This is a genomic window from Roseibium sp. MMSF_3247 (assembly GCF_030733765.1).
In the GTDB taxonomy this organism is placed as follows: domain Bacteria; phylum Pseudomonadota; class Alphaproteobacteria; order Rhizobiales; family Stappiaceae; genus Roseibium.
Map to the genome: position 1 here is coordinate 1 of NZ_JASHII010000007.1, position 57,671 is coordinate 57,671.

A 57,671-nucleotide genomic window follows, 5' to 3' on the forward strand; every position below is an offset into this window, starting at 1 on the left:
CGGCCCGCTCTTTCGTTTGTGTTCCTCAATATGCCATCGAAAATCCTGTTGAGCGTTACCTCAAGTCGATATGCAAACAAACGCTCAAACTTGCTGGCTGCTCTAGGCCAGAGGAGTGCTGGTCACGTGAATAGAAATCATCGCCAATCGGTCAGCCAGGGTTTGGGTCCAAGAATTGTTTTTGCGGAACGAAAGTGCTCCGGCAGCGTTCTATGCATATGAACAATCGCGATCAAACCAACCTCTCAGTGCGCGGAAGCTGCGCGCGCTCGGTACGAGACATGCCGTTGAAAGGCTGGTTTGACATTCTTCGGCGGACCTTCGCCCAGGTTCAAGCTGACAATGTGTTTCTGATCTCTGCAGGCGTTGCCTTCTTCTTTTTGCTGGCTCTGGCTCCAGCCTTGACGGCTTTCTCGGCGATTGCCAACCTCCTGATCCCGCAAGCGGCCGTGCAGGACTTGGTAAACGAGGTTGGAACCATCCTGCCTGAGAGTTCCAGCCAGCTCATTAAGGACCAACTTGAAACTGTATTGGATGAACATGAACGGCAGACGGCTCTGACGTTGAAGGCTTTCTTTGGCTTGGCCCTTTCATTCTGGGCGGCGGCGGCCGCTGTGCGGGCGATGATGACAGCAATCACCGTCGCCTACCGAGAGGATGAGGAGCGGTCGCTTTGGGAATTCCACCTCACGGCACTTGGTTTGACGATCGCGGCACTGGTGATTGGTTTGGTGGCCGTAATTGCGTTTCTCGCTCTGCCAGTTGCCTTATCGCTGTTGCCGCTGTCAGGAAGCAGTGAGTTAATTGCGCGGTTCTTACGCTGGCCGTTGCTGATCGTTGCGGTCATTGCCGGCCTGTCGATCACCTACCGGTTCGCCCCGTCGCGCCGGCAGGCAAAAGCACGTTGGGTCACAGTTGGCGCTGTCGCCGCCGCGCTGATGTGGATTGCCGGCTCTTTGCTCTTTACGACCTATGTCGAGAAAATCGCCAATTACGAAGAGATTCACGGCGCGCTGTCGTCAATCGTCGTTCTCTTGCTGTGGTTCTGGTTTTCCGCAGTGGTCGCCATCTTCGGCGCCGAACTCAATGCCGAGCTGGAACACCAGACGAGCGTTGACACCACAGTCGGCAAAGACCGCCCAATGGGTGAACGTGGCGCATACGTCGCCGACCACCTGGCATTGGATCATGAGGCGTGAGGGTTGTTTCCGTTTCCGATAATCGATCGGCTCACTAAGTGATGACGTGTGAAACTGATGGCCCTGGCTGACATGAAACGGCATCGGGGGTCGGTTCGGAGCGATCGCAGTTTGCTTACCAGGGCGCGGATTTGGAGTGAAAATTCACCACGACACACTATAAGTCATTGAAATAATTGGTGACCCCGACAGGATTCGAACCTGTGACCCTCAGATTAGGAATCTGATGCTCTAATTGAGTCTTGGCGATTTTTCGCAAAATACGTTTACATAAATGGCGGAATTCCAGCATGTAAACATTTTATCCCGCTTCGCATCTCACTTTGTAAACTGATTTGGTGTGATCCAGTTGTGATCCAGATCGATATTTATATTTTCATATCACATTTTGGTTTCCCTTCGTTCGCCGATCGGTTTAGCCTTTTGATGGACAGAGAAATCGGACCGAAGGCAGGTATCAAATTGAGTGAAAAAATTGATGGAAACAGTATCAAGCGTGCCAAGAAGGCGCTGCTTGCGGGAGAAATGAAAATTACCCGCGATACCTTGTGCAGCGGGTTGGCAATCAAGGTGAATGGAAAGAGCGCAGCTTGGTATTATCTTACGCGCACTCGAAATCTTAAAATTGCCCCGTTGTCAGCCTTCGGTCCTGAACGTATCGACTTTTTGCGCGTACTTGTTTCCCGAGCTAAGGCCGTTGAATCAGAGCATGGTGATCCTTCCCCATTGTTAAAAGAAGCTGTACTTGCTGTTACGGTTGATGAGGCTGAAGCAAAAGCTGCTGTAAAATCAAACCAAGCTTGGAAGTGGGAGACACTCCGGAACGAGTTTATAAAGTTTATAAGCGCAAACAGGTCTTCCGCTACGCTGATCACTTATCGTTCGAATCTTGGAGCTGCCAAAAATTCTCAGCTTGAGGCGGATTTTCTTCCTCTCAAGGGGAAGCCTGTTTCACTAATCACGTCTCAAGACATCCTTGAGGTACGAAACAATATTCTTGAGAGAGGGAAAAACGAGCACGGAGAATATGTTGGGAATGTGAGGCAGGCCAATCATTCGCTTAGTATTTTGAAGTCTTGTTTCCGTTTCGGTTTCGAAAATCATAAGAGCTCTGGTCTGACCGCAAATCCAGCAGCGCCGGTGCAGGCCTTTACGCTTTCAAAGAAACAAAAAAAGAAGCTGGCTATTGCCGCAAGAGGCAAAAGGCGCCCACTCACACAGCTCGAACTCGGGAAAATTCTTCTTTTCTTGGAAAATTGGCCAAACCATTCAATGCGTCTCGCCACTGTTCTGCAAGTTATGACGGGCCAGCGGATTGAATCCGTAATTGCTGCGCCGAAAGCTGAAATGGCGGAGTCTTACCAAGGGGCGCCGTTTGAACTCGTTTGGAAAATGGACTCCGATAAGGCTGGGGCAGACCGATCAATTCCACTGGCTGATTATGCTGCTAAGGCAGTCAAGACCGCCTTGGAGCTAACACGTTCCGACAATCGTTTTCTATTTCCTCAGCAAAGGCCTCGGCGCAAAGGCGCTATGAGCAATGGTCATATGAGCAAGCGCGGCGCAAATGAAGTTTGGCATGCTATCCGGGCAGAGGGTGGCCCACTTGATTCGTGCCAATGGAATGTTGCAGGCCATGACTTGAGACGTGCCTTTGTCACTCATATGAAAAGTGAATGGCGTTTGCATAATTTTGAAAGCAAGGATGCAACGGATCTAATTACACACGCTGATGAAGGTGCCGAAACTACCTCCGAATTGATTTACGACATTGATGAACATCTGCAAGAAAAGTGGCGTATTATCAGGGCTTGGCAGTCTTTTGTTAGTACTGGTTACAGCTATGCCATCGAGGGTATCGCTGAGGAAGAAGCTCAAGAACGATACATTGAACATCGCCTCATTCGCGAGAGGGAACTTGGTATTGCAATCTAGAAAGGCCTAGCCTAGGTCGACCTTCTAGTTTGTTGTGTATCGATAACCACAAGCGCTTCGCTTCCCCCTCCCGCATCGCCAAATGATGCCCGGAGCAGGGGTAGCTCCTCCTTGTAGAGCCCGTGCCCCGTCAGCGAGTAACCGCGCGCTGAGGGATTTCCTGGATACCCTCCTTCGAACCGTGTTCTACCTCTTCGATTGACCTCTTTGAGCCGCCCACAATCGGATGCCATCAGCCGCTCTCCGATGAATGCCATGACGGACGCCGTCATCGAGTTCCCTATTGCCTTGTATCGGGGCAAATCCGCGAGTTGCATTTCGTCGATTGTCGGCACTAGGGTCCATTCATCTGGAAAACCTTGAAGTCTCTCGCATTCAACTGGTGTCAGCCGTCGAATCCGAAGCGTTTCCTCTGCTTTGGCGGTGACAACTGGGGTCGCATTGTTCCCGGAATTCAAAGTATCGAATGTTGGCGACCCTTTTTCGGTAATATTTGAGCTGCTGTCTGTTCCTTGTTGTCTCCCCGTTGGGAATTCGGTTTTGTGCGTGTTGTCGAAATCAACGCCGCGTACATTTTGCGAGGTAACTCCCGGCCAAGGCGAAGAGACCGATCCACAATTCCCTGGGCCGCTCTTGGGCTCAAAAAGTATGTCTCGGGCACCTTCTCCTCCAAGATCGCAGACAGCGAACAAGCGTCGACGACGTTGGGGGACTCCGAAAAATTGAGAGTCCAGTACCCTCCAGGCAATGCTTCTTCCGAAGGTTCCAAGCACATGACCTGAGTTCGGCCATGTGCGCCCTGGTGGGAACAATTCACCTCTGGGTTCTCCAGCGAGCGCCGCCATGATACAGCCGAACGCGTTTTCGGCATCATGCAATGTGCCCGGAACGTTTTCGAAGACGATGTATCTTGTGCCATTGATTTCCTTCATTCTTTCAGCGAGTTGGCAAAATGCGAGTGACAGATTGCCCCGCTCGTCTCGCAGTCCCTTGCGCATGCCGGCGACCGAAAAAGCTTGGCAGGGAGGTCCTCCTTCAAGAACATCGACGTGGCCGAGTTCTTCCAAGTCCTTGTCAGTGATTTGAGTGATGTCGCCGAGATTTGGGATCTGAGCAAATCCCGTTTCGGGAATGCTGGCAGCGCGCCTTATTACTCTTCGTCGGTCAGTAATTTCCTTGCAAACGGATTTGAACTCATCCAGTTGCGGTTTGATGATCTCCAGCCGTGCCTTTGTGTCGGCATCCAGATCATCCTTTTTGGACAATTCGGCAAGCCGCTGATTGCTGATGCGCTTGAAACGATGATCGCAGGCCGCTCTCCGGAGCCCTTTCGCCGCCTTGCCCAACCTTACCTGAATGTCAGGCGCATCTGGCTGAGGCATGTATTTGGGGCGGCCAGTCCCCAGTCGATGGTGCAGCACCCAGCTGCATTCAGGATTTGGCTCCGCATAGGCCGCGAACTCAAATCCAAATGGTCGCCAGGCCACCGAGGCTGATGAAATTCCAGAAAATGTAGAAAATACGCGCAATCAGTTAGTCCATTTCTCGGGAAGTTATAATTGACCCGAATGGCCTCTATGTTTCCATATTGTTCTTTCCGGCATCCCCATCTATTTCGGTTCCCTGTTCTCCAAGAGGAAATGCCTTCAATGGACCCAGACTACAAGTGAGACCAGTTCTGCAACTCACTGGCCGACCGGTCCATCTGACCTATTGCTTTCTTTAAGTATATCTGGCGGAGTTGCCGCAGTCAGCCCGTTGACAGTGGCGTATTCTCGACGGACCATTTTGGAAGACTTTGCCGAACCCCTGTCTTCCTACGGATATTCCAGATGAGCGCACACCCAGAAGCCTTCAATTTTTTGCGCCATCGCGCCTATAGGTTCGTACAATTGAATGGAAAAGACCGCGAGAAGCTGCTCAGGTTTTGCCGATCGACTTTGGCCGAGGATGGATGGCAGCTCTCAAGCCGGTCTGGACTGTCTACTTCCGATATTCGAGCGTTGCCCAACAGCGTCACGGACTGGGTGATCAAGAAATACAATCTACCTCGGAAAAATCCAAAACCGAATACCAGCCGGGAAACACGCGCCGCCAGCGTTGATATGGCCAATGGCTATCGAGAAATGCTCGAAGAACTAGGAATCGAGCCAACAGTTCGAAATGCCACATTCATTCTCGGCTTTTCAAAAAGCACTGTTGCAAGGCATCTCCGGGCCAACGGAGTCTCGCCGAAACGTGACAAGAAAATTGAGAACCTGCCAGCGAAACAGCGCAAGCTTGTTCGAATTCTGGACGAGACCTTTCCCAAGGACGGTTCAGCGCTGATCAAGGCAGATGACCTGGGATTTGCGCTTTGGGACAAAGTGCAACTCGATGTTCATGTCAGAAAACCAGAACATCCCAAATCAACATTGTCGACACGGCGGAAAAGGCTGAATGGTTACCTCGACAAAATCCAAACAGCTCGCCTTGGGTACCACTTTTTTGTGCACGGAGATGTGGTCGCGGTCAGCCGAGGCCGCCGTTTCAAACCGGTCGAAGAGGTAAGGGATTGGATCAAGGAAGAACAAAAGCGCATTGGATTCCTGACCGTTCGTATACCAGCGATCAAAGAAGACTATTTCTGGGAAGACCCGTGGGTTCAGGATATTCTCAAGTTGTACAAGTTGGTATTGGATCCAGGCATCTATTGTCCCTCTGAATTGTATCCACTTATGCAAGTCATGCACTTAAAGGGGCAGATGTTGCGGGATCCAGAACCAATTTACAATTGCGCACTTGCGGCGCTGAAACACTGCACTTGTGTAAACCAGGTGCCAGATCTGCTCGTTAAATTCTCGGACAATATACCTGACCATGAAACCGCTGGCGTGGTGAAGCATATCGGAATTGTCCTTGGAAACTTCTGGCAAATCACTGGTATGGCTGACTGTTCGCAACAGGTCCTGAAAGATGTCGAATTCCTGTTGAGGTTTGAGGATACATTAAAGGAGGAGCACCCAGAAAGCTTCGCAAGGCTCATGTATCTGAAGGAAATCATCACTTCCGAAGAGGAAGACGTGGATGAGTTCCTGCTCCACTGCGAGCGATGTCGCGAGCTTGAAAAATCCGGGAGCTGGAAAGCGCCTGGCGCGTCTGAGCTCGAGAAACTGACTGGAGCTTGTTGACTGCGTTGTTTCGAAACTCGAACTATCCATTTTCGAGGTGCGTTCGAGAAAACTTCGAGAGATTGTTCGAAAAACGCTCTTATTTCCAGTGTCTTATCGAAACATTTCGAACTCCTGTCCCGTTTTCCTAATATAGAAGAAATAGGGGAATATGTGGTCGCGTCTCACGGAAAAGGCGGCTCAAGGCGGCAGAATAAGTCTGGCTCCCCTCATATGAGCAGATGCAACAGTGAGGGGGCCTTTCCTTTTGGGGTTTCCGCTTTCCGGAATTGGGTCATCTGCTGTCAAGAATGCCCTTCATGAGCTTGTGAAGCCCAGAAACTTCGAAACTCGAAACATCTGTATTCGAGGCTGGTTCGAGATTTTTTCAAATTGCTGTTCGAGAAACAGCCCATTTTCCATAGACTTATCGAAACACTTCGAGCTGATGTCCCGTTTCTCTAATATAGAAGAAATAGGGAATAGATAAGTGGCTGTAGCAGCTGATTGCGGCCAATCACCGTTGATGTTTGCTGATACTCCTGACCCTGCCCGACATTGAAGGCATGCCGCAAGTATGGATGGGCCGACCGTCAGTCGTGCGGTAATTCCGCCGGCGGTTTGCCCGCTGCGACTCCGTCCGCAAAACTCTTCTTATTCGCCAGTTCCCGTTGGTGAAAACCACTCGTATTCGAGGATGGCCATGCAACCTGGACAAGGAGAGGAACATTGGATCGAGCTTTTTTAGTCACTCCGATTGAAGAGACCCTGGTTGAACTCGGTCATGATTCCGACGAACGGTGGTGCATCGGCGCTGTCGCCGGGTTGCAGTTTTATGATTACGATTGTCCTGACGAACGTAGTGGTAATCCAATCCGTCCAGTTGCATTTGAGCAGTTGGAGTTGGTGCGGCAGCCAGACAACAAAGAAGATCCAAATGCGATAGAAGTCCGCTTCCGGAACGGCACATACAAGCTCGGATTTGTCGATCGTCTTCTCGCAGTCGGTCTGGCTCATCGCCTCGACAAAGGGCACTCCGCAATTGCGTACGCGATCAGCGGAGGGGATGGAGAGCCATGGTCCGTCAAAATGCTCATCATTGGCAAAGCGGTCTCAAAGAAAGTCTGGCGGCAAAACCGCAAAAGGAAAAACCGCGAGATCAGAGATGAAGCGGATCGGCTTGTTGAAGAGATGCTTATGGCTTCAGCTCCCGCGAGGTATTCGCCTATAGATCTGGAACAGGCCGAGCGCCGCGGCAAGCGCTTGAACCAGGCGGTATCCACGCTCTGGCAGTTGATACCCGATGTTGTGCCAGACGCACTGAAGAAGGTGCCACGGAGCATTAGAAAAGGGCATGTCTTTGAGCGTTGGAAAGATGTTCCGGAAACTTTGAAAACTAAAAACGGCTGGGCAGAACTGGAGCGTTCAGTACCAGGAAAAACCGACGCCCATGCAACAGTTGAATACACCAGCCATGGGCGACCAAAAACAGCGCGTCTCTACAACTACAAACAAACAAAACGCTATCGGCGGCGTGGTCCGTCAGTCTGATGAAGTCAGGCGGTTAGTCCACAAAGTTTAGGGCCTCAATCCCTTCGGCGTTTCCGCCGGCGGTTTGCCCTGGTCGGCTCCTCCCAGCACAATCAATCCAATGGTAGGGCCCTTCTTGTTGGAAGGGAGCCAGCAGAGGGCGGTAACTCCGTTACTACCCAAACTGGCAAGGGGGAGGAAGATCCTGCCCCCGTTGACCCCCACCATGCGCCATGGCGCTTTGAAGGAGAGTTGCGTGAGTGAAGTGGAAGCCGTTGTTAGGAAGAACGACAATCGCCGCAGGTCCGAGTCCCGGAAACGCACGGCGACTGTTTCCACGCGGCTTCTCCCAGCAGAACGGCAGGCAATGGACAGGGCGGCTGAGGCAGCTGGTCTTGCCATTGCGACCTGGGCGCGGGAAACCCTGCTGAAGGCCTCAGGGGCACCCGTTCCTCCCCGCAAGGCTGCACGTACCGATCTTGCTCGTGCTGTCGGCCGATGGACGGGTCAGATCGGTCAGATCGGGAATCTGCTCAACCAATTGACCAGGTATGCGCACCATGGAGGTCTTGTAGATCCGAGGTCATTACAGGAACTGACAGCCTCGGTCCGAGAGCTGCACACCACCGTGACTGACTTGGAAAGCGGGGGCGAGAAAGCGGGGGCATCGTGATTGCCGGTGTCGTTCGTCACGCGAGAACCGCACGGGATGCGCGAGCGCTCGAAGCCCATCTCTTAAAGGCCGAAAATGATCCGCGTGTACATGTTCTGGCTGGAACCCTGGCAACGGACCTCTCTGGTGCATTGGCGGACATGCAAAGGCTCCGGAACGCGACCTCAGCCGATGCCGCAGCGCTTCACATCCATCTGAGCCCCTCGAGATCAATGTCCGACGAGGAACTCGTCCATGCTTCGGAGATTGTCATCCGTCATTTTGATGCTGAAGGTTATCCCGCCGCTTTGGTCATCCATGACAAGGAACGGCAAGGCGGGGAGGGTGATCGTCACGGCCACCTAGTCCTGGGCCGTGTATCTCCGGAACTCCAGGTGATGGAATCTGGATTTGAAAAAATCCGCTTGGAGACAGCCGCACGGATCATCGAATTCGAGTTGGGAGAGGCTCCCACGCTCGGCCGCCATCACAAATCAGCAGTCAAATGGCTCAGAGCCAACGGGCGGGAAGATATTGCGGACTGGCTGGAGCAGGCTCATGGGATCCAGCCAGCCAAACCACACTCCGCTGCATCGCCCGACAGTCGGCAAGGGTTGGTACGGCAGGGCATTGATCTCCCGGAAACGCGATCAGCGCTCAGAACCGCCTGGGGTGTAGGTGGACCAGAAGCTGTTCGTGACGCTGGTTTTAAAATCACCGATGGCCGAAAGGCCGGTGTATTTATCGTCTCACGAGACGGCATTGAAATCGGCGCGCTCGACCGTCTGCTCGGGGAAAAACGGGCTTTGGTCCGAACGGCGATGGAAGCAGAAATTGCCGTAAAGACCGCCGAAATTTCAGAAATCTCGAAAAACAAACGCATTTTAAGGCCTGTAGAGACACGTTCCTCGGAGTCAGAGGGTGATCCATCACGGAAAAAACGCTGCTCGAAAAGAGCTCTTGCTGCGGCACACGGATTTTTGGATCGACAGGAAGTTGAGTTGACCGAGGAGATCACGGTCCTGTCCCGTCCAGTGCCGCTACCTGATCCCAAGGATCTGGTGGATACCCGGAACAAACTGAAAAAGGCGGCGGATGAGTTGGCCCGCTGGGACAAACTTCACGGTCCCCGACTGGCTGAGCTGCGCAAGAAAACACAAATGCCAAAGCCTGTCGGGTTCTTCGCTTGGGTGACAGGAAGGAGCGGTCGCTGGGAGCGTGCGTATCGGGAGGCCACTTCATTGTTGGAAGAGCGAGCACCACTCCAGACAAAAATCCAGGAGGCCCAGCGGATCGTGCGCGTGCTGACGACGGTGCAGGAAACCCGGCAGCTCAAACAGGAGGCTTCGAGGCAAAGGCAACGCGAGCGGCATAAGGACGTTTTAGATCTTATTCCCCATGCCCGGGACGTGCTTTCCGAAAATCCTCGCATTGCCCTGCGGGGTGGCAAAGCTCTCGCGAAAGCTGCGAGAAAGAGGCGGCGACAGCATCTGGAAAGCGATGCGGTCCATGTTCAGGAAAGCGGGTTTGTCGCTACCGTTGAGTTCAATGGACGGAGCTGACATCTGATGGCCATTCAGATGCCGGCATACCGATGCATGTCCTGCATCCCTGCCGGCCGACCTATTCTTCTGAAAGGCTCAGTTCCCCTGATTTGGCAGAAAATCCCAAATCGGGACGCGTTTTAAGAGCCGTGGAGTGCACGTCAGGAGTTCCGATGAGGGTAGATAGCCCAGAAAACATGTCTGAAACCGCAAACGCAAGGCGACGTAGAAAGCACCGCCGATCGTGCCTGGGCCGTCTGCGGCATGCCTTGCTCTCAGCACTCCGAAAACACCGCCGGCGAAAACGTTCGATTGCTCTCTGGGTTATTCTGATGGTGTTGGCAGGGGTCTCCCATCTCCCTGTTTTCCAAATCACCATTCCAGACCGGCGGAGGATACTTGATGGACGAAACAACAGCAGAACGAATGCGGAAAATGCCCATGAAGGCACTGGTCAAAAAAGTCACTGGCGCCCGAGACAGGGACTATCTGAAACTTCCGGAAACAGAAGAGATCTGGAATCGCTTACCGAGCGACTTGGAGCTGTGGTTCGGGCTCATCATGAAAGATCTGGAAGACCCACTCGCGCTGAGATGCGGTCCTATCGACAAATCCGACGACGGCTATTTTGAGATTTGGAGAGCCAAGCGCGATCGCTATTTTCCAGAAACACGGCCCGGGTACCAGCCACCTCGGGACAGCGATGAGACCTCAGACGATGAAGATGGCGGGGGGAGCGACGAGGACCCGTTCTCGCCAAAGCGCTGAACGTCGGCACTCCCTCTTGGCATCCTCTGCGGCCCGTTGAGAGAACACAGGAAGAACATAAGCCTTCTCGTCGGCGATTATAAAATGTTTCAAACTGGACAAAAGAAATCCCCCGGCAGAGCCGAGGGTCTTTCCGCTTATCTGGGTGCTTACATCAGCACCTGTGATGAAATTAGTTTGTTACCTGCGCTTGCTTAAAACCAGCGATCCGCCGCCGCGTTTTCATTGTGTGGGTCATAGTTGTCGAAGCTAAATGGAGCATTCGCTTCCCATGAACCTGGCCGTTTTTGGATTGATGAAGCGTAGTGAAGCAATGCCTCTGTAAATATTTGTGATGTAGTCCCATAGAATTCCGACAAATCCTCAAGCCGTTCACCGGCAGGAACGGTCAAGATCACTGTTGCGGTTGGCTCGATCTCTGTTTCGAGCATCTCTGCCAGAGCCACCGCTTCGTACCAAAGGCAGCGATATAGTATGTCTACTGGTGTGATTTCGACACTCTGATCTGGGATCAGACGATTTATCATGGTCTGGTTCCATAGCTCTCGCATCGCCGAATAGTTTGGTTCACAGGGAACGGGTGCTTGCCCCGGTTTATTGGTGGGCCTGTAGTTTGGCAGCAACTTTTCAACTCGTTCAAAAATCGCAATAAACTCTGGCGGTAGGATAATACCTTCCTTCTGAAATTCATCCACGATCATTCGGATATTTTCGACTGTCTCGGTGATTTTTGGCAATGATTTTCAACTCCGGGTGTGAAGTGGTGAGGCAGAAAACTGCCCCTGATTTTTAAGGTCAGGTGATTTCTTGGACGTTTTCGATGCTGGCAGCTTCGTAAAGTTCCTTTGCGAGCCAGCCTTGCCCGAAATAGTCGATAATGCTGGCTACATCGCGGACTACCTTGGCCCGTCGCACAGGACGCTCGCCTATCCATTGCGACCGTTCCTCGATCAAGCATACAAAGCTGCCGCCCGACGTTTTGTAGAGCTCAAGCTCCTCCCAACGCCCTCTCTCACCGCTGTAATTGGGATGTTGACTTTCCGGATTGGATTCAGCGGTTGCGATCCGCTCTCCAATGAAGCGTAGGTCGGGCCCGTTGTCGTGCGCGATTACATATTGCTTTTCCTCTTGATTCATTAGTAGTCCTTTTCTGATGAGCGTATTTTTCAAATTCGCCACCCGTAAAGATGACGATAAAACAATTATAGACCCAAAAAACGCAATATTAAAGTTCAATATAACAGAAAATTACTTTTATATATTACATGGTTAATGAATTTATATGAAAATAATCATTCAAGGATTCAGTGTATACTTTTAAAGGATTCATTTTTACTATCAAGGATTCAGTATTGGACTTCAAGGATTCGATCTGGATTGGGCGAAAGAGATGGGAGCATTGCGCAAGGATTCAGCGTCAAATTTGAGCGAGGAAAAAAGAAAGGGGATAGTGGCAGCTCGTCAGGAAGTGCGTTTGCCAGTCACCGATGGAATTTACAGAGAGCGCCAATTAGTCCAGCTAAGATGAAAACATTGATGATGTGCCATCACCAAGGAGAAAGCCGGTGGCCACGTTAGAGCTTGGCCAATCGGAGATGCTCTAATGGAGTTTCAGAGAAAAATTGCGGCTAGGACGAAGATCGTTAAAATTTCAAAATTCAGGGAATTATGGAATGGAAATGTCTCACTTACTATCGTTCCAAATTCTGTACTGCGCACGAATCTAAAGACAGGTTTGAGCGTTGCGAAAATCGTGAAGGGAAAAACCTTGTGTACAATTTAACGGCGAATCGAACAAAATAAGAACAAATATTGATCGCTGAGTCGGCTCATGACAAACTGTCAAAAATTGACACAGTTATGGGGGCGATTTGTGGGTCAATCCGATCTGATGAAAACTGAGTTCACCAGGCTCCGCGAACAGGCGGGCCTTACTCTCGAGGAGGCCGCAAGAGTTATTCTTGTTTCTCTCAGGTCTGCCTATCGATACGAAAGCGGTGAGTCTTCGCCTTCTGCACTTGCTATCGAGATGCTTCAACTCATCGCAAAAAGCAATCGTGATTTGGAGGCAGAGCCACGCTTCAGGTTCATCGACTTGTTCGCAGGGATCGGCGGCTTACGTGTCGGATTCGAGAATATTGGAGGGAAATGCGTTTTCACGAGTGAGTGGGACAAATACGCTGCCAAGACCTATCAGAAGAATTTTCCGGAAGATGAAGAGCACGTTTTTGCGGGAGATATTCGCGAGTATACTCACAATGAAGAAGCGCTAGACAAAATTCCAGACCATGATGTCCTGCTTGCTGGCTTTCCCTGTCAGCCGTTTTCTATTGCCGGAGTATCGAAAAAAAATGCTCTTGGGCGTCCTCACGGATTCATGGATGCGACACAGGGAACGTTATTCTTTGATGTTGCGCAGATCATCCAGCACCACAGGCCAAAGGCATTTCTCCTAGAAAACGTTAAAAACCTGCAACGACACGATGGTGGCAAGACATTCGCTACTATTATGAATGTTCTCGAAAATGAACTGCAATATAAGGTCACGGCGAAGGTTGTCAGCGCGAGGCCGTGGGTGCCTCAAGGCAGAGAGCGCATATTCATTGTCGGTTTCAAAGACACTGAAACCGAGTTTTCCTTTGATGATCTGCTATTCCCTCAAGGTTCAGCTCCCACGCTGGACAGCATTCTGCTTCCGAAAGTGGAGGAAAAATACACGCTTACACCCAAGTTGTGGCAGTACCTTCAGGACTACAAGAAAAAGCACTCCGCAAAAGGCAACGGATTTGGCTTTGGGCTTTTTGGCCCGAAGGATGTCGCACGAACACTGTCGGCGCGATATTACAAGGATGGATCTGAAATTCTCATCAACCAAGGGCCTGATAAAAGGCCGCGACGGCTTACACCGAAAGAGTGCGCCCGCTTGATGGGTTTTGAGCGAGGCAATCGCACTTGGGACATCCCTGTTTCTGACACGCAGGCCTACAAACAGTTCGGTAATGCTGTTGTGGTCCCGGTTGTCGAGGCTATAGCTGAGGCGATGAGTCCCTGGTTATCTAAAGCACATGCGACTGGAGACACATTACTCCCTCAGACATCTGCGGAGGAAGGGAAAGCTGTGGTCAATGCCTGACATTGTTCCTGCTGATGTTCGCAGCCGGATGATGTCCCGGATTCGGGGCAAAGACACAAAACCCGAGCTTATGATACGGAAAGCATTGCACGCTGCTGGCTTCCGCTACCGCTTACATGACAAAAAACTCCTTGGAAAGCCAGATCTCGTGTTCACGGGCCGCAAGGCCGTCATCTTCATCCATGGGTGTTTTTGGCACGGGCATGACTGTCACCTCTTCCGACTTCCAGGCACAAGAACAGAATTTTGGCGTGAGAAGATCAAGCGCAACAGCGAGCGTGATGAGATTGTAGTCAAAAAGCTAACAGATGATGGATGGCGTATCGGGATCGTCTGGGAATGCGCCTTAAAGGGGAAGCATAAGAAACAGTTCAACGAAATTCTTGATGAGCTATCAGGATGGCTTTGCTCAAATCAAAAAGTGATTGAAGTAAGGGGGGCAAGATGATCGGGTGGGGCTGGTTCTGTCCCTTTTTCTGCCCATCCTTAAAATTACGACGGCCCCGTCCGAGACATTGGAGTAGGTGAAAAAACTTTGCGAATTTAAAGCACATCTCTGCTTTAATGTACGCGGCGCCAGCCCCTCAAACGTACTCGTGTTGGCTCCCTTGATTGGGTTTCGTTAGCAAGTTCGGGTTTCCGGACCGATATGGAATAGCGATCTGAGCCGGCAGAGCCCGAGAGAACCATCAGGTCGCCGCTTACAGCCCCAACGGCCCTGAAAAACTTCGTCAAGTGGGTGATACGGTATTCGTCCCGAGTGCCGCCATTTTCGTGCAGCTTATTGTTATAGTACACGTATCTAACGCGCCAAACGGTCTTCTCATCATCGACCAACTCCAGCCACGCATCAGGATTTTTCTGGTCTGGATCTAAATACGGCAGCAACGCCAACAGATCGGTCTGAGATTTCGGAATATGGATACCTGCCTGATGTCCCCCGGTTTCACCGGTATCGTTGGCAGTCAGCGTTTTTTCGAATGTTTGATTGCTCATACGTTACTTCTGATTGGCTGGATTGAAAGGGCTCGTTGAAGATCATCGGAATCGCGAGTGGAAATGGGTACCGCTTCATTACCAAGCTGGCGGCGCCATTCAGATCTATCAATCATTACCCGTTCAACAGTGTCTTCATAATAAAGCCGGTAAACGTAGACGGGTTCGTTCTGCCCGCGACGATGTGCCCTCGCACTGGCCTGCGCTTCAAGTGCGGGATTCCAAGCTTGTGTAAAGTGGATGACTATGGTTGCAGCTGTGATGTTGAGGCCAGCACCTGCCGCTTTGGGGTTTAAAACGAGACACCCTGGACCGTCGTGCCGGGTGAACCTGTCGACAATATCCTGACGGTCTTGTTGTGGTGTAGACCCGTTAATCGCGCCCCAAAATGCTTCCGGCAGTCGTCCCTCGGCAGCTTCTTGGACAATGGCTCCGCAATTGTTGAAAATTGCGAAAAGCAATACCTTCTTTTTGTTCCGAAAGGCCTCGTCCAAAATAGCGATGGCGCGTTCGACCTTGGGGGTGACAAGTGGCACCTTGCCTAACGAACCGATTTCGGCATCTTCGTTCTCATCGAAGCCCCCGGATCCCTGAAGCCAAGGATGGGCACAGAACAATTGAAGCTGTCCTGTAGCGACCAGATTACCTGCTACCGGATATTTCTCGACAGTTTCCCTCAGGATCTCTTCATAGCGCATAGACAACTCATCTCCGAGCTCCAGCGGGATATCGATGTTGATGCGTTCTGGAAGGTCGTCGGCAACGTCCCGAACTTTACGGCATAGTACGATTGGATCGGTGAGATGCGCCAACTCACGCGCCGAAGCTTCTGTGTTTGGGAAATCACCTTCAAAAGCGGTCCTGTTACCCAGCAAGCCTGGAATTGCGATGTCAGAAAGCGACCAAAGGTCAAGCAGAGAAGTCTCTACTGGAGTACCCGTCATAGGAATCGCGCGTATCCTCGGAATCCGCGCGATAGCTTTCCTCCTTCCGGAATCCGGGTTCTTCAGCGCCTGGGCCTCGTCGCATATTAGCCAGGACCAGGTCATACCTTCAAAGAGCGATTGGTCGTTCACCACGGTCTCATAGGTGCTTAGAACGACCTGCGCCCTTTGGAGACCCGAAACGATCCCGGATCTTTTCGGCCCACGATGGATGAGTACCGAAATCTCAGGCGCAAATTTAAGAATTTCGTTCCGCCAGTTTGCAATCAGGCTTGTGGGACAGATGATCAGTGCGGGTTGATCTGGTTCCGGTTTTTCGCACAACAGCAACGCAATTATCTGGATGGTTTTCCCTAGCCCCATCTCATCCGCGAGAATCAGGCCACCCGTATGCCGGATAGTCTGGAGCATCCACGCAACCCCTTGGGCCTGATAGGGAAACAGTTGCGCCTTCAGGCCAGGAACATCCGGACTCGCTGTAAACTCGGTTGCGGCTGACTGCGCCGGCTGAAAAACACTTTTGTCTGCACAAACCGGGATATCAGGGTTTGGAAGCCGCAGCAGGTGGATGACTTCCGGAAACTCGATTAGGTCGGAAATGTCACGTCCGAGCATTGTGCGCAGGACCACAGGGGTATCGTGCGGGAGCGGACGGATAATGTTTCCGTCCAAGACCCAGTTGTGTCCGAGGCTAAGCGCCTCCCATTGCCTTTTTTCACCGCGAACCATCCGTGTTCCGATCAGGGCAGCTTTGAAACCCTCACTGGCCTTGGAAAGTCGAAGCTCGGGTTGAACGACGCGTGATGACAGTTCTCGACCTGCTGTGGTGGAAGCGCTCAGTTCTCTGAAATCTGCTGACAAAGACAATACGTCGTTATCCATGACCGAGCCTTTCAGCCAACTCTTCCGGTGTCCACGGGACTGGGCGCCGTGTATGTAAGGCCCGATGACAATTGGGGCAAACAGGGATTAGATCCAATGCTGGATCGTAGGCCCTCGGCTCTCCTGCGAGAGATAATGGTTGGACGTGATGAACCTCTATGATGGATCCAGCCTCACCATACTGCTTCATTGGATCCAGATCACAAATTTTGCATACGGATCCGTGCACGCGTAGGCAAAGCAACCGGTTCCGGGGGTTTCTCTCACGCTTTCTCACAAGCGCGAGTTTCACCGCGCCTTCGATCAGCAATTCCTGATCCGGAGGGCTGATTTCCTCTACTGCGTCATATCCATATAATTCGGCCATCGCCGCCAGGATCGGAATAACGAGCTCCCGACACGTCTCTATGATCCCGTCGTCTTCAAATCGCGCTTCAATACCTCGCTTTTCCGCGAGAATCCTGAAATCTCCGCCATCCACCAGCCAGTTATCAAGGCTCTGGCCGCCGCTAAACGTGACTTGGGCGTTCCTTGCGACGGCGGAAACAAGGGCTCGTGCGAGTTGAATTTCCTCGGGCTCTGCCCCTTGTATTTGACGTATGGTCTCGGCTGCGAAATTCCCAAACGTCAATTCTGCAACCATTCGGTGAAGTCCTGTCGGGCGCAATACGACAATCGGGCTGTTTGAGCGCGACAGGTCGGAGAACCAGAGCTTGAGGCCAGACTGAAGGCCACTTCGGTCCTGTTCCAGGGCAATCCCGGCACCGGTACCTTCTTCCACTTCACGGCGGATCAGAGCCTGTTTCGCTGCGAGCATATTAACCTTCGTTTTCGTCCTCTTCGGTGGTCATATCCTCTTCGTCAGGAAGTGGAACTTCGCGGAGCAGCTTTTTAAGGTTTGTCGATATTTCGTTGCGGATATCTTCAAATATGGGTTCCAGCTCTAGGTTGGTATTGTTCTGTTCAGCAACTGCAAAGGCCCATAACAGAAGATCCATGCCCTCAATGGCGTAGCCGCTTGCCGCAGCCCGCTGATAAATCTTGAGGTAAAAATCGTGGTGCTTGTTGATGCGCACGCCCGGAACAAAGATCGCGTCAGCGCCGCTACGCATGGCTGGCTCCCAAAGATCCCCTGACGTGATTGTTTCGACTGCTTCAACGTGAATGCTTTCCGCATTAACGTGTGTGTCAACCGGCACTCTCAATTTGATGCCGCTGCCGCGATTGTTGCTGAGTGTCGCGGTTTTTTGCGTAGCATCTGCCGATTCCACGGCAGGTTTTTTGGTTGAAGGTGTGTTTCCGATCGCAGTATTTGCGCTGGCGTGATCGACACCCCGCTCTACCACTGCGGCTTTTTCCTTTCGGCGATACCGGTTTCCGGCTTCCCGGTAGATCGGCTGCAACAGCGTTTTAAGCGCTTCTTCGAGTGCTGGATCGAACAGGATCTTTGATTTCTTCACGTCAACCTTGAAAGCCTCGTCAAGCTTGTGACCGAAATCAAATTCGACCCTCAACAAAGAGGTGTGGGGTTCGACAGCGCCGAAAACACCCAGCCAGCCTCCCCGTTGAATGACGCGTCCTTCGCGGTGAATATAGAAGCCCTGACCTCGGTTCGTGATTTTGGCGAGATCCTGCTCTTCTTTTGAAAGATCGCGTCTGTTGGGAAGGATCCATGCTTTTATGTGAGCACGTTCAACTGAGCCGTCTTCAAGCTCAATCTCTAGTTTCTGTTGCGTAGACGGGAGCACTTGGTCTGCTTTTTCGGGGAAGAACGGATTCCAGGGAGCTACATTCTCGCCGTTTACGGTGATTGTGACGGCACGCTCCCTGTCGTCAGCGACATCAAGAAACCGATAGTAGATCAGCGCAGTGTGCTCCATCAGGCGTTCGCCCAGGCGCCGAATGGCTGCCTGTTCACGAGCACCACCTGGATCGTCATACTCCTTCGAGAGCAGTCGGTCGCATTTGGACCAGATAACAAGAGTGCCTTTGTCGCCACAAAGCTCTTCAAACACCTCATGTTCGTCAGCTGTCATTGGCTCCCGAAGCATTTCCCACTGGTCCTGTGCCTCGACATGTTCGAGGTCCCAGGAAAGCTTCGCGAATTCCGCGTCTTTCGACTGACGGGAAATCACGGTGTATTTTAGGCAAACTGAACTCGAAGCAGTCTTCAGGCCGAGGCCGAATTTTCCAAGGCTGGCCAGATTTGCGCGCGCGGGCGCGCCGTATCGCATTGCGTCGAACAGTATTTGGCTGTCCATTCCGTCGCCGTTGTCACCGAAAAATACAAATTTCCGGCCGTCCTCAGCAAGTTCTATCCGGATATTCACTTCGTTAGCATTTGCGGCAATCGAGTTGTCGATGATGTCAGCAGCAGCCGTATTAAAACTGTAGCCGGTATCCCTGAGGCCATAAATGAGTCTCGGGGCATCTGGCTGGTTGATAAGGTCGCTCACATCTGTGTCCATTTCGTTTGAATGATCGGTTTCGACTGACGGCTCAATTTGGAAAAACGAAGCACAACTATGACGATATATTTGCGCGTCGAGATTGCCATTGTCCAATGTCAAATTCTACAATCTGAGATGTTTTTCAAAAGTCGACGACATTCTCGAAGTCCAATCGTTTGCGTGGTCTGCTAAGGCTCCTACCGTCAGAGTTCAGCCCTTTAGGACTATGTTCAAAATCTTCAGAAAGGATTGGCCGGGCCGTATTGGTTCTTTCAGGATGTATCTGCAACGTTACATGCGCCGACCCAACATGCTGGTTGCCAAGCTGTGAATTTCGTCTCTCGCTGGCAACTATTTCCAAAATACAACTATGAGGATACTCTCGGCGGGTAATGCTAACGCAGGGGAGATTCGCGTGAGGGTCAGTAGCCTCAAAATTAAGAACTTCCGGGGCATCAAGTCCGCAGAGCTGTTAATGCCTCAACATGGCGTGTTGATTGGCGATAACAACACTGGAAAGACGACTATCCTTGAAGCACTTGATTTAGTTCTCGGGCCCGATCGCCTGAATCGTAGACCGCCTATTGACGAGCACGATTTTTTCCAAGGTACGTACCACCTGAAATCTGCCGAACCTCGTCCAGATGTTGCTGAAGAACCTGACGACGGCGACACGGAGGAGCCACCTGCTGAGGAGTCTGCTGCTGAGCCACCCAGAATTGAGATCGAAGTAACGGTTGCCTGCCTGACGGAGGAGCAAAAAGGGAAATTTGGGGACTACATCGAATTCTGGGATGGGGTAACCAATAAGCTTTACGACAAGCCGAACCCAGCCGGTGTAGATGCGGACGGTATCTCCGAAGCACTTCGCGTCACTTTCATTGGCTCGTACGATGCCGAAGAGGATGACTTTGAGGGAAAAACTTACTTCACTCGTAGCATCACCGAGGGTGACAACCCCGAGCTATTTTCTCGGAAACACAAGCAGGTGTGTGGTTTCTTATACCTGCGCTCCCTTCGCACTGGCTCACGAGCCCTCAGTCTGGAACGGGGAAGTCTGCTCGATATCATCCTGCGCCTGAAAGAAGTTCGGCCACAAATGTGGGAGGCTACCCTTGGCACCTTGTCTGACATCTCAGTTGCGAGCGATCCGAAACTCGGCATCTCTCCAGTGCTCGAGAGTATTAACGCGGCACTAAAGAAGTACGTGCCGAAAGAGTGGGGCGTAGAACCCCACCTCAAAGTCTCCAATCTCACTCGTGAGCACCTTCGTAAGGTGATAACTGCGTTCATTGCTACGGGTGACGGAGATCATGCGGCGCCGTTCTATCGGCAGGGCACGGGCACCATCAACATGCTTGTCCTAGCGATGCTATCCCAGATCGCCCAAGACAAGCAGAATGTCATATTTGCCATGGAGGAACCCGAGACCGCAATCCCGCCCTATGCGCAAAAGCGTATCGTTCACGAAGTGAAGAAGCTCGCGTCACAAACGCTTTTCACGTCCCACTCCCCTTATGTGTTGGAAGAATTCGCGATCGAGGAGACGATTGTGCTTGGGCGTAATGAAGAAGGTTTCATGGGCCAGAAGGCCATCTCCCTTCCGGACAATGTGAAGCTGAAACGCTACCGGCAGCAGTTTCGTACTCGCTTTTGTGAAGGACTTCTTGCGCGCCGCGTCCTTGTTGCGGAGGGCGCGACGGAAACCTCGGCATTTCCCGTTGCGTGTCGCCGCTTGGCCGAGCTCGATCCCGATACATACGCATCGCTTGAAGCCCTTGGAGTGTGCATTGTTGATGCAGGTGGTGAAACTGACATCCCTGGTGTGGCAAAGCTCTACCGAGAACTCGGGAAACGGACCTTCGCGATTTGCGATAAGCAGAGCGATGCTAACAAGGACCTGATCGAAGCGCAGGTCGAGTTGCTCTTGATGCACGATGAAAAAGGCTTTGAGGAAATGGTGTTGAAAGGCACCACTGAAGCCGCGCTAAAGCGATTCGCTAACATCATCGATTGGCCCCAGGATCTAGCTCAGAAATATCCTAATCCAGAGGAGCAGGCAGCTGCTGCGCTGGCAGATTATTTCGCTAAATCGAAAGGGAATTGGGGCATCGCCGATTTTCTCGCGCAATGCAGTGAGGCCGAAATACCCGATTGGCTCCGTGAGGCGGCAATCAGGCTGAAAGACGTTTGTCTTCCTGCTGTGCCAGATGCTGGCGAGGTTGCCGCACCCGCCGCCGAGGGCTGTTTGGAAGCCGTTGCTGATGAAGCTGACTAAGGGCCAAGAGGATGTCATGGGCGCTGGTGGCCATCTCCTGGTTACCGGGGGGCCGGGGTCGGGTAAGACTACAATTTCCATCCTCAAAGCGGCGCAGCTCGCTGAGCGAAACCTTCGCCCCGGTCAGAAAATCCTATTCCTAAGTTTTGCCCGGGCGACCGTCTCCCGCGTTGTCGAGGCGATCGAGTACGAACAGCAGATACCAGCAGCTCTGAAACACCTTATTGACGTTGAAACCTACCATTCCTTCTTCTGGCGCATCCTGAAAGCCCATGGCTACCTCATTGGTTTGCCTCGGCGACTTTTCATTCTCACTCCACCTGGAGAAGCCATAGCTCTTTCCACGACGCGGTCGGCTTTCCCCGCCCGGAACCTTACGGATGCGCAAAAAGAAGCGAAAAAGGCAGCGGAAGATACGGAACGTGCGCGCCTCGCAATGGACGAGGGTCGGGTATGTTTTGACCTATATGCTCCCTATGTGGGTGATCTTCTCCAGGGCAGCGAGCGCATCCGACATCTTATCGCCAATATGTACCCCGTCATCATCTTTGATGAGTTTCAAGATACTAACGAGGCGCAGTGGCACGTAGTCCAGGCTCTCGGCGAAGTCTGCTGCCTGATAGCCTTGGCGGATCCAGAACAACGCATTTACGACTGGATCGGTGCTGATCCTGCTAGGCTCGATCATTTCCGAGAGGCTTTCACGCCGACGGAGGTGGACCTCAGTACAGACAATCACCGAAGTGCCGGAACCGAGATTGCCCTATTCGGCAATGATGTGCTTACCGGGAAATTTAGGCAGGATTCATATAAGGGCGTCGACTGCGACGTATTCGACTCATTTCCTGGTCCTGCGATGACTAAGCTAGTAACCACCGTTTACAAGGCGAGAAAGCGCCTCGTGGATGCGGATATCAACGGCTGGTCGCTTGCTATCCTTGTTCCAACAAAAAAAATGACGCGCTTGGTATCCGATGTGCTCCGCAACCCCCCGGCCGACATGCAAGATGTTCCCCACTCCGCAGTCATCGAACTGGAAGGTGCCATTTTAGGAGCTGAACTCATCGCTCTTCTCATGCAGCCACCCAACGGCCACCATTTCGAGCAGTTCATCGACCTCATTTGCAACTACTATCAGGGTAAGGGCGGCGATGAGCCGACGCGGGGTGCGCTCAACCAAGCTGCGAATATCCGGAAGGCTCACGACGAATGGCTAGCATGTCAGGCGGCGGGAAAGGCGCTCCGGCGGAACAGCATCCTCGTCAAAATGATTGCTGTCTTCGAGCAGGCCTGTGCCATTGCCATGACGGGCGATCCTGACAAGGACTGGCGCAACGTGCGGCGGGTGCTGGAGGGTGGGGGATGCGTCCGTCTAAAGGAGATCGCCCGAGAAGTGCGCAATCTTCGGATTTTGGAGCGCGGCACCCAGCTTCGCCAGGAGTTGTCCCAGGATTGGCGCGACAATGGCGGTTACTGCAACGCCTTGGCCATCACGCGACAGGCTTTTATTAAGGAGCATTTTTCGACGAACGCAAAACCCGAGTCCGGTGTCGTCGTGATGAACATGCACAAGGCCAAGGGAAAGCAGTTCGACGAGGTCATTATCTTTGAACATTGGCCGATCAAGCGGAAGGGACAACCGCCATATAATGGCGACCGTATCGTGCGTTTTAATTCCAGGGATCAAATTGACGATCAGACCCGGCAGAATTTCCGTGTCAGCGTTACACGAGGCAAACGGAAAACAACAATCTTAACACCGAAGAATGATCCCTGTGTGCTGCTTCTTGCAGGCGATGAATAACAAATTGTCGACACAGTACGTGCAAACGAGAGCATCGTGCCCCTTTTAATTAAAGGCAGAAAGTCTGATCGACGGACTGTAAAATTCACGTCTGCATTCACCGCGGCACGCGAAAAGTCAGAATTGCGCTTTCGGCTCGAATCCGAAACTGGCACCTAATATCATTTGGCGATCCTTCGAAAATTCAAGGTGTAAATGGCTGCATTGACTCGATGACACTTCTGCATCGTGTGTGATGCCGCTGTGATTTCGCAACGTGATTTGTATTTATATTCAGATGTAAACTATTGATTTTAATAATAAAGTTGGCGACCCCGACAGGATTCGAACCTGTGACCCTCAGATTAGGAATCTGATGCTCTATCCTGCTGAGCTACGGGGCCTATCGCTTGCTCGAGTATCATGAATTGTGCGGGATGGCGAGTGTTAAGGCAGGTGGGCCCGGATCGGCAGATATTTCTACAGGAAATCCGTGTCTGTCTTAGGTGCGCCGTATTTGCCGCTTAGCCGAAAGGAAGGGCTTTTCGGTAAGGTGCGCTGTCAGAGTCTTCTGCCTGCCTTTCAGGTCAGAAAACAGGAGCGCGGAAACTTTAGAGAACAAGGGAGGGCGTACCGTCGTGGCTTGCTGGCAACGACAATTGTGGACGGGTGCCGTGGTTGCCGCGTTCTCTGTCTTACTTGCCACCAGCGCTCATGCCGAGCATGGCTCCTGTATCTCAGAAAACGTCGTGCCTGTCCCGGTCGTTGAGGCCGGAGAAACTGGTGTATTTTCAGATTCCGCCGGGCAGCACTACTACGCCAGTGAAGTCTTGCCTGTTTTGGCGGGCGGGCATCAGAGTGTCGGTCCGACCGCCAATGAGGCCAACTTTCAGGCATTGCCGATTGGTCCTAAAAACCGCTGGCAAATGACACCTGCGATGATCGTGAGGAATGCGAACTCAGCTCCGGTGTTGTTTCAAAAAGAACTTCTGGCCGCGGGCGAGGCGATTTTCATGCCGCAAGCCTCCGGTGCTGCGTGCGCAAAGCTCCTTCGCGAGAGTGAACAAGCTGCGCGCCAGGCTGGGCACGGTCTGTGGGGGCAGAACCGTGCTGCGCCGGTATACTGGGCGGGCAATCCGAACCTGCTGCTGGAAGCTGCTGGAGACTATGTGATTGTCCAAGGCCGGATTGTTTCCCTTGGAAAAACCCCGCGCACCCGCTATCTGAATTTTGGAAGGTACTGGAAAACGGATTTCACCGTGACGATCGCGCGCAGCGAAGAGGACGCGATTGCCACACATCTGTCTGAGATCGGATTGTCATTTGAGGACCTTGCTCAGAAGGCTGTCGAAATTCGCGGTGTTTTGGATGTGAAAGATGGGCCGCTCATGGCGTGGGATCATCCAGAGCAGCTGATTGTTGTCGAGCAAAAAAGGGCAGGTCGTGACGGCCAAAACCGGGACTGAAAACTTGGCTGATATACCGGCTTCTGTTCCAATAGGCAGCAGGCTTGGTAAGCGTTTGAAGGCGCGTTTGCGGATGGCTGTCCTTGCCGGCGCGGCCCTTGCGCTTGCCGGATGCCAATTGCTTGGCGATGGCACCTCGGTTGGAACTGTCGCGCCTGGCACTCTTCGGCCAAGCCTTGCAGCAGACATCGGGGCGCGGGAACACCCGCGGGTCGTGGCGACCTATGGGGGCGTCTACGAAGACCCCGGGGCGGAGCGTGCCGTTGCCAGCGTGGTCGGCCGTTTGGTTGCTGCTTCACAGGATCCGTCGCAAAGCTACAAAATCACTATTTTGAACTCCCCGGCGATCAATGCCTTTGCGCTTCCGGGCGGGTATCTTTATGTCACGCGAGGTCTCTTGGCCTTGGCCAATGACACGTCCGAAATGGCGGCGGTGCTGGCTCACGAAATGGCGCACGTGACCGCAAATCACGCCATCAAACGCCAGCAACGGGCAGAAGCGCGGGAACTTGCAGATCAAATCCTAACTGATGTGGTTCAGGACACGGAAGTGGCCCGCAAGGCCATTGTCTCCTCCCAACTGTCCTTCGCGCGTTTTAGCCAGGTTCAGGAGCTTGAGGCGGACGCAATAGGTGTCAAAACTCTGGCGAAAGCCGGGTTTGATCCGTACGCGGCGGCCCGCTTTCTGCGGTCCATGGCTAAATTTGCGCAATACCAAACGGCTGGAAAAGAAGGCAGTTCAGCACCCGATTTCCTGTCTTCGCACCCGTCTACGCCCGAGCGGCTTCAAATCGCAGTGCGCTCTGCGCGCCAAATCGGGGCTCCTGGTATCGGTGAGCGGGATCGCACCCGGTACCTCAGCCAGATCGACGGTATGTTGTATGGAGATGACCCCCTTGAAGGGTTTGTGCGTGGAAGGTCCTTCCTGCACAAGGCGCTAGGCATTGGTTTTACGGTGCCGTCCGGATATATCCTGGAGAACTCGCCGGAAGCAGTGCTTGCAAGCAATGGATCTGGTACGGCGATCCGCTTCGATGGGGCTGACGTCAGCACTTATTCTAGTCTTGCCGATTACATGACGTCCGGCTGGATCAATGGACTGTTGCCACAAAGTGTGCGCGAAACAACGATCGGTGGTCTGCCGGCCGTGACAGGTGCTGCCATCACCCAAGGGTGGTCCTTCCGGATAGCTGTGGTCCGGATCGGCAAGACCGGATACCGGTTCATCTTTGCAAGCCGGTCTCCGTCGGATCAGTTTGACCAGGATTTCCGGAGAACGATTGAGAGCTTCCGGCAATTGACGCCGACAGAACGTGCGCGCCTGCGATCTCTCAGGATCAAGGTGGTGACCACTCAGGCGGGCGATACGCCGCGGAAGCTCGCCGTAGGCATGAGCGGTGTCGAGCCGTCCCGGCGTCTGGAATTTTTCTCAATTCTGAATGATCTGAGCCCGAACGAGCCAATTCCGGCAGGGACTTCGGTCAAGCTGGTTGTAGACTGACCACCTCGAGAAATACAATCAAAAAAGCCCGGGCGATGGCCCGGGCTTATCTTACATCGAAATGGCGTAAACCGACTTGTCCGGTTGGTTTGCTAGCAGTGCAGACTTCAGCTTCTGAAGTGCACGGCTTTCGATCTGGCGCACGCGTTCCTTGGAAATGCCGAGTTTCTTGCCGAGCGATTCAAGTGTCGCACCGTCTTCAGACAAGCGCCGCTCGCGGACAATTTTGAGTTCCCGCTCGCTTAAAACGTCCAGCGCAGATGCGAGCCATGTGTTGCGCCGCTCTGCGTCGATGTTCTCTGTGACAATCTCATCCGGTTGCGGTGCATCAGAAACGAGGAAATCCTGACGGTCGGCGCTGGACCCTTCTGTGTCTGTTACCGGTGCGTTCAGCGACGTGTCGGGTCCGGACAAACGCGCATTCATGACAGCGACATCAGATTGCTTCACGCCAATGGCGTCTGCGATCTTTTGATGCAGCTCGCTGTCTGTCAGAGGTGTCTGATTGTTGGACAGCTTTGCGCGCAATCGGCGGAGATTGAAGAACAACGCCTTTTGAGAAGAGGACGTGCCGCCCCGGACGATGGACCAGTTCCGAAGAATATAGTCTTGAATTGAGGCGCGGATCCACCACGTGGCGTATGTCGAGAAGCGAACCTCACGTTCTGGTTCGAACCTCGCAGCAGCCTCCAGCAGCCCAACATGACCTTCCTGGATCAGGTCACCGAGATTAAGGCCGAAGTTCTTGAACCGCGAGGCAACGGCAATGACCAACCGCATGTGGGACAGAGAAAGTTTCTCCAGAGCCTTTTCGTCTTTGTTGTCCCGCCACTGAATGGCGAGCTCAAGCTCTTCCTCACGGGTCAAATACGGCGCTTTCATCGCCGCTTTCACCAAATGCCTTCTTTCACTCATAGACGTGGACATATGTAGCACTCCAGGCGTGACGTTAGTGGTACTACGGACCCAAAGTCAGAATAGATCACTTCGAAAACGCACGGACGCACGAATACGCACAATGTCGTGACAGAAAGGTAGAGATTTGCTGCAGTCTAGATCAGCGGGCGTGAAAGCGTTTCGATATAACTGCCCGCTGATCTCGAAGAGGGTTGCTCGCCGTTGGACGTAAAAAAAGGCCCGGATTGCTCCGGGCCTTTTCGCAAATGAAAGATCAGCGATCAGCAGCCTTTCAGGCGGCCTCTTCTGTGTCGTCGCCATCTTCGCCATCTTCTGCCGCGGCAGCAGCTGCTTTAATGCGGCTTGGTGACTTCGCGAGGTTCTGCTCGATTTCCTTGATTGCTTCGGTTTCCGAGCATTTGTTCACTGCGGCAATTTCGCGTGCCATACGATCCAGGGCAGCTTCGTAAAGCTGGCGTTCTGAGTAGGACTGCTCCGGCTGGCTCTCCGAGCGGAAAAGGTCTCGGACGACTTCCGAAATTGCAATCAGATCGCCGGAGTTGATTTTCGCTTCGTATTCCTGGGCACGGCGGCTCCACATTGTCCGCTTGATACGCGGACGTCCCTGGACTGTTTCGAGTGCCTTCTTGACAGCAGCCGGGTCGCCGAGCTTCCGCATTCCCACAGATGCGATTTTCGCGACCGGGACGCGAAGTGTCATCTTATCCTGTTCAAAAACGATGACGAGCAACTCCAAAGAGTGACCTGCTACGTTTTGTTCTTCAATGGCGGTAATCTGGCCCACCCCGTGAGCCGGGTAAACGATGTATTCGCCAGTCTTGAAACCTTGACGCTGCGCGGTCTTTTTGGTGTTTGTTGCCATACTCGTAGTTTCTCCTGCGCAGTTAGCGGTCTGTTGCAGACCAGAAATGGACCGCTGAAACGGTCCTTGTTTGTGCGGCACGCAATCGCTTTGACGTCCAAATCTTGGAACGCCTGTTGATATGCGGCGTGTCGGGCTGGTCAGTCGTCGAATTCCACTCTAGAACCTTGCTTGGATACATAAGCTGTCGGATCACTCGCGGCCCGGAAGATCAAGATCACGGGACACGTAAGCACGACTCCGTTTTTGGGGTTATTCTCGTGGTTGGCGACTATCGAGACAACATAACATACTCTTGTGGAAAATTAAAGAGGAACTCTTTCGCGGGCGCAAAACAGCATTAAGGCCCGAGCGAATGTTCCGCTCAGGCAGCTGTAATCAATAGTGTTTTGAACTTATCTCAGGTTGCGAATATTGAGACTTACGAATTTATCGCAACTTCAGATAAGCGAATCATGCCGGCGGATTTGGAGAAAAGTACTTCTCCAGTTTGTTCTCCTGCCCGTCAAATTTATCTGCATCGGGCATTGGATCTTTCTTTTCCGTAATGTTCGGCCATTTTTCCGAATATTCGGCGTTGATTTCGATCCACTTCTCGAGACCTGGTTCCGTATCCGGAAGAATTGCTTCAGCCGGACATTCCGGCTCGCAAACACCGCAGTCGATGCATTCGTCCGGGTTGATGACGAGGAAATTTTCGCCTTCATAGAAACAATCAACTGGACACACCTCAACGCAGTCGGTGTATTTGCACTTGATACAGTTGTCTGTGACGACGTAGGTCATCGCAATCCTCTTTAGTCAGAGCATCGGGTACGAAAGTTGTAACCGGATGCAGTCGTCTGGCGTCGGTTTGATGCGCAGGCTCTGACCTCTGCTGCCTTTATTATTGCAGTTGGGTATCGCTTTTGGCAGGCGGGTGCAAGCGTTCAACAGGTCGCATCGCAGCTCTGTTTGAGAAAGCTATTTCCTTTTTTTCAAGATTCATAAAAAGGATCAGGCCCATAGAGCTTTTAGTGTTCATCCTCCTGCCTGAAAGCATCCATTTTGCGCCGGTCACGTTTTGTTGGCCGCCCGCTGCCAGGCTCCCTCTGTCCAGGGGGTGGAGGTGGCGCTTCGGCCTTTGGCGGCGGTGGCGGAGACAGGTCTTCGTAGAGTTTTTTTGCTTCTTCGTAAGGTCCGCGCCGGGAGCCAAGTGCAACCACTTTCAAAACAAGAATGCGACGTTCCAAGGCAATGGTTAAAACGTCGCCGGTCTTGATGGTCTTGCTGGCGGAGGAAATCTTGTCCTTGTTGATCCGGACATGTCCGCCTGCAGCGAGTTTCTGCGCAAGGGAACGGGATTTTGTGACCCTGGCGTACCAGAGCCACTTGTCGACACGCAGGCTGCCTTGGGCGGAAACGGCAGCCGCCTTTTGATCGTCGCCCGGAATTACTTCTTATCCTTGTCGCCCATGTTCTCCTTCAGCGCCATCAAGGCTGCAAAAGGTGAGTTCGGGTCGATCGGCTTGTCTTTCGGGGTTTTGTCGCGGCGGTTGCCCCCATCAAAGGACTTCTGACCTGCGCGCCCCTTGTTCGGACCACTTTTGCCAGGTTTGCCGTGGCGACGTTCACCAGGAGCGCCTTTGGGACCTTGCTGCTTGCGATTGTCACCGCCTCGGCGTTGGTCCTGACGGCCGCGCGGGCGGCGGTCGTGACGGCCTGGGCGCCAGATTTCGATGGTAACAGTTTCCATTTCCGGTTCGCTGGCCGGTGTTGGTTCTGCCGTCTGGGCATCCTCGGTTTCTGGAGTTGGTGCCTCTGCGGACGTTTCAGCGTCGGCAGTCGCAGGCGCTTCTTCGGCAGCTTGTTCTACTGCAGAAGTCTCAGAGGCTTCAGCAACTTCGGTCACAGCACTTTCGGCAGACGCCTCTGCCTCAGTCGCAGGTGTGTCCTCAACTGCAGCGGGTTCGGCTGTGTTTGGCGTCACTTCTGTCGCGTCGGCTTTTGGTGCTGCCGGACGCTGCACTTCCTTGGTCTCAAGACGGTAGCCGAGGGACTTCAAAACAGCGGAAAAATCTTCGCCTGCGCAGCCCAGCAAAGACGTCATCGCAACCGTCACGGTAAAGCCGCCACCGGTTTCAATTGCCCCTTCCGGCGGAGCAACTTCGCTGTCGAGCGGTTTCCAGGCAATCAGCGGACGGATGAGATCGGCAAGACGCTCCAGGATGTCAACGCGTACGGCTCGCGGGCCGCACACGCGGAACCCGACAACCTTGTAAAGCGCCGGCTGGATCTCCGGGTTGACCGGAATGGATGTCCGGCCTGAGGCGGACAACTGCGGCAGCTCTTCCATGCCGTCCATGTCCAACTCGCCGTGCTTCAGGGCCCAAAGCTGGGCAAGCAACTGGCTTGGAGCCGGTTTCAAAAGTGCCGGAACAAATATCGTGTAAGCGCCGAAGCGGACACCGTGTTTGCGCAAGGACGCGCGCATGTCCTGGTCCAACTGACGGATTTCGTCAGACGCGTCCTGACGCTCCAGGATGCCGAGGCCTTCGACAATCCGGAATGCAATACCGCGCGCCAAGCCCTCCAGCCCTTCACCTGACTTCAGGTCCATCAGCGGCTTCAAAAGTGTATCGACCTGGGCCTTTACCCAAAGATCCAGGCGGTTTTGTACGGTATCGCGCGCCAGGCCTGTCAGGTGCTCGTCGGCCAAGAGCAGAGCTGCCGGGGCCAGAACATCGTCGGTCGGGGACAATTTGGCCACCGGTTCACCGCGCCAGCGGATGACGCCATCCGATGTCAGGACAAAATCACTGTTCTCTGATTTGCCAAGCTTTTCCGCACGGGATTCGATTTCCGTGGTCAGGGCTTTTTGTGCGGCAGCACGGACCGTTTTTCCGTCCGGGCCTTCGGCCGCCGCATCAGGGGCAAACCGGAAGCCAAGCAGATTTCCGATGTGCTGACCTTCGACGAGCACATCCCCACTCGATGTAATTTCCGCTTCCAGCATTGCGTTCTCTCTCAAACGTCGCATCAATACACTTGTCCGCCGATCCACGAACCGCTGTGTCAGCCGGTCGTGAAGGGCGTCAGATAGTTTGTCTTCTATGCCGCGGGTCACGTCCTGCCAATGGGCCGGATCGGCCAGCCAGTCAGGGCGGTTCGCGACATACGTCCAGGTCCGGATGTGAGCGATCCGGTTCGCGAGTGTGTCGATATCACCATCTACACGGTCTGCGAAGGCCAATTGACGGGCGAACCAGTCATCTTCAATCGCATTGTGGCGCATCAGGTGATTGTAAATGGTTGCCAGAAGGTCCCCATGATTGGCCGGGGCGATCTTCCGGTAATCGGGGACCTGACACACATCCCATAGCAGTTCTACTGATTTTGCGCCCTTTGCCATGTCAGAAATTGCGCTATCGCGCAATAAATGTTCAAGCGCCGTGATGTCGTCGCCTGTGGGCGCGCGGGCCAAACCCTCTTCCCGAGGCGGTAAATCAAGGCTGCGGCGCAATGCATTGGTGGATGAAAAATCCAAAGCACTGTTGCGCCATTGCAGCACTTTCAGGCTGTCAAAATGGTGGCTTTCGATTTGTTCGATCAAATCATCGTCCAGCGGATCGACGCGGCCGGTGACCCCGAAGGTGCCGTCTTTAGTGTGGCGGCCGGCCCGTCCGGCGATCTGACCCATTTCCGAAGGCGTCAGCTGGCGATACTGATACCCGTCGTATTTCCGGTTGCCGGCAAAGGCGATGTGATGGACATCCAGATTGAGGCCCATGCCGATTGCGTCAGTGGCTACCAGATGATCGACATCGCCGTTCTGGAACAGGTCAACTTGCGCATTCCGTGTTCTTGGGCTCAACGAGCCAAGAACCACCGCCGCCCCGCCCCGTTGGCGGCGCAATAGTTCGGCGATCGAATAAACCTCATCGGATGAAAACGCGACGATTGCTGACCGTGCGGGCAGGCGGGAGACCTTTTTCGATCCGGCATAGGAGAGGATCGACATGCGCGGACGGGTGACAACATTCAGGCCCGGGATCAGCTTCTCGAGAAGCGGGCGGGCGGTCGCAGACCCCAAAAGGAGTGTTTCGGAGCGGCCGCGCAGGTTCAGGATCCTGTCCGTGAAGACGTGGCCGCGGTCGAGATTTCCGGCGAGCTGCACTTCGTCGATGGCGACAAACTCGGTGTTCAGATCGAGTGGCATGGCCTCGACCGTGGACACCCAAAACCGCGGCTGTTTCGGAATGATCTTCTCTTCGCCGGTGATCAACGCAACGGCATCAGTTCCGGCGCGTTCGGCAATCCGCCCATAAACTTCCCGTGCCAAGAGCCGCAACGGCAGACCGATCAAGCCCGACGGCTGCGCCAGCATGCGCTCGATCGCAAGGTGCGTTTTGCCGGTGTTGGTTGGCCCAAGCACGGCTGTGACCGTGCGGGAGCGGGCGCTCGGCGGTAATTGCAGGGTTTGGGGGCGGGACATAGAGGTGATGCGGTCAGAAATCTCAGTGTTTGGCGCGCCGTTCCGGCGGCCTGCTCTCCCAAGGCACGTGCCCTGAACTCGGATGCGCGTGTCTAGCATAGGCGTTGTGGCTCTGTCCTGCCCTTTTTCGACGCGCTCTCGCTATTCCTTTGTTGGATCAATGTGTATCCAGAAAGTTGTGGAGAACGACTCTGGAACAAACCGAAACCGAATCGCGGACTCTTGGGGATTCAGGATTTGTTCCCTACGAAATGTGGATTTGAATCCAACTTTTAGTACGAAATGCTGAGTCTGGTCAGGGATTTGCGCCAAATCACCCTGAGGCTGAAGTTCAGGGCAAAAAACCTGTCAATCTCCAAATCAAAAAAAGATTCGTTTTTCGGGCATGCTGCGCCTTTCGCCATTAACCATGGACACATGCAGAACGAATCGCTGACGAATCGGTGTTTTGATCATGTTTTTGATTTGTTCCTACCCGATCTGGTAGGTTGTCTTCTCGAAAGACCAATTGGGCGCCTAAAAAATCTCCCGGGTGTTTACGATTTTCCGCGTCGGTGACGGGAGAGTGTTTCAGATTGGGGCGTGGTTTGGCGTTCGCACTGCGAAGTGAAACGGGCCGCCAGCAGAAAAATCTCCCATAAGTGCTCATCCCCTGGCGTAGGATTTGTGCCCATTTTTCCAAGGTTTATCGCCGTCAGAGCAAAAATATTTCACTTTCTGGAAAAAGGACAAGCATGCTGCCCCTTTTCAATTGGCTTCGACGTAAGTAGAAATCTTGCCGAAATGTGCCTTGCATGTTGCGGATTATTAGGGGGAGTGGGCGTTTGGCGATAAGAAAAATTCTCGTTGCGAACCGGTCTGAAATTGCAATCCGGGTTTTCCGGGCTGCCAACGAACTCGGTCTGAAGACCGTTGCGATCTATGCCGAGCAAGACAAACTGGCTCTGCACCGGTTCAAGGCCGATGAGGCGTATCAGGTCGGCAAGGGTCTTGGCCCGATCGAGGCCTATCTGTCCATCGACGAGATTATTCGTGTTGCCAAACATTCCGGCGCTGATGCCATCCACCCGGGCTACGGCCTGTTGTCGGAAAGCCCGGAATTCGTGGATGCCTGCGAAACGGCCGGGATCACCTTTATCGGGCCGAAATCCGAGACAATGCGCCGTCTGGGCAACAAGGTGGCCGCACGGAACCTGGCAATCGAGGCCGGGGTACCGGTCATGCCGGCAACGGACCCGCTTCCTGACGATCTGAATGAGATCAAGAAGCAGGCTCTGGAGATCGGCTACCCGGTGATGCTGAAAGCGTCCTGGGGCGGCGGTGGCCGTGGCATGCGCGTCATTCCGGATGAAGCGACCCTTGAAAAGGAAGTGCTGGCTGCCAAGCGGGAAGCCAAGGCCGCCTTCGGCAAGGACGAGATTTATCTGGAGAAGCTGGTTCAACGGGCACGCCACGTCGAAGTCCAGATCCTTGGGGACGGTGAAACCGTTGTTCATCTCTTCGAGCGGGATTGCTCGATCCAGCGACGCCACCAAAAGGTGGTCGAGCGGGCACCAGCGCCTTATCTCGATGATGCCAAGCGCACAGAGCTTTGCGAATACGGTCTTAAAATTGGCCGGGCGGTGAACTATCGCGGCGCGGGCACTGTCGAGTTCCTGATGGATGCGGACACGGGGGCGATTTACTTCATCGAAGTCAATCCCCGGGTCCAGGTCGAGCACACTGTGACCGAAGAAGTCACGGGCATCGATATCGTCCAGGCACAGATCCACATCGCAGATGGAGAAAAGATCGGAACGCCGGAAAGCGGTGTCCCGGCGCAGGAGAACATTCGCCTCAACGGTCACGCCCTGCAATGCCGGATCACCACGGAAGATCCGGAGCAGAACTTCATTCCGGATTATGGCCGCATCACCGCGTATCGCGGCGCGACCGGCTTCGGTATTCGCCTCGATGGCGGGACCGCCTATTCAGGGGCGGTGATCACCCGGTTCTATGATCCGCTTCTTGAAAAAGTGACGGCCTGGGCGCCGACGGCCGAAGATGCGCGCAAACGGATGGACCGCGCCTTGCGGGAGTTCCGGATCCGCGGTGTTGCGACCAATCTGGTGTTTTTGGAAAACATCATTGATCATGCCGATTTCCGCGCCCAGACCTATACCACCCGCTTCATCGACGACACGCCTGCGCTGTTTGAACAGACAAAACGCCAGGATCGGGCAACCAAGCTGCTCACCTATATCGCCGATGTCTCGGTGAACGGGCATCCGGAAACCAAAGACCGGGTCCGTCCGCCGAAGGATGCTGCTGCGCCGGTCGTGCCGGACTTTGGCGACGAAAAACCGAAAGGAACGCGCCAGCTTCTGGATGAGCTCGGTCCGAAAGGTTTCGCCGACTGGATGAAGGCGGAAAAACGGGCGCTTCTCACCGATACCACGATGCGTGACGGCCACCAGTCTTTGCTGGCGACCCGCATGCGCTCCCACGACATTGTCAACATCGCAGATGCTTATGCGACCGGTCTGCCGACGCTCTTTTCCCTGGAATGCTGGGGCGGTGCGACGTTCGACGTGTCCATGCGATTCTTGACGGAAAGCCCCTGGGAGCGGCTGCATCAGATCCGTGAACGGGCGCCGAACATCCTGCTTCAGATGCTGTTGCGGGGCTCGAACGGGGTTGGTTACACCAACTATCCGGACAATGTGGTCAAGTTTTTCGTCCATCAGGCGGCCGAAAACGGCGTGGATCTTTTCCGCGTCTTTGACTGCTTGAACTGGGTTGAGAACATGCGCGTTTCCATGGATGCGGTCCAGGAAACCGGCAAACTCTGTGAGGGAGTGCTTTGCTACACCGGCGATATGCTGGACAGTGCGCGTCCAAAATATGATTTGAAATACTACGTCAATCTGGCGAAGGAACTGGAAGCAGCCGGTGCCCATATCCTTGGCATCAAGGACATGGCAGGGTTGATGAAGCCGCAGGCGGCCAAGATCCTGGTGAAAGCGCTGAAAGAAGAGGTCGGCCTGCCGATCCACTTCCACACCCATGACACCTCCGGTATTGCGGCTTCCACCATTCTGGCAGCCGTCGAGGCCGGTGTTGATGCGGTCGATGCGGCCATGGATGCCTTGTCCGGTCTGACGTCGCAGCCGTGCCTTGGATCTATTGTGGAGGCGCTGCGGGGCACGGATCGGGATACGGGCCTTGATGCGGCGACAATCCGCCAGATCTCCTTCTATTGGGAAGCCGTTCGCGCGCAATACCGGGCCTTTGAGAGTGACCTTCGCTCTGGCGCTTCAGAGGTTTACTTGCACGAAATGCCAGGCGGCCAGTTCACCAACCTGAAGGAACAGGCACGGTCCCTCGGCCTGGAAACCCGCTGGCACGAAGTTGCGCAAGCGTACGCCGATGCCAACCAGATGTTTGGCGACATCGTCAAGGTAACGCCGTCCTCTAAGGTGGTCGGCGACATGGCGCTGATGATGGTCAGCCAGGGCCTCAGCGTTGCCGATGTTGAAGACCCGGCCAAGGACGTTGCCTTCCCGGACAGTGTTGTGAAGATGCTGCATGGTGACCTTGGACAGTCTCCCGGCGGATGGCCGAAGGCAATTCAGGAAAAGGCGCTTAAAGGGGAAAAGCCGATCACCGTTCGCCCTGGGTCCCTGCTGGAAGAGGCAGATCTTGAAGCTGAACGGGCAGCCGCCGCGACCGCAACGTGTCATGACATCGATGATATGGAGCTGGCATCCTATCTGATGTACCCTAAGGTCTTCACGGACTTCGACAAGGCGCAGCAGCAATATGGACCGACCTCCGTGCTGCCGACGCCGGTCTATTTCTACGGTCTTGAATCAGGCGACGAGATCTTTGTTGACCTGGAACCCGGAAAGACACTTGTGGTCCGCTGTCAGGCCATCGGTGAAACCGATGAGAAGGGCGAGAAGAAAGTCTTCTTCGAACTCAATGGCCAGCCGCGCAACGTCAAGGTACCTGACCGGGCGCATGGTGCTGTCGGGGCTGCTGCCATGCGCAAGGCCGAAGACGGCAATGCGGCCCATGTTGGTGCGCCGATGCCGGGCGTCATCTCCACGGTTGCGATTGCTGCCGGACAGGAGGTTAAGGCCGGTGATGTGCTCGTTTCGATCGAAGCCATGAAGATGGAAACCGCCCTTCACGCCGAGCGCGATGGCAAGGTCTCCGAAGTGCTTGTCACACCGGGTGCCCAGATCGACGCCAAGGATCTCCTGGTGGTGTTCGAGGCATAAATAAAGGGCCGCGCAAGCGGCCCTTTTACTACACTAAGCGATGCAAAGAGCGGCTTACTCGGCTGCTTTCAAGCGGTTGTGCTGAACAGGGGCTTCGGCGGTGCCGATCCAAAGGTCCAGAAACCGGTCTAGCCAGGCGCGAACCGCGGTGTCGTAGACGAAGCGGCCAGCAAAATGATCGCGGCGTTGCTGCGCCCCGGGAAGTTCCATCCGCGGAGCGCCTTTTGTGGTCCATTTAACCATCATTTGGTGGGTAAGTTCCGGGTGGAACTGAATCCCGTATGCCGCCGGCCCAACGCGAATGGCCTGGTTGGGATAAGTTGGGCTGGTTGCCAGCAGATCCGCACCCGACGGCAGATCGAACCCCTCCCGGTGCCACTGGTAGACCTTTTTCGGCCAATCCATCAGGTCTTTGCCGGCATCGGTTGGTTTCAGTGGGTAATAACCGATTTCAACCAGCTCATCCCTGTGGCCGGAAACGGTACCGCCAAGCTGCTTCACCAGCATCTGCGCACCAAGGCAAATACCGAGAAACGGCGTTTCTTCCTGAAGCGGAACCTTGATCCAGTCGATTTCCTTGTGAACGAACCCGTCCGGATCATTGGCGCTCATCGGTCCGCCAAAGATAACGGCGCCGGCATGGTCGCGCACGGTATCCGGGAGGCTGTCACCAAAGCGGGGTTTGCGAATGTCGAGTGCAAAACCGCGTTTCACCAGCTCGTGCCCCACCCGTCCGGGCGAGGAATGTTCCTGGTGCAGGACGATCAGCACTTTGGGGCGATACGTTCCGTGGTTCGAAGAAAAATCCATAGTTCCAATATTAGCGAGCAGCTTGAAAAAATCGAGTCTCTTGCGCGGTTTGGTTGCGCCGTGATTGTAAGAAAGCCTCAAGCATGGAAAGCATCAAGCCTCGTCAGCTTCCGGCGCGGTTTTGGCCACTTTGTGGCGCAGTGTCATCCGGTCCCGGGACGAAACCCCCAGCAGCTCGGCAACCCGCCAGATGGTGTTGTCTTCAAATTCATGCACGTGGCCGTCCGCATAAACGATTTCCCACATCATCTCGATGATGGCGAGGCGTTCCGCCTCGTCTGTTGTGCGTTTCAAAACGGAGGTGAAGCCGTAAAGGTCGACCGCCTCTTCATCGCGCTGTTTGGCCGCTGCGATCAGTTCGCTGGTCTCTTCGTCCGAGAGCTCATAACGCGCCTGCAAGATCTGCCGAAGTTTCTCGCTTTCGCTGTCTTCGATGATGCCGTCGATGTCTACCAGGTGAAACAGCAGTGCGGCGGCTGCGAGCCGCTTGTCGTCCTCGGCAAATGTTTTCTTGCCACTGTCTCCGAACGTGATCTCCCGGACGAAGCTCTTCAGCGCGTTCAGCATACGGTCAGTCCCTGTTGTTTGGCCGGTGGCCCAGCCATTCGGCAGTGCACTTAGGTGTACTACGTAGTCTCAAACTCTCTCTTGGCCCGACTGGGCTTATTCCATGTTTAGCATCAAACAGTTGGGAAGCGGTTTAAAACTTTTGAATAGTGCGGAAAAGTGGATTTTTACCCTCAACATTTTTGGAATCATTCTAATCTATTGATTTTTCTGAAGTTTATAACTTGACTTTTTTATTCATGAAATGTTTTTCACTGTCCGGGCGGCGCAGGATCGCGCTGCAGATTTTTCAAAAAAGCATGCAGATCGGGTCTCCGGCCGTTTGCATTGCCCCGGATTTAGGAACACTCCAATGAAATCCTTAACGCGCGCGCTTCTTGCGGCAACAACCCTTCTGGCAACGCCTGCAATGGCCGCAGCGCCTGCCGATGTTCTCGGCACATACAGCGATATTGCCTCTGCCAAGTATTCCGACTCTCTTGAAACAGCAAAGACGCTCCAGAGCGCAATCGACAAGCTGATTGCCGAGCCGAGCGACGCCAACCTGGCCGCGGCGCGCAAAGCATGGATCGAAGCTCGCAACCCGTATCAGCAGACAGAAGCCTACCGTTTCGGCAATGCCATCGTCGATGATTGGGAAGGCAAGGTGAACGCCTGGCCGCTGGATGAGGGACTGATCGATTATGTCGACGTTTCCTATGGCGAGGATTCCGAAGGGAACGCATTTTATGCAGCCAATGTCATTGCCAATCCGACCCTGAAAGTCGGGGGTGACACCATCGATGCCAGCGTGATCACGCCGGCTCTTCTGGCCGAATCCCTTCAGGAAGCAGGCGAAGTTGAAGCCAACGTGGCCACCGGTTACCACGCAATCGAATTTCTGCTTTGGGGGCAAGATCTCAACGGCACCGATGAGGGTGCTGGCAATCGTCCGGCCAGTGATTTTGACGCGGTTAACTGCACGGGTGGCAATTGCGAGCGCCGGGCGCAATACCTGAAAGCTGCCACTGATCTTCTGATTACCGATCTTGAGGAAATGGTTGCCGCGTGGGCACCGGGCGGTGCAGCGCGCGAAGAACTGGGCGGCAAGGGGGAAGCAGGTGGTCTGGCGACCATCCTGACCGGGATGGGCTCTCTTTCTTATGGCGAACTGGCCGGTGAGCGGATGAAGCTTGGCCTCATGCTGCATGATCCGGAAGAAGAGCATGACTGCTTCTCCGACAACACGCACATGTCGCACTACAACGATGTGGTCGGCATCCGGAACGTCTATTTCGGTGAGTACAAGAGCCCGCTCGGCAACGATGTGAAGGGCGCATCCCTTGCAGAGATGGTCGCGGCGAAAGATCCGGCTCTGGCCGAAGAAATGCAGGCCAAGCTGGACGCCACGCTGGCTGCATTCGAAGCGATAAAAACACGCGCCGAAGCCGGTGAAGCGTATGACCAGATGATCGGCGAAGGCAACGCAGAGGGCAACGCAATTGTTCAGGCGGCTGTCGATGCGCTGGTTGACCAGACCACGTCGATCGAGCGTGTCGTGAAAGTGCTTGAGCTCGACGAGATTGCTTTCGAAGGCTCCGACAGCCTCGACAATCCGTCCGCTGTTTTTGAGTAAGACCCATGTGGCGGGTGGCTCTGCTGCCCGCCATTATTGCCTGCCGGAATTGGGGCTCGGGCGGGCGTAAATCAGGATGCGAACCTTATGACTGTCCGAGGACAAAGCGCCATTTTGGGCGCTGCTGTTTTATGTGCGGGCCTGATTGGTCAGACCGCCTTGGCCGATGGGCAGTTGAGCCATCGCGATGATCTGTCAGAGCAGGACCGGACCAAGGTTTTAAGCGTCCTTCCGCTCGCCGATGATTTTTCCAAGGCAGAGACCTTTGAACAGATGCAGGGCGGTGCCGGTACGTCCCGCAAGCGCATCAACCGCGATGCTTTTTCTCATGCCACTGCAAATCTGACGTTCGAGCAAGAGCAAAATTTCAAGGTTGGCAACGGGCTTTTCAAAAAGCTCTGGGCCTCGTCGCCCGCATCCACCAAAGCGTCCGACGGGTTGGGCCCACTTTATAACGCACGCTCCTGCCAGGGGTGCCACCTGAAGGATGGCCGCGGGCGGCCGCCGCGTCCGGGCGATGAGGCGGTTTCCCTCTTCCTGCGCCTTTCCATTCCGCCACAAACCGATAAAGAACGGGCGGCTCTTCAGGACAAAAGACTGCTCCGCATCCCAGAGCCGACATATGGCGGGCAGTTTCAGGTTTTTGCTGTCCCAGGGCTTGCCGGGGAAGGCCGTTTCGACATTGAACACGAAGAGATCGTGGTGCCGCTGAGTGGCGGCGAGACGGCTATCTTGCAAAAGCCCGTCTATAAGATCCGGGATCTTGGATTTGGCGAGATGCATCCCGAAACCTTGATCTCACCGCGGGTCGCACCGCCAATGATTGGTCTCGGTTTGCTGCAGGCGATTCACCCTGGGGATATTGAAGCCTTGGCGGATCCTGATGATGTGAATGGAGACGGGATCTCTGGCAAAGTCAGCCGGGTTCGGGACGGCCGGACAGGAGAGCTCACCATCGGCCGGTTCGGCTGGAAGGCGTCCAACCCGAACATCCGCGATCAAACGGCCGGCGCCTTTTCCGGTGATATTGGCATCAGTTCACCGGACAGGCCGGACAATTATGGCGATTGCACACAACGCCAGACCGAATGCCGGATTTTGCCGCATGGCGAACAGGCGCATCTTGGGGTGTCGGAAGCGCCTGATCCGGTCATGGAATTAGTGACATTCTATTCGGAGAACCTGGCAGTTCCAGCCCGGCGCGATGTGTCTGACCCGAAAGTACTGCGCGGAAAAGAGCTGTTCTATGAAGTTGGCTGCGCCAAGTGCCATCAGCCGAAGTTTGTCACGCACCGGGATGCGGAAACTGAGGCGCATCAGTTTCAGCTGATCTGGCCCTATACGGATCTCTTGCTGCACGACATGGGCGAAGATCTGGCCGACAACCGCCCGGTTGGCGATGCGACCGGCCGCGAATGGCGGACACCGCCGCTTTGGGGCATTGGCTTGACCGAAACGGTCAACAATCATACCCGTTTCCTGCACGATGGCCGGGCGCGCAATTTGCTCGAAGCCGTTCTGTGGCACGGCGGGGAAGCGGAAGCTGCCCGAAATCAAGTGGTCGCCATGGAGCCGGACGACCGCGTCTCTCTTATCCGGTTTCTGGAGTCCCTGTGATGAAGCGAATTCTTGTCTCCGCGGCTGCGGCCCTGATGACATGGCCGGCAGTTGCTGCTGATCTTACGCAGCCGATCGAGAAGATGATTTCCGGTTACATTCAGCCTGAGACCAGGGTTTTTGCTGATGTTGCGACCCGCTTGCCGCTGGCGGTCAAAGAGGCCTGCCAAGCACCGACGGATGAGGCGAAGTCAGATTTCAAGTTTGTTTTCTCAGATGCTGTTGGTCAGTTTGCCCGCATCCATTTTCTACGGCTTGGCCCCCTGATTGAAGACGACCGCATCAGCCGTCTCGCCTTCCAGCCGGATCCACGTGGCATTGCGCAAAGGCAGATCCGCAAGCTCTATGGGGCTCAAGATGAGAGCGTAAGGACGGCGGAAAGCCTGTCGGAAAAAAGTGTGGCTTTGCAAGGCCTGACAGCGCTTCAGTTGGTTGCATTCGACAAGACCGGCGCCGTCGTGCTTGGCGAAGAGGGGGAGCGCGGGGACTTCACGTGTTCTTATGCGCTGGCGATCTCAGAGAATGTTGCCGGCATTGCCCGGGACGTCATGCTTTCCTGGTTCGATGCGGATGGTTTTACGAAAACGCTTCTGGAAACCGGCGGCAGCAACGCCCGTTTTCAGACCGACAAAGAAGCCTTGGAAGATGTGTTTCAAACGCTGTCCACGGCGCTGATCGTCGTTCGGGATCAAAACATTGCGCCAGCGCTTGGAAGCTCGAAAGAAAAGGCGAGGCCAAACCGGATTCCGTTCTCCCGGTCCGGCAATGGTGTTGTGTTTCTGACATCCGAAATGAACGGCATTCTGGACGCGATCCAGAGCATGGATCTTGAACCCATGATGCCGGAGGAACATGCCTGGCTGATCGGGTCGATGACCTTCGAGTTCGAAAACGCTTTGAATACTCTTGGTAACCTCCAGCCGCCATTGCGTGAGAGGTTTGAGGCATCTGGCGCCTATGGCCAGTTGTCGCTCTTGGTCATTTCCTTGAATTCCCTTCAGCGGCTTGTCGGTGAGCGGGTCGCGGGCGCGTTGGGACTTGCGGGAGGGTTCAATGCCCTTGATGGCGACTAGGCCGGTCGAGTTTTCCAGGCGCGGATTTTTAACCGCGCTGGGTGGACTGGCTGCGCTGCCGGTGTTTGCGGGATCGGGTCTCGGGGCGGGTTTGCTGAGCTCTTCATATGTCCCGCTCTTTGCCAGCGCCTTCAAAAACTCTGCAGGCGGGTTTGGCATTGCGGTCCTTGATGATTTGGGTCAGATCCAGGCGGAAATCTCACTGCCGGGGCGCGGTCACGGCATTGCGGTATCCGCTACGGGAGATTGTCTCGCCGCGTTTGCCCGCCGCCCGGGAACATTTGCGATCGTTGCCTGGCCATTTTCCGGCCGGCCAATGCAAACCATCATTGCTGCGCCCGGTCGGCATTTTTACGGGCACGGCTGTTTTTCCAAAGACGGGCGGCTTCTCTATGCGGTGGAGAATGATTTTGAGGCTGCTCGCGGTGTTGTCGGCGTCTATGACGTGAGCGGAGAGACTATCACCCGACTGGGCGAATTCGACAGTCACGGCATTGGCCCGCATGAGGTTCTATTGAGCCCGGATGGCAACGTCCTTATTGTTGCGAATGGCGGGATTGAAACGCATCCCGACTGCGGGCGGGAAAAGCTCAATCTGGAGACCATGTCGCCCTCTGTGGTTTTCCTGGATGCCAAAACCGGTGACCTGCTGGCAGAGCAATGTTTGGATAAATCCCTGCATCAGTTGTCTTTGCGGCACATGGCTTTGGACGGGGCTGGCCGGGCCTGGGCTGGTGGGCAGTTTGAAGGCTCGAAGACAGACACCCCGCCGCTGGTTGCCGTCATTTCAAGAGATGAAGCGCCGGTTTTGTTGGACCTGCCCGAGAAGCTTGTGGGCCAGCTTGGAAACTATATCGGGTCTGTGACAGCCACCACAGATCGAAGTGTCGTCGCAACATCAGCGCCGCGTGGCGGCAAGACCTTGTTCTGGAATGCGGAGACCGGAGACTATCTTGGCCACCAAAACATCTCTGATGGGTGCGGTGTCGCGCCTATTGATCAGGGAAGTTTTCTGATCTCCGACGGAAATGGTGGCGTTTCCTATCTCTCAGATCCAGGAGAGCGGGCGGAAATACTGGCCCGACCCGCAGGTTTTGCGTGGGACAATCACATGACGGCTCTTCGGATCTAAGCTTACCAAATCGGTCCAGCCGAACTTGCCTTGCAACGGAAATTCCTGATAAACCGCCGTTTTTCCACCTTTTGTCAAAATCTACCGGCATGTTGCTGGTCGGTTTGGTCTACATTGTGGCGATTCGCCACGAGGAGACATTGATATGCAACGGCTTTTGATCGGTCTGGGCAGCTTCCTGTTTCTGGTTGTCACCGCTCTTCTTGTGGTTCCGTTTTTCCTGCCCAAGGATCAGATCAAGCAGCAGGTGGTCCAACAGATCGACAACCGCTTCGGTTGGCGTGTCCGGCTCGATGGCCCTGTTTCATTGTCACTGTTTCCCGGCTTTCAATTGACAGCTGAAGATATCGGTATCTCCGGTGCCGCTGGCGCGGACGGTATTGAGTTCGCCAAAGCCAAACGCATGGACTTCGGTCTTGCCTGGTCTGGGCTACTGTCGGGCAATGTGAAAGTTACCGGCATCGCACTCGACGAACCGCTGATCTATCTCGAGAAAAACGCAAACGGCGCCACCAGTTGGGCACCGCGCCGGTCATTGGAAGTTCTGACCGGCGAGGCAGAAGAAAGCAGCGCTCCGGCAGGTGATAGCGCGCAGTCCACGCCGGACAGCGGTGCAGATAACGCTGCGGCTGATGCCGGTGAGGGATACCTGGAGAGCATTGGTGTCGACAGTCTCCAGATCACCAACGGCGAGCTGACCTACATTGATGCCACAGCAGATCAGAACTTTGTCATTCAGGCCCTCAATCTGTCCCTGACTGCCCCGGATTTGACCGGAGATGTCCAGCTTACTTCCGATTTCCAATTTCAGGACGTTCCTCTCGAGGTTTCGGGCACGTTGTCCAACCCGCTGGGATTGGCATCCGGCGACCAGGTGCCCGTCGATTTGGCTCTGACTTCGTCAGAAAACTCCATCACGATCAAGGGGACCACAGGACTGGAGCCGGTCCGTGCTGAACTCGCGATCGCTGCGTCAGGACCGTCGTTAAAAACTCTAGCCGCGCTGGGCGGACAGTCGCTCGATGCAGATCCAGGCGCTTACCAGTTTGATGCACAAGTGCGGGGCTCTGAAGCAGCGGTCTCAGTGTCAGATCTCCATCTGGTATTGGGCCAACTTTCCCTTGGCGGTGCGGCCGATGCGGATCTCTCTGGGTTGGTGCCGGAAGTCTCCGGTCGGCTTGTCCTGAAAGACGGGTCGATTGCGGATTTGTTGCTTCTCGCCGGTCAGGAGCTGCCGGCAAGCGGGCTGTTGAGCGCCGATCTGGCATTTGAAACGGTTGGCCTGACAGGTGAAGAAATGCTGGCCGGACTAGACGTCAACGGATCGGTCAACATCTCCGAAGGTGAAATTGGCGGATTGGGCCTCGCAGATGCTGTCGGCGGCGACCCGGAAGCCGACCGGATTACCGGACTGTCTCTTGCTCTAGAGATGCAAGGACTTGAAGCCCCACTGTCTGCAAGCGGTGCACTGACCTGGCGCGGAGAAGGGTTCAGTCTGACTGGTGAAGCCGATACGTCCAAATTGTTGGCAGGCCAATCCGGTGCAGTTTCTGTTTCCCTTAAGGGCAATCGGTTGAGCGTTGGATTTGATGGGTCGGCGCAACTGCCAAGCACCGTGGATGGCGCAGCTCGGGTTCAAACGGCTGATCTTCGAGGTTTGATGGCCTGGATGGGCCAACCCTTGGCGGCAGGTGGTGGCTTGGGCGCGTTCAGCGCCTCCGGCATTTTCGGTTTTCAAGGGGGTACGATTTCGTTCGAGGAGACACGCTTCACGCTGGATGAGACCTCTGGCGAGGCCAATGGCCGTGTGACCCTCGGCGGCAAGCCAACTGTGACGGCGCGTCTTGATTTGCGCGAGCTCGTCTTGGACCCTTACCTTGGCGGCGGATCAGCCGGTGGGCAGCCCGCGGCTCAATCTGGCAGCGGCAGTGGTTCGGCACCAGCGGCGGCGGCACCTCCGGCGGGCAAATCCTGGAGCACAGAGCCGATCGATTTTTCGGGCCTGAGAGCTGCGAATGTCGACTTCAAGGCAACTGCAAACGAGATCCGTATGGACAAGATCCGGATTGGACAAAGCGCCCTCTCGGTTGCGATCCAGGATGGCGTTCTGACGGCGGATCTTGAGAAACTGTCGCTTTACGACGGCACAGGCACGGGCTCCGTCAGGCTGAATGGCGCAGCTGCAACACCCGCATTGTCGGCAAAGTTTGATCTCTCCGGCTTGAATGCCTATCCGCTTCTTCGGGATGCGGCGGACTTTACCTGGATTGAAGGCAAAACGCTCATTGGCCTGGATGTAACAACGTCAGGTGCCAGCGAGCAGCAAATGGTTCAGAACCTCAAAGGCACCGCCAGCTACATGTTTGAAGACGGCGCAATCCGCGGGATCAATATTCCGCAGATGGTGCGCAGCCTCTCAGTTGAGACCTTGCTTGGATGGCAGGCGAGCCCCTCCGAGGAGACAGATTTTTCGTCGCTTGGGGCTTCGTTTCAGATCGAAAACGGAATTGCGACCACCAGTGACCTGTCTCTGATCGGGCCGTTGATCCGCATGAGCGGCGGCGGCACCACGGATATGCCCAATCAACGGCTGTCCTGGCGGGTGGAGCCAAGAATTGTGGCGACATTGGAAGGCCAGGCCCCCATGCCGCGCCCGAAAGGCACCGACAAGAAAATGGCCGGTCTGGGTGTGCCGATCGTGGTGGATGGGGCCTGGAGTGATCCGCGCATTTATCCTGACATTGCAGGCATTTTGGAAAATCCGCAGGCGGCGTACGAACAGTTGGAACAAGTCGGTGGTGAACTGATTTCGATCTTGAAGGGCGAAGCGGATGTGCCGGAAAGCCTGACCGACACCGCCAATCAGGTGATCCAACGGGCCACTGGTGGTCAAACCCAGATCGACATCGAGAAAGTGATCGAAGGCGACGTTGACGACGAAGACGTCCTGAAGGCCGTTGAAGAGGGCTTTGGGCTGCCACCCGGCTTGTTGGGCAACGTTTTCGGGCGCCAGAAGGCGCAAGAGCCGGAGCAAGGCCAAGGCCAGAACTAACTCTAGATCTTGAGTGCCGTCATCATTGCGGAAACCGCCGTCTCTATGGTGCCGGTGTTTTCAATCCGGATGAGGTTCGGAACGTTCTGCGGTTCCAGATCCGCGCGTTTCAAACGTTCTTCGATGTCCTCACGGCTTTCCCGGCCCCGGGCAGCAAGGCGTTCTGCCAAGATCTCAACTGGGGCGGTGATCAGAAGGACGATCGCCGTTTCATATTTGTCTGAGGCTTCTTGCAATACCTTGCGGGATCCGTTGGCGATCACCGTTTTGCCGTCCCGAATTACGCGGTCATAAGACTGGGGTACAACATACCCCAATCCATGGGCTTCCCAGGACAGAGCTACATTGCCGGTTGAGACAAGGGTCTCGAAGTTCGACCTGGTAAGTGTGTCGTGATCTTCAGAACTGGCATCGGCATCCCGGGTGACCGCGCGCCGGGCAAAAACAACGCTGTCGTTGCCCACCAGGCGGTCTTTCAAGGCGGCCATGAGCGTGTCTTTGCCTGCCCCGCTCGGGCCGACCACGAGAACCATCCGTCCCGGGCCGAGTTTTTCCTGCGCGTGCATTTGAGCGTCAGGCAACACGGCGGCCTTCGCGCCAGACACCGCGCACGATCGGCACATTACCAACCAGCTTGACCTGAATGAGATCCGCCCGTTTGCTGGGCTCCAGCACACCGCGGTCGGAAAGACCAATGGCTTTCGCCGGAGTCGACGTTACCGTTGAAACTGCTTTCGGCAGGGTGATGCCATCGATCTCGTCTGCAAGCTGGAACGCAGCCTGGAGTAGGGATGCCGGGATGTAGTCCGACGACAGAACATCAAGGTATCCGGCTTCTGCGAGTTCGCGGGCCGATACGTTGCCGGAATGGGAGCCTCCGCGCACGACGTTCGGTGCGCCCATCAAAACGGCCATGCCGGCCTCATGTGAAGCCTTGGCAGCTTCTACTGTGGTCGGGAATTCGGCAATTTTGGTGTTCAGCGCAATGGCTTCATCAACATGGGCAATGGTCGCGTCATCATGGCTGGCAATTGCGATTGTGTTTTTGTCCGCATGTGCGGCAATCGCCTTGCGGTTGCCCGGGGTGTTCTTGTCGGCCCTGGCTTTGCGCATTTCAATGAATTCGGCCATCTGCTCGTCGGTGAAGCCGCGCTTGCCCTGATAGTAGCTGATGTAGGAATCGAGCGACACGAACTGGCGCTGACCGGGTGTGTGGTCCATCAGGGAGACCAGCCGGACACGGTCATCCCCATCAAAGTAGTTGTAGGCCCGGATGACATCCGGCGCGGAGACTTCGCAGCGCAGGTGGATATAGTGATCGGCCCGCAGTCGGTTTTCCTTCTGACCCGTTTCAATCGCATCTGCGAGGGCCCGCATGTCCGCGACCTTCATGGTGTCGTTGCTGTCGTCATCCTCATCCATGCCAACACGAAGGGCGTCAAACACGGTTGTTATGCCGGCACAAGCGATCTGGGCATCATGTGCCTGAACGGCCGCAACAGGGTTCCACCGGACCTTCGGCCTCGGAGCATAGTGTACTTCGAGGTGATCGGTGTGCAGCTCGATCAGGCCCGGCAGAAGGAAATCGCCTTCACAGTCGTGCCCCACGGCCTCAGTTGCTGATCCGATATCGGAAATCAGGCCGTCCGGATCGACGGTCAGAGAGCCGTTGATCACGTCTTCCGCCAGAACCAGCTTGGCATTTTTGAAGAGTTTCGGATGCGTGCTCATGAGACTTCCTCGTTGGAGTTTGCCAGCGTGTTTTTAAGCGCAGCGATAGGGCTTTGCGGGCCCGTCAGTTCAAATATGCTGTGGACGTCAAACGCGGCGCCGCGTTCTGGTTCGACATAAAGACCGAAGTGGCGGCAGGTAAGCGCTGAATTGGTGACGGTTTCAAAATGCGTTTCTGCGCTCCGTGCCAGGAGTGCAGCCTCTTCGTCGTCCCCCAGCTTGTTGGACAGCGTCATGTGAAAGCGGAACTCGTCGAAAACATATGGATAGCCCCAGGTCTCGACATATGCGTCCTGTTTGGGTGTGAGATTTGCTTGCCGCCGCCGGTCCAGATCCTCGGCGCTCAAAGGCGCGCGGAACGGTTCAAACTGGCGCACACACAGAGACGCAAAGGCTTCCAAATCTGGCTCTGCCTGAGCCGGGGTCAGCGCGAGGAACTGGCCAAGTTGATTGACGCTGAGTCCCTTCAGATCGAAGGGAGACACTGTCTTTGCAAAACCGGTGCAGGCAGTGATCAAGGCGTCTTCGGTTGTATCTTTCGCAAGCGAGAATGGGGCTTTCAACGTGCCATGAAATCCGTACCGCCGGGGGCTGGTGGTCAGATCTTCGAAGCGAGCGGGATCCAGGCCCGGAATCGAAGGTTGCTGCAGGCGTGATCCGGTGAAGGGATCACGGCCCAACCAGGTGTTGCCCAGCTGCATGAGCGGTGCGTCAGCGTCGGCTGCGAAATAGATGGCGTAGCGCATGGAAAAAGTCGCGAATTAGGAGACCGGACTTGGCCGAAGCAAAGCCCATAACCAGAAGCGATGACTGTTCTGTGACATGCCACCGCTCCCGGCAAGTTATTTCGGTTAAGCAGCCAAGTCAGCGCTGAAGCTGGTGACGTCGATGATCCTGTCGGCGATTTCCTGCCGGACATCCTCATCGTGCAAGATTCCTACCATGGCAACGCCTTTGGCTTTCTTCTCTTCCACCAGGCGAACAACAACGGCGCGGTTCGCGGCGTCCAGTGACGCGGTGGGTTCGTCTAGGAGAAGGATCGGGTAGTGCGCGATGAAACCCCGGGCAATGTTGACCCGCTGCTGTTCGCCGCCGGAAAAGGTAGCCGGTGGCAATTTCCAGAGCCGCTCGGGAACATTCAGCCGGGAGAGCAGGCTGCGCGCCGTATCAAGCCCTTCCGCTTCGCTTGTCCCTTGGGCAATAAGTGGTTCGGCAACCACTTCCTCGGCAGACACGCGCGGAATGGTGCGCAGGAACTGGCTGACATAGCCGATTGTGTTGTCCCGTAGCCGCAAGACCTGGCGCGGCTCCGCATCTGCAACGTTGATGATCTCATCACCAACAGTCACCAGGATCTGGCCCTGATCGCAGCGATAGTTGCCGTAGATCATTTTCAGGATCGAGCTTTTGCCCGCTCCGGAGGGGCCGCCAAGGACCACGCATTCGCCGGCCTCGACAGAGAACTCTACGTTTTCGACAACCGGGATCACCGTGCCGCCCTGAAGGTGCATGGTGAAGGACTTGCCGACACTGTTCAGATAAAGACGCACTGGCATGATCAGACCTGCAAAATGGAGGAGACAAGCAACTGGGTGTAAGGCTCACGCGGGTCGTCCAGAACCTGATCGGTTAACCCCGCTTCAATCACCCGGCCGTGGCGCATCACCATGATCCGATGCGACAGCAGACGGGCGACCGCCAGATCGTGGGTCACGATCACAACTGACAAGCCGAGATCAGCCACAAGGCGGCGCAGAAGATCGAGCAGCCGTGCCTGGACGGAAACATCGAGGCCGCCGGTCGGTTCGTCCATGAAGACCAGCCGCGGATGGGTTACAAGATTTCGGGCAATTTGCAGCCGTTGCCGCATGCCGCCTGAGAACGAGCGTGGATCATCGTCGATCCGGTCACTGGCGATTTCAACCCGGCCCAGCCAATCATCTGCTGTCTCGCGGATCTTGCCGTAGTGCCGATCGCCGACCGCCATCAGCCGTTCGCCGACATTGGCGCCGGCAGAGACGTTCATGCGCAGTCCGTCGGCGGCATTCTGATGCACAAACCCCCAGTCTGTGCGCATCAGCAAGCGGCGCTCGGCTTCTGAGAGCTGATAGAGGTTCCGCATCGATCCATCGCGCATGCGGTATTCGATAGCGCCGGCAGTCGGGGCAAGGCGTGTCGACAGGCAGTTCAAAAGGGTTGTTTTGCCTGAACCGCTTTCGCCGACAATGGCCAGTACTTCGCCGGGCCAAAGATCGAAGGAGACGTCGGTACATCCGATCCGGTCTCCGTAGTAGCGGGTTACATTATGGACCTGCAGCAGCGGGTCGTCAGCTTGAAAGACGTTCATCGGGACGCCTCCTCTGCGTTTGTGCCGTGTCCGCCGATTTGCTGGGCCGCCGGGTTTGCGGCCATTGGTCCGACATGCCCTGCGGCGCGCCGTTCTTCGCAATAGTCGCTGTCTGAGCAAACGAACATGCGCCCGCCCTTGTCATCGAGAATGACCTCGTCGAGATAAACATGCTCCGCGCCGCACAGTCCGCACGGTTTGTCGAACTTCTGGACCTCGAATGGATAGTCCTCAAAGTCGAGGCTCTTCACTTTGGTGTAGGGCGGGATCGCATAGATGCGTTTTTCCCGGCCCGCGCCATAGAGCTGTAATGCGGCCATTTCGTCGATCTTCGGATTGTCGAATTTCGGTGTTGGCGAGGGATCCATTACATAGCGGTCATTGACCATCACCGGATAGGCGTATGTGGTGGCGATGTGGCCGTTCTTGGCGATGTCCTCGTAGAGTTTCACGTGCATGAGACCGTAGTCTTCGAGGGCATGCATCTTGCGGGTTTCCGTTTCCCGCGGCTCCAGAAACCGGAGCGGTTCGGGGATCGGGACCTGGAACACCAAGACCTGGTCCTCCCGCAGTTCCTTTTCCGGGATCCTGTGGCGGGTCTGGATGACGGTGGCTTCAGAAGTTTCGTAAGTCGTGCGCACATTTGCCGTCTTTTCGAAGAACCCGCGCAAGGAAACGGCGTTGGTCGTGTCGTCCGAGCCCTGGTCGATCATCTTCAGGCAATCATCCTTGCCAAGTATCGAGGCCGTTACCTGAACCCCGCCAGTGCCCCAGCCATAGGGCATCGGCATTTCGCGCGAGGCAAACGGTACCTGATATCCGGGGATTGCGATGCCCTTCAGGATCGCGCGGCGGATCATACGTTTTGTTTGTTCATCGAGATAGGCGAAATTGTATTCACCCTGATCGAAAATCAGAGCCGTGGCGTTCATTGTGCCGCCCTCCGTTCATCGAGAATTTTGCGATAGCTATCGAGCCGCATTTCCAGTGTGCCGGTGTGCAGCTCGAACAAATGATTGTCGGCGTCGTAGAAGTAGATGGACCTGCCTTCACCTTCGACGCGATCGCGCGGCGGCTTGAATTCAAGGCCGAGCGATTGGATCGCGGCAAGCCGGGCCTCGAAGTCCTGTTCTTCGATCTTGAAGGCAACGTGATTGTAGGTGCGCTCGGAAAGTGGTGCGCCTTTCATGATTGCGATCCAGACATCGCCGACCAGGAAGAACTTTTCCTCCGACAAGGAGAAGGTTTCCTGGCCGCTGTCGTAGACTTCTTCTGCTTTCAAGACATCCGTCAGGATGCTGGTCATCTTGTCCAGATCACTGACGATGAAGGTCATATGGCTGAGGCCACTGCTCATTCCGCAGCCTCTTTGGCAGAGGTTTCGGCGTCTTCGCGCGCCCGTTTTTCGAACCACTCGCCGCGCATGCGGCGCACCAGATCGAGTTCGGCCTGGAAGTCGACATAGTGCGGGAGTTTCAGGTGTTCGACGAAGCCGGTCGCCTGAATGTTGTCGGAATGGGAGAGAACGAACTCACCGTCCTGGGCCGGGGCAACCTGTTCTTCGCCGAGTTCTTCCCAGCGCAGGGACCGGTCAACCATGGCCATGGACATAGCCTTGCGTTCAACCTGTCCGAAGACGAGGCCGTAGCCGCGCGTAAAGGCGGGCGGAGCCTTCGCCGATCCAGCAAACTGGTTGATCATCTGGCACTCGGTCACCTTGATTGTGCCAAGGGTGACGGCAAAGCCGAGTTCTTCCGCGAAAAACTCCACTTCGACCTCACCGTACCGAATTTCACCGGCAAAAGGGTGCGTGCGGCCGTAACCGCGCTGCGTGGAGTACGCGAGCGCGAGCAAGAAACCCTCGTCGCCCCGTGCGAGATTTTGCAGGCGCAGATCCCGGTCTGCCGGGAAAGACAGCGGGTCGCGGGTGAGATCGCCCACCGGCGCGTTTTCATCGGCTGCCGGGTCCGGTTCAATGAGGCCTTCATCTCCAAGGAGATCGGTGACACGCGGCATCGGTTCGTCTTCGACCGGAGCCGTTTCCGCATCAAGGTCCCCACCTTCAGCGGCCAGCGCAAAATCCAAAAGCCGGTGGCTGTAATCGAACGTCGGGCCCAGCATCTGGCCGCCCGGCAAGTCCTTGTATGTGGCCGATATCCGGCGTTCGACAAGCATTTTTGCCGTATCGACAGGCTGGCTGTAGCCGAACCGCGGCAGCGTTGTCCGGTAGGCGCGCATCAGGAAGGCGGCCTCGATCAGGTCGCCGCGCGATTGCTTGATTGCAAGAGCAGCGAGCGTTTCATCGTAGAGCGAACCCTCTCCCATTACCCGCGCCACCGCGTGTGACAGCTGTTCAGAGATTTGCTCCAGTGTCAGCGCGGGAACGGAGGTGTCACCGCGGCGCCGCTTGGCGGTCAGCTTGTGGGCATTGCGGATGGCCTTTTCGCCACCCTTGACAGCAACATACATGGGCTCAGGCCTCCTTTAGAGTGACTGAGGTGGAGCGGGGAAGGGCTGCGATGGTGTCTTTGCCTGTGAAGATCAGATCGATGCCGCGTGGGAACTGGGCGTTGTTGGAAATGACCTGATCCCAGAACACTTGCGGCACTGGACCTGTTTCAAACGTTTGCGTGTCCTTGATGCCGGGCCCTTCGAGCACAACACCGTCTGCGTTGTTCAGGTTTTGGCCTGTCAGGATGAGTGTCGTGGACGTGTCCGGGTATTCCGCCGAGCCCTGATTGAAGCTTGCAAGCGGCAGCATGTTGGCCGGATCTGCGATCAGGGCAAAGGCCGCCTCGACAGGTTCGCTTACGATTGGTGCGCCCGTGTGAAAGCGAAGGAAGGCCTTTACGCTCTCGGATTGTGCAAGCTGTTTGTCGAGCCAGACAGGTGTGTCATAGTCGAACAGGGTGAGCGCGATGGCCGCGGCTGCTGGTGTCAGCGGCGCTGGTGGTGTGAGATGGGTTTGACCAAGGACCTGAAGCGTTCCCGGTCGCGCCATAGCGTTCATAATGGTCCGGAAACACCCTTGTGCGTCGTGAACAGGATCTGCAAATCCGGCGGCAAGTGCAGCGGTTGCGGTCATCAGTTGTCTCCCCGCACCATCGTGAAGAAATTGACTCGCGTTGCTTCGGTTTCCTCGCGGACGGTGGTTTTGCGCTCCGTCTGGCTGTTCGAAAGCGGGCCGATGATGTCCGTCTCGATTTGCGCCCGCGTCTTACCGTGCTGCCACAGGGCGTCAATGACGGCCGATTGCAGAGCCTTGGTTTTGTCGCGGCCAAGTGCGTAGGCGCTGCCGGTTTCTCCGCTGTCGAGGCGGACAACGCAGCGGGTCACAGTCACTTCTCCAAGGTTGAAGGGGCTTCCGGTTCCGCCCATCCGGCCACGGACCATCACCAGACCCGTCTCCGGCTGGCGCACAAGTTCGTAAGATGGTGGCGTCAGGCTATTGAACTTCTGGTCTAGGATTTCGGCTGGAGCCTGGGCGAGAATGGCAAGGTTCTTCTGCCGGGCGGCTTGGTCGCCGGCAATTGTGGAAGACGGTGTGGTCTCGGTCATGAACACGCCTTTGTGTTTGTTGGCCGCTTTGAGAGTTTGAGGCAGGTGCGTGAGCGGGTTGTAGACTCAATTTGTCTATTTGTATAGACAAATAAACTTATTGACTCTTGAGTAGCGAAATTTGATGACGAGCGCATGACAGGACAAAGCAAACTGGACCGGGCTGCAGGCATTGCCGTTTGGCGCCAGATCATGGAAATGCTGAAGGGCGAAATCGCCGCCGGTGGCTACGAAAAAGGCAGCCGCCTTCCGCCGGAATCCGAGATAGCGTCCCGGTTTGGTGTGAACCGGCATACGGTCCGCCGGGCTATTGCTGCATTGACGGCAGAGGGGCTTTTGCGCGCTGATCAAGGCCGTGGAACGTTTGTGGCGAGCGCTCCGCTGAGCTACCCGATCAATGCCCGGACACGGTTTTCGGAGATTGTCTCCGGCCAGGACCGCTCGCCAAGCGGCCGCTTGATTGGATCAGAAATCGAAGATGCGGATGCGTTGTTGGCGCAGCACTTGGAGGTTCCGCTGGGAACACCGTTGATCCGTCTCAAGACCTTACGTGTTGCCGACAGTGTGCCAATGATGGTGGGAACCAGCTGGCTTCAGCAGGCCCGGGTTCCGAATTTGGTGGCCGACTATGCGGAATGCGGCACCATTACCGAAGCTTTGCGCCGGGGCGGCATCAAGGACTACAGCCGGCGGGAAAGCCGGATTTCTGCGGAACTGGTCGATACCGAAGATGCTCAGCAGCTTGGCATCGCCTTGGGGCAGCCGGTTGTGGTCATTGAAAGCGTTAATGTCGACCCTGATGGCCGTCCGCTGCAATACACCCGCACACGCGCTGCTGCTGACAGGATCCAGCTCGTTGTGAATGGGGAATGATGTAAGCGGCTGGCCCGATCAAAAGCGAGACCGTTTTCGTATCGCACGCATCTTGGCCAGATAAAGCGGATAAGCTGCCGTTTCTCGAAGACAGGCATAGAGCCATCTGTTGAGTGGTGTCTTTGAAACGGAACGTCCAGGGCCAGAACCTGCCGCTGAAAATCCGAGCGTTTTGAAACACAAAACCGCCCTGGGAAGATGATACCGGTCGGAGACGATCAGAATATTTTCAAGCTTCTCCCGTCGCAAGATACGCGCGGAAAAGACGGCATTCTCCAAGGTGTTGCGTGACCGTGTCTCGGTGCGGATCGCGCTTTCCGGGACACCCAAGACGATCAGCTCGCGTTTCATGACCTCAGCTTCTGCCGGGGGATGGTTTCCAAGCCCGCCACATCCAATAATAACCGGCGCCGCGCCGGCTTGATAAAGCTCGGCTGCGTGTTTGATCCGCCTGAGAAGTGTCGGGCTGGGTCGCCCGCCTGTCCAGACCGCAGCTCCCAGCAGGACAATTGCGTCGGCTGGCGCCTGTGGATGTTGTCTTGGTTGCATCTTTGTTTGCTTACCTTGCTCGCAAACTATGGGCAATTATTTGCGAGGTCAGTCCGCTCACGCTCTTTCGTTTCCCTGAGCTGAAGGGGCTGTTCGACTTTGGCTCACGAAACCGTGAGGCTCAGAAATGGCTCAAGTCTTGGCCGTGGCCTCGGAAATGTCCCGATCTGCATTATATCCTGCGGTAATGCGCTGCAACAATGTGTGGCGTCCGACTTTTTCCGACCGATAGGAGGATATTCATGGCAGTCGATTTCTCCCGCCGGACCATTCTTGCAGCTGGCGGTGCGGCAATTGTAAGCAGCGCTTCCGGACTGATTGTTCCTGCGCAAGCAAAAGGTGTTGCCCCGACTCCGTCGATGCGCGGCGGCGCCAACAACTACCGGCCTGGAGCGCCGATCGTGGACCGAATTGGCGGCGGCGGCTTCTGGATGACGGGAACTGTGCGCCGGGCAGGTGACGGCGCGCCATTGGCGGGACAACGGATCCAGATTTGGGCACATACGACGGAAGGACATGAACGGGATCCGGAGAGCCACGGCGCTACTCTCACCGACGAGAATGGTGTGTTCCGGCTTGAAATGCCCCAAATTGTGCCAGCCTTTGGCCAGCCGCACGGGCACCTTGCCTATGACAGCGGTGACTTTGAAACCGTGTTTTTGCGCCCCGTGATGCCGAGTTCTCAAGACAAGAGCCTTGAAGCGCATTTTGTATTGAACCCGGCATAGCAGGCCGCGTTCGGAATGAAACCATCCCAAAAGGCCATTCTTTGGGGTCTCATCGGCACAGTTGTGATTGCTCCGCTGGTGGCGGCCGCTTTTAGCCCTTTGCTGGCGTGGCGTGACCCGATTTACATTACCTCCGGTTTCGCCGGCATCCTGGCGATGGCCTTGATGGTTTTGCAGCCGCTCCTGGCAAGCGGATCGTTGCCGGGGGTGTCTCTTGCAAAGAGCAAGTCCGTCCATCGCTGGGTTGGGGGGATGCTGGTCTTGATGGTGGTCCTTCACGTTGGCGGATTGTGGGTCACCAGCCCGCCGGATGTCGTCGATGCGCTTTTATTCAGGTCCCCAACACCCTTTTCCGCATGGGGTGTCATCGCCATGTGGTGCATCTTTGCAGCCGCGCTCGTTGCGGTGCTGCGGCGGGGCCTTCGTTCGCGTCCGAAAACCTGGCAGAAGATCCATTCGACCCTTGCATTGGGTGTTGTGGTGGGCGGCTCGGCTCACGCGTTTCTGATTGAAGGGACCATGGAGCCCGTCACCAAGGCAATCCTCTGTGTTGCCGCGGTTGTCGCCACCCTCAAGGCAATCCGGGATCTCAGGATCTGGTCCGGGCGCGCGGTTGCCAATCCCAAGACACAGACCCGGCGCGTCAGATGATCCGGTAAAGCGTGTCGTCCTTGCGGATGACATGATGCACCAGGACTGCGCCGATATGGATGGCGAACAATCCAAGCAGTATCCAGGCGCTCCATTCGTGGACTGCTGAAAAGATTGGTGCGATATCCGGGCTTTTGCCGATCGGGCTCCATACCTCAACAATGCCGAACCACTTCAGCGGAAAACCATGCGCATTGGTCGCAAGAAAACCCGACACCGGCATGAGAACCAAAAATAGATACAAGAGACCGTGTACCGCTTCGGCGGCATATCGCTCAAGCGGGGGAGCCTCGTGGCGCGGCGGTCTGTTCAGCCAGCGGTTTCCGACCCGGATCAGCATGAGCCACAAAACAAGAAACCCGATGCTCTCGTGCAAGAGATAGAAATCGAGCACAACATCTTTCTTGGCAAACCCAATCATCAGCCCCAGCGGCCAGGTCAGCAGCACAAGCAGCGCGATTGCCCAGTGCAGCAACCTGGAGGGGGCGGCATAGCGATTTTGGGTGCCAATGGCTGCCATGATTCATCAATCCCGTGATTTGAAAGTGCCTATCAAGTCTGGTGTTTGCATATCAGTCGGAATGCAAAACTAGTGTGATAAACAACACGTGCACGGGACATGCCCGCCGATTTGCGGAT

48 protein-coding genes, 1 tRNA gene and 1 pseudogene are annotated in these 57,671 nt (G+C 55.2%); 23 read left to right on the plus strand and 27 right to left on the minus strand.

Translation table 11 applies throughout. The annotated features are described in order from the left end of the window. Positions 1–218: 218 nt before the first annotated feature. Positions 219–1,199 (plus strand): YihY/virulence factor BrkB family protein, encoded by a 981-nt coding sequence (locus RBB44_RS20485; RefSeq protein WP_306149777.1) that lies wholly within the window; start codon positions 219–221, stop codon positions 1,197–1,199. A 351-nt stretch (positions 1,200–1,550) separates the two neighbouring features. After that, positions 1,551–3,134 (plus strand): tyrosine-type recombinase/integrase, encoded by a 1,584-nt coding sequence (locus tag RBB44_RS20490; RefSeq protein ID WP_306149776.1) that lies wholly within the window; start codon positions 1,551–1,553, stop codon positions 3,132–3,134. An 11-nt stretch (positions 3,135–3,145) separates the two neighbouring features. Here RBB44_RS20490 and RBB44_RS20495 read toward each other — a convergent pair whose 3' ends face one another. Continuing rightward, complete coding sequence (locus tag RBB44_RS20495; RefSeq protein WP_306149775.1) at positions 3,146–4,663, minus strand: DNA cytosine methyltransferase; 1,518 nt, start codon at positions 4,661–4,663, stop codon at positions 3,146–3,148. A 303-nt stretch (positions 4,664–4,966) separates the two neighbouring features. Between RBB44_RS20495 and RBB44_RS20500 the strand changes: the two genes are divergently transcribed. From RBB44_RS20500 to RBB44_RS20525, 6 genes and pseudogenes are all read left to right on the plus strand, one after another. Then, a complete protein-coding gene (locus RBB44_RS20500; RefSeq protein WP_306149774.1) occupies positions 4,967–6,304 on the plus strand; it encodes a hypothetical protein in 1,338 nt (445 codons plus the stop codon). 804 nt (positions 6,305–7,108) lie between these two features. After that, positions 7,109–7,270 (plus strand): annotated as a pseudogene (locus RBB44_RS25560) (hypothetical protein); the annotation flags it as partial. Positions 7,271–7,372: 102 nt separating this feature from the next. Continuing rightward, entirely contained in the window at positions 7,373–7,834 is a 462-nt protein-coding gene (locus tag RBB44_RS20510) for a hypothetical protein (RefSeq protein WP_306156149.1), read from the plus strand. A 235-nt stretch (positions 7,835–8,069) separates the two neighbouring features. Further along, the gene (gene mobC / locus RBB44_RS20515) at positions 8,070–8,486 is read left to right on the plus strand and encodes a plasmid mobilization relaxosome protein MobC (protein ID WP_306149772.1); all 417 of its coding nucleotides are present in this window, start codon (positions 8,070–8,072) and stop codon (positions 8,484–8,486) included. Beyond that, positions 8,483–10,027 (plus strand): relaxase/mobilization nuclease domain-containing protein, encoded by a 1,545-nt coding sequence (locus RBB44_RS20520; protein WP_306149771.1) that lies wholly within the window; start codon positions 8,483–8,485, stop codon positions 10,025–10,027. Before mobC ends, RBB44_RS20520 begins: the two co-directional genes overlap by 4 nt. Positions 10,028–10,411: 384 nt before the next feature. Continuing rightward, positions 10,412–10,777: a hypothetical protein gene (locus RBB44_RS20525; protein ID WP_306149770.1), complete on the plus strand. Its 366-nt coding sequence runs from the start codon at positions 10,412–10,414 to the stop codon at positions 10,775–10,777. A 194-nt stretch (positions 10,778–10,971) separates the two neighbouring features. Here RBB44_RS20525 and RBB44_RS20530 read toward each other — a convergent pair whose 3' ends face one another. Together RBB44_RS20530 and RBB44_RS20535 are read right to left on the minus strand one after the other, a co-directional pair. After that, positions 10,972–11,514 carry a hypothetical protein gene (locus RBB44_RS20530; protein WP_306149769.1) on the minus strand — a complete coding sequence of 181 codons (543 nt, stop codon included), beginning with the start codon at positions 11,512–11,514 and terminating at the stop codon, positions 10,972–10,974. Between the two features lie 58 nt (positions 11,515–11,572). After that, on the minus strand, positions 11,573–11,914 hold the full coding sequence (locus RBB44_RS20535) for a hypothetical protein (RefSeq protein WP_306149768.1): 342 nt from the start codon (positions 11,912–11,914) through the stop codon (positions 11,573–11,575). Between the two features lie 736 nt (positions 11,915–12,650). Here RBB44_RS20535 and dcm point away from each other — a divergent pair. Both dcm and RBB44_RS20545 read left to right on the plus strand, forming a co-directional pair. Continuing rightward, on the plus strand, positions 12,651–13,910 hold the full coding sequence (gene dcm, locus RBB44_RS20540) for a DNA (cytosine-5-)-methyltransferase (RefSeq protein WP_306149767.1): 1,260 nt from the start codon (positions 12,651–12,653) through the stop codon (positions 13,908–13,910). Continuing rightward, entirely contained in the window at positions 13,903–14,358 is a 456-nt protein-coding gene (locus tag RBB44_RS20545) for a very short patch repair endonuclease (protein ID WP_306149766.1), read from the plus strand. The genes dcm and RBB44_RS20545 overlap by 8 nt, the downstream gene beginning before the upstream one ends. Before the next feature lie 113 nt (positions 14,359–14,471). Here RBB44_RS20545 and RBB44_RS20550 read toward each other — a convergent pair whose 3' ends face one another. Genes RBB44_RS20550 through RBB44_RS20565 form a run of 4 tightly spaced genes read right to left on the minus strand, consistent with a single transcriptional unit; the run spans position 14,472 to position 19,188 of the window. After that, positions 14,472–14,906 (minus strand): EcoRII N-terminal effector-binding domain-containing protein, encoded by a 435-nt coding sequence (locus RBB44_RS20550; RefSeq protein WP_306149765.1) that lies wholly within the window; start codon positions 14,904–14,906, stop codon positions 14,472–14,474. Further along, positions 14,903–16,732 carry a DEAD/DEAH box helicase gene (locus RBB44_RS20555; protein ID WP_306149764.1) on the minus strand — a complete coding sequence of 610 codons (1,830 nt, stop codon included), beginning with the start codon at positions 16,730–16,732 and terminating at the stop codon, positions 14,903–14,905. Before RBB44_RS20555 ends, RBB44_RS20550 begins: the two co-directional genes overlap by 4 nt. Then, the gene (locus RBB44_RS20560; RefSeq protein WP_306149763.1) at positions 16,725–17,549 is read right to left on the minus strand and encodes an HNH endonuclease; all 825 of its coding nucleotides are present in this window, start codon (positions 17,547–17,549) and stop codon (positions 16,725–16,727) included. Before RBB44_RS20560 ends, RBB44_RS20555 begins: the two co-directional genes overlap by 8 nt. Position 17,550: 1 nt before the next feature. Then, complete coding sequence (locus tag RBB44_RS20565) at positions 17,551–19,188, minus strand: ATP-binding protein (RefSeq protein WP_306149762.1); 1,638 nt, start codon at positions 19,186–19,188, stop codon at positions 17,551–17,553. A gap of 409 nt (positions 19,189–19,597) precedes the next feature. Between RBB44_RS20565 and RBB44_RS20570 the strand changes: the two genes are divergently transcribed. After that, positions 19,598–21,460, plus strand: coding sequence for an ATP-dependent endonuclease (locus RBB44_RS20570; RefSeq protein ID WP_306149761.1), 1,863 nt, complete (start codon positions 19,598–19,600; stop codon positions 21,458–21,460). Beyond that, on the plus strand, positions 21,447–23,264 hold the full coding sequence (locus RBB44_RS20575) for an ATP-dependent helicase (protein ID WP_306149760.1): 1,818 nt from the start codon (positions 21,447–21,449) through the stop codon (positions 23,262–23,264). Before RBB44_RS20570 ends, RBB44_RS20575 begins: the two co-directional genes overlap by 14 nt. 306 nt (positions 23,265–23,570) lie before the next feature. Here the strand turns inward: RBB44_RS20575 and RBB44_RS20580 are convergent. Further along, positions 23,571–23,647: transfer RNA gene (locus RBB44_RS20580), tRNA-Arg, on the minus strand. A gap of 270 nt (positions 23,648–23,917) precedes the next feature. On the opposite strand from RBB44_RS20580, the gene RBB44_RS20585 reads away from it, so the two are divergent. Continuing rightward, entirely contained in the window at positions 23,918–24,709 is a 792-nt protein-coding gene (locus RBB44_RS20585) for a hypothetical protein (RefSeq protein ID WP_306149759.1), read from the plus strand. Between the two features lie 73 nt (positions 24,710–24,782). Then, positions 24,783–26,210, plus strand: a complete 1,428-nt coding sequence (locus tag RBB44_RS20590; RefSeq protein ID WP_286183874.1) for a M48 family metalloprotease — start codon at positions 24,783–24,785, stop codon at positions 26,208–26,210. A 51-nt stretch (positions 26,211–26,261) separates the two neighbouring features. On the opposite strand, the gene RBB44_RS20595 is transcribed toward RBB44_RS20590, so the two are convergent. The 5 genes from RBB44_RS20595 to RBB44_RS20615 all read right to left on the minus strand — a co-directional run bounded on the left by RBB44_RS20595 (position 26,262) and on the right by RBB44_RS20615 (position 32,464). Next, positions 26,262–27,137, minus strand: coding sequence for an RNA polymerase factor sigma-32 (locus tag RBB44_RS20595; protein WP_166672828.1), 876 nt, complete (start codon positions 27,135–27,137; stop codon positions 26,262–26,264). A gap of 262 nt (positions 27,138–27,399) precedes the next feature. After that, positions 27,400–27,990 (minus strand): CarD family transcriptional regulator, encoded by a 591-nt coding sequence (locus RBB44_RS20600; protein WP_306149758.1) that lies wholly within the window; start codon positions 27,988–27,990, stop codon positions 27,400–27,402. Positions 27,991–28,443: 453 nt separating this feature from the next. Beyond that, positions 28,444–28,776, minus strand: coding sequence for a ferredoxin FdxA (gene fdxA / locus RBB44_RS20605; protein ID WP_008192880.1), 333 nt, complete (start codon positions 28,774–28,776; stop codon positions 28,444–28,446). Between the two features lie 227 nt (positions 28,777–29,003). Next, positions 29,004–29,375, minus strand: coding sequence for an RNA-binding S4 domain-containing protein (locus RBB44_RS20610; RefSeq protein WP_286183873.1), 372 nt, complete (start codon positions 29,373–29,375; stop codon positions 29,004–29,006). Positions 29,376–29,422: 47 nt separating this feature from the next. Then, positions 29,423–32,464 carry a helicase-related protein gene (locus RBB44_RS20615; RefSeq protein WP_306149757.1) on the minus strand — a complete coding sequence of 1,014 codons (3,042 nt, stop codon included), beginning with the start codon at positions 32,462–32,464 and terminating at the stop codon, positions 29,423–29,425. 824 nt (positions 32,465–33,288) lie between these two features. On the opposite strand from RBB44_RS20615, the gene pyc reads away from it, so the two are divergent. After that, positions 33,289–36,729, plus strand: coding sequence for a pyruvate carboxylase (gene pyc, locus RBB44_RS20620; RefSeq protein ID WP_306149756.1), 3,441 nt, complete (start codon positions 33,289–33,291; stop codon positions 36,727–36,729). Positions 36,730–36,783: 54 nt separating this feature from the next. On the opposite strand, the gene RBB44_RS20625 is transcribed toward pyc, so the two are convergent. Continuing rightward, the gene (locus RBB44_RS20625; protein ID WP_306149754.1) at positions 36,784–37,539 is read right to left on the minus strand and encodes a glutamine amidotransferase; all 756 of its coding nucleotides are present in this window, start codon (positions 37,537–37,539) and stop codon (positions 36,784–36,786) included. A 93-nt stretch (positions 37,540–37,632) separates the two neighbouring features. Then, positions 37,633–38,106, minus strand: coding sequence for a TerB family tellurite resistance protein (locus RBB44_RS20630; protein ID WP_133952485.1), 474 nt, complete (start codon positions 38,104–38,106; stop codon positions 37,633–37,635). A gap of 352 nt (positions 38,107–38,458) precedes the next feature. Here RBB44_RS20630 and RBB44_RS20635 point away from each other — a divergent pair, with 352 nt between their 5' ends. From RBB44_RS20635 to RBB44_RS20655, 5 genes are all read left to right on the plus strand, one after another. After that, entirely contained in the window at positions 38,459–39,721 is a 1,263-nt protein-coding gene (locus tag RBB44_RS20635) for an imelysin family protein (RefSeq protein ID WP_306149753.1), read from the plus strand. 87 nt (positions 39,722–39,808) lie between these two features. Next, a complete protein-coding gene (locus tag RBB44_RS20640; protein ID WP_306149752.1) occupies positions 39,809–41,338 on the plus strand; it encodes a di-heme oxidoredictase family protein in 1,530 nt (509 codons plus the stop codon). Next, positions 41,338–42,411, plus strand: coding sequence for an imelysin family protein (locus RBB44_RS20645; protein WP_306149751.1), 1,074 nt, complete (start codon positions 41,338–41,340; stop codon positions 42,409–42,411). Before RBB44_RS20640 ends, RBB44_RS20645 begins: the two co-directional genes overlap by 1 nt. Then, the gene (locus RBB44_RS20650; RefSeq protein WP_306149750.1) at positions 42,392–43,543 is read left to right on the plus strand and encodes a DUF1513 domain-containing protein; all 1,152 of its coding nucleotides are present in this window, start codon (positions 42,392–42,394) and stop codon (positions 43,541–43,543) included. The genes RBB44_RS20645 and RBB44_RS20650 overlap by 20 nt, the downstream gene beginning before the upstream one ends. A 145-nt stretch (positions 43,544–43,688) precedes the next feature. Beyond that, positions 43,689–46,595 (plus strand): AsmA family protein, encoded by a 2,907-nt coding sequence (locus RBB44_RS20655; protein ID WP_306149749.1) that lies wholly within the window; start codon positions 43,689–43,691, stop codon positions 46,593–46,595. Positions 46,596–46,597: 2 nt separating this feature from the next. Here the strand turns inward: RBB44_RS20655 and phnN are convergent, their stop codons facing one another. The 10 genes from phnN to phnG form a co-directional block, all read right to left on the minus strand. Next, positions 46,598–47,179, minus strand: coding sequence for a phosphonate metabolism protein/1,5-bisphosphokinase (PRPP-forming) PhnN (gene phnN / locus RBB44_RS20660; protein WP_306149748.1), 582 nt, complete (start codon positions 47,177–47,179; stop codon positions 46,598–46,600). Then, positions 47,169–48,326 (minus strand): alpha-D-ribose 1-methylphosphonate 5-triphosphate diphosphatase, encoded by a 1,158-nt coding sequence (locus RBB44_RS20665; protein ID WP_306149747.1) that lies wholly within the window; start codon positions 48,324–48,326, stop codon positions 47,169–47,171. Before RBB44_RS20665 ends, phnN begins: the two co-directional genes overlap by 11 nt. Further along, positions 48,323–49,072, minus strand: a complete 750-nt coding sequence (locus tag RBB44_RS20670; protein WP_306149746.1) for a DUF1045 domain-containing protein — start codon at positions 49,070–49,072, stop codon at positions 48,323–48,325. Before RBB44_RS20670 ends, RBB44_RS20665 begins: the two co-directional genes overlap by 4 nt. A gap of 105 nt (positions 49,073–49,177) precedes the next feature. After that, positions 49,178–49,882 carry a phosphonate C-P lyase system protein PhnL gene (gene phnL, locus RBB44_RS20675; protein ID WP_306149745.1) on the minus strand — a complete coding sequence of 235 codons (705 nt, stop codon included), beginning with the start codon at positions 49,880–49,882 and terminating at the stop codon, positions 49,178–49,180. Positions 49,883–49,884: 2 nt separating this feature from the next. Beyond that, entirely contained in the window at positions 49,885–50,673 is a 789-nt protein-coding gene (phnK, locus tag RBB44_RS20680; RefSeq protein ID WP_133952478.1) for a phosphonate C-P lyase system protein PhnK, read from the minus strand. Continuing rightward, positions 50,670–51,605 carry an alpha-D-ribose 1-methylphosphonate 5-phosphate C-P-lyase PhnJ gene (locus RBB44_RS20685; RefSeq protein WP_306149744.1) on the minus strand — a complete coding sequence of 312 codons (936 nt, stop codon included), beginning with the start codon at positions 51,603–51,605 and terminating at the stop codon, positions 50,670–50,672. The genes phnK and RBB44_RS20685 overlap by 4 nt, the downstream gene beginning before the upstream one ends. Next, positions 51,602–52,030: a FosX/FosE/FosI family fosfomycin resistance hydrolase gene (gene fosX, locus RBB44_RS20690; RefSeq protein WP_306149743.1), complete on the minus strand. Its 429-nt coding sequence runs from the start codon at positions 52,028–52,030 to the stop codon at positions 51,602–51,604. Before fosX ends, RBB44_RS20685 begins: the two co-directional genes overlap by 4 nt. Next, positions 52,027–53,142 (minus strand): carbon-phosphorus lyase complex subunit PhnI, encoded by a 1,116-nt coding sequence (locus RBB44_RS20695; protein WP_306149742.1) that lies wholly within the window; start codon positions 53,140–53,142, stop codon positions 52,027–52,029. Before RBB44_RS20695 ends, fosX begins: the two co-directional genes overlap by 4 nt. A gap of 4 nt (positions 53,143–53,146) precedes the next feature. Then, positions 53,147–53,758 carry a phosphonate C-P lyase system protein PhnH gene (phnH, locus tag RBB44_RS20700; RefSeq protein WP_306149741.1) on the minus strand — a complete coding sequence of 204 codons (612 nt, stop codon included), beginning with the start codon at positions 53,756–53,758 and terminating at the stop codon, positions 53,147–53,149. After that, positions 53,758–54,231, minus strand: a complete 474-nt coding sequence (gene phnG / locus RBB44_RS20705) for a phosphonate C-P lyase system protein PhnG (RefSeq protein WP_306149740.1) — start codon at positions 54,229–54,231, stop codon at positions 53,758–53,760. The genes phnH and phnG overlap by 1 nt, the downstream gene beginning before the upstream one ends. Positions 54,232–54,366: 135 nt before the next feature. On the opposite strand from phnG, the gene phnF reads away from it, so the two are divergent. Next, positions 54,367–55,104 carry a phosphonate metabolism transcriptional regulator PhnF gene (phnF, locus tag RBB44_RS20710; RefSeq protein WP_306149739.1) on the plus strand — a complete coding sequence of 246 codons (738 nt, stop codon included), beginning with the start codon at positions 54,367–54,369 and terminating at the stop codon, positions 55,102–55,104. 18 nt (positions 55,105–55,122) lie between these two features. Here the strand turns inward: phnF and RBB44_RS20715 are convergent, their stop codons facing one another. Continuing rightward, entirely contained in the window at positions 55,123–55,653 is a 531-nt protein-coding gene (locus RBB44_RS20715; protein WP_306149738.1) for a YdcF family protein, read from the minus strand. A 242-nt stretch (positions 55,654–55,895) separates the two neighbouring features. Between RBB44_RS20715 and RBB44_RS20720 the strand changes: the two genes are divergently transcribed. Both RBB44_RS20720 and RBB44_RS20725 read left to right on the plus strand, forming a co-directional pair. Next, positions 55,896–56,381 (plus strand): twin-arginine translocation pathway signal, encoded by a 486-nt coding sequence (locus tag RBB44_RS20720; RefSeq protein WP_306149737.1) that lies wholly within the window; start codon positions 55,896–55,898, stop codon positions 56,379–56,381. Positions 56,382–56,396: 15 nt separating this feature from the next. Further along, positions 56,397–57,032 (plus strand): ferric reductase-like transmembrane domain-containing protein, encoded by a 636-nt coding sequence (locus RBB44_RS20725; RefSeq protein WP_306149736.1) that lies wholly within the window; start codon positions 56,397–56,399, stop codon positions 57,030–57,032. On the opposite strand, the gene RBB44_RS20730 is transcribed toward RBB44_RS20725, so the two are convergent. Then, a complete protein-coding gene (locus RBB44_RS20730) occupies positions 57,025–57,552 on the minus strand; it encodes a cytochrome b (RefSeq protein WP_306149735.1) in 528 nt (175 codons plus the stop codon). The two genes, RBB44_RS20725 and RBB44_RS20730, sit on opposite strands and share 8 nt — an antisense overlap. Positions 57,553–57,671 lie beyond the last annotated feature (119 nt).

Coding starts and splice junctions, on each gene's coding strand:
- RBB44_RS20485 (WP_306149777.1), top strand. CDS start 219: ATGAACAATCGCGATCAAACCAACCTCTCAGTGCGCGGAAGCTGCGCG.
- RBB44_RS20500 (WP_306149774.1), top strand. CDS start 4,967: ATGAGCGCACACCCAGAAGCCTTCAATTTTTTGCGCCATCGCGCCTAT.
- RBB44_RS20510 (WP_306156149.1), top strand. CDS start 7,373: ATGCTCATCATTGGCAAAGCGGTCTCAAAGAAAGTCTGGCGGCAAAAC.
- RBB44_RS20525 (WP_306149770.1), top strand. CDS start 10,412: ATGGACGAAACAACAGCAGAACGAATGCGGAAAATGCCCATGAAGGCA.
- RBB44_RS20535 (WP_306149768.1), bottom strand. CDS start 11,914: ATGAATCAAGAGGAAAAGCAATATGTAATCGCGCACGACAACGGGCCC.
- RBB44_RS20545 (WP_306149766.1), top strand. CDS start 13,903: ATGCCTGACATTGTTCCTGCTGATGTTCGCAGCCGGATGATGTCCCGG.
- RBB44_RS20550 (WP_306149765.1), bottom strand. CDS start 14,906: ATGAGCAATCAAACATTCGAAAAAACGCTGACTGCCAACGATACCGGT.
- RBB44_RS20555 (WP_306149764.1), bottom strand. CDS start 16,732: ATGGATAACGACGTATTGTCTTTGTCAGCAGATTTCAGAGAACTGAGC.
- RBB44_RS20560 (WP_306149763.1), bottom strand. CDS start 17,549: ATGCTCGCAGCGAAACAGGCTCTGATCCGCCGTGAAGTGGAAGAAGGT.
- RBB44_RS20575 (WP_306149760.1), top strand. CDS start 21,447: ATGAAGCTGACTAAGGGCCAAGAGGATGTCATGGGCGCTGGTGGCCAT.
- RBB44_RS20590 (WP_286183874.1), top strand. CDS start 24,783: ATGGCTGTCCTTGCCGGCGCGGCCCTTGCGCTTGCCGGATGCCAATTG.
- RBB44_RS20595 (WP_166672828.1), bottom strand. CDS start 27,137: ATGTCCACGTCTATGAGTGAAAGAAGGCATTTGGTGAAAGCGGCGATG.
- RBB44_RS20600 (WP_306149758.1), bottom strand. CDS start 27,990: ATGGCAACAAACACCAAAAAGACCGCGCAGCGTCAAGGTTTCAAGACT.
- fdxA (WP_008192880.1), bottom strand. CDS start 28,776: ATGACCTACGTCGTCACAGACAACTGTATCAAGTGCAAATACACCGAC.
- RBB44_RS20615 (WP_306149757.1), bottom strand. CDS start 32,464: ATGTCCCGCCCCCAAACCCTGCAATTACCGCCGAGCGCCCGCTCCCGC.
- RBB44_RS20625 (WP_306149754.1), bottom strand. CDS start 37,539: ATGGATTTTTCTTCGAACCACGGAACGTATCGCCCCAAAGTGCTGATC.
- RBB44_RS20630 (WP_133952485.1), bottom strand. CDS start 38,106: ATGCTGAACGCGCTGAAGAGCTTCGTCCGGGAGATCACGTTCGGAGAC.
- RBB44_RS20635 (WP_306149753.1), top strand. CDS start 38,459: ATGAAATCCTTAACGCGCGCGCTTCTTGCGGCAACAACCCTTCTGGCA.
- RBB44_RS20640 (WP_306149752.1), top strand. CDS start 39,809: ATGACTGTCCGAGGACAAAGCGCCATTTTGGGCGCTGCTGTTTTATGT.
- RBB44_RS20645 (WP_306149751.1), top strand. CDS start 41,338: ATGAAGCGAATTCTTGTCTCCGCGGCTGCGGCCCTGATGACATGGCCG.
- RBB44_RS20650 (WP_306149750.1), top strand. CDS start 42,392: ATGCCCTTGATGGCGACTAGGCCGGTCGAGTTTTCCAGGCGCGGATTT.
- RBB44_RS20655 (WP_306149749.1), top strand. CDS start 43,689: ATGCAACGGCTTTTGATCGGTCTGGGCAGCTTCCTGTTTCTGGTTGTC.
- RBB44_RS20665 (WP_306149747.1), bottom strand. CDS start 48,326: ATGAGCACGCATCCGAAACTCTTCAAAAATGCCAAGCTGGTTCTGGCG.
- RBB44_RS20670 (WP_306149746.1), bottom strand. CDS start 49,072: ATGCGCTACGCCATCTATTTCGCAGCCGACGCTGACGCACCGCTCATG.
- phnL (WP_306149745.1), bottom strand. CDS start 49,882: ATGCCAGTGCGTCTTTATCTGAACAGTGTCGGCAAGTCCTTCACCATG.
- phnK (WP_133952478.1), bottom strand. CDS start 50,673: ATGAACGTCTTTCAAGCTGACGACCCGCTGCTGCAGGTCCATAATGTA.
- RBB44_RS20685 (WP_306149744.1), bottom strand. CDS start 51,605: ATGAACGCCACGGCTCTGATTTTCGATCAGGGTGAATACAATTTCGCC.
- fosX (WP_306149743.1), bottom strand. CDS start 52,030: ATGAGCAGTGGCCTCAGCCATATGACCTTCATCGTCAGTGATCTGGAC.
- RBB44_RS20695 (WP_306149742.1), bottom strand. CDS start 53,142: ATGTATGTTGCTGTCAAGGGTGGCGAAAAGGCCATCCGCAATGCCCAC.
- phnH (WP_306149741.1), bottom strand. CDS start 53,758: ATGACCGCAACCGCTGCACTTGCCGCCGGATTTGCAGATCCTGTTCAC.
- phnG (WP_306149740.1), bottom strand. CDS start 54,231: ATGACCGAGACCACACCGTCTTCCACAATTGCCGGCGACCAAGCCGCC.
- phnF (WP_306149739.1), top strand. CDS start 54,367: ATGACAGGACAAAGCAAACTGGACCGGGCTGCAGGCATTGCCGTTTGG.
- RBB44_RS20715 (WP_306149738.1), bottom strand. CDS start 55,653: ATGCAACCAAGACAACATCCACAGGCGCCAGCCGACGCAATTGTCCTG.
- RBB44_RS20720 (WP_306149737.1), top strand. CDS start 55,896: ATGGCAGTCGATTTCTCCCGCCGGACCATTCTTGCAGCTGGCGGTGCG.
- RBB44_RS20725 (WP_306149736.1), top strand. CDS start 56,397: ATGAAACCATCCCAAAAGGCCATTCTTTGGGGTCTCATCGGCACAGTT.
- RBB44_RS20730 (WP_306149735.1), bottom strand. CDS start 57,552: ATGGCAGCCATTGGCACCCAAAATCGCTATGCCGCCCCCTCCAGGTTG.